The organism is Xanthobacter tagetidis (assembly GCF_003667445.1).
GTDB classification, from domain to species: domain Bacteria; phylum Pseudomonadota; class Alphaproteobacteria; order Rhizobiales; family Xanthobacteraceae; genus Xanthobacter; species Xanthobacter tagetidis.
Genome location: NZ_RCTF01000024.1, coordinates 1 through 55054 on the forward strand (window position 1 = coordinate 1; position 55054 = coordinate 55054).

Genomic DNA, 55054 nt, shown 5'->3' on the forward strand with positions numbered 1-55054 from the left:
TCGCCAAGGGGCTGATCCTGCTGTCGTGCGGCGTCTACGGCAACGTGATCCGCTTCCTGGCGCCGCTGACGATCCCCGACGCGGTGTTCGGCGAGGCGCTCGACATCATCGAGGCCAGCCTGCGCGAATGCGCCGCCGAGGCGTGAGCGAGAACGGGAGGAGGACCGATGCATGATCCTTTGGGCGAGGCGGCGCAGAGCGGCGGAGCCAACCTCGCCATCGACCCCCGGCGGCTCTGGGAGAGCCTGATGGAAACAGCCCGCATGGGCGGAACGCCCAAGGGCGGTATTTGCCGGCTGGCCCTGAGCGCCGCCGACCGCGAGGTGCGCGACTGGCTGCGTGACGCCTGCACCGCGCTCGGCTGCACCATGACGGTCGACGAGGTGGGCAACATGTTCGCATTCAGGCCCGGCCGCCGGAACGATCTCGCGCCGATCGCCTTCGGCAGCCATCTTGATACCCAGCCCACCGGGGGCAAGTTCGACGGCGTCCTGGGCGTACTTGCCGGCCTGGAGGTGCTGCGCACGCTGGACGAGGCGGGCTACGACACCAATGCGCCGCTCCTGCTGGTGAACTGGACCAACGAAGAGGGTGCGCGCTTCGCCCCGGCGATGCTGGGATCCGGCGTCCATGCGGGCGTGTTCGATCGCGCTTATGCCGACGCACGGCAGGACCGGCACGGCGTGTGCTTTGGCGACGCCATCGACGCCATCGGCTACCGCGGCACGGCGCCGGCCGGCTCGGTTCGTTTCGGCGCCATGTTCGAGCTGCACATCGAGCAGGGGCCGGTTCTTGAGGCTGAGGGCCGGACCGTGGGCGTGGTCACGGGAGTCCAGGGCATGCGATGGTACGAAGTCTCGATGACCGGCCGGGAGGCCCACAGCGGCTCGACGCCGATGGGGCTTCGCGCCGATGCCCTGCTGGCAGCGGCGCGCCTCGTGACCGAGGTGCATGCCATCGCGCTGGCATACGGCCCGGAGGCCGTGGGCACGGTGGGGTCTCTGGAGGTCACGCCAAATTCGCCGAACGTGATCCCCGGCGCCGTCCGCCTCACGGTCGACCTGCGCCACCCGGACGACGCCGTCCTGGGGGCCATGGAGGCGCGCCTCCAGGCTGCGGTGCGGTCTCTTTCACCTGACGCGGGCCTTGAGGTGCTGTCCGCCAAGATCTGGGATTCGCCCGCGGTGCGTTTCGACGCCGACTGCATCGCCGCCGTTCGCTCGGGTGCGGCCGCTGCCGGACTGCCGGCGCGCGACATTATTTCCGGTGCCGGCCATGACGCGGCCTATATCGCGCGCATCGCTCCCACGAGCATGATTTTCGTGCCGAGCGCGGGCGGTCTCAGCCACAATGAGGCCGAGAGCACCACCGCCACCGAATGCGCCGCCGGCGCCCAAGTGCTGCTCAACGCCATTCTGGCCTACGACCGTGCGGGGGAAAACCGATAGCCGACCTCCGCTCGCGAGCACGGCGCGAAGTGACGGTCGCACGCCGGTAAAGAGACGCGCTTGCCGCTTCCATGCCATTGCGGCGCCCAAACGCGTCAGATGTTGCTGTCACAATATGCTGCTCGTCAGTGACGGGGCCACATGAGCAGCAGACCGGCGACGATGGCGCGGCAGTGGCGCGGCTCAAGCTGGCCGAACGCCTCGAGCTGCTCAGCGAGGTAGTGGGCCTTCACACCGAGATCGGCAGGCACAAACCGTCGGTGTGGCCATCAATCGGCCGCCCACAGCGCCCGCCTCGCTGGCGCCGGCCCGCGCCGCCGGTTCACGGCCCGGCGACCCCGGATCGCGCGCATCGCGATCCGGGCCGAGGCATCAGGCGATGCGGTCGCCGGGCTTGATCTGCACCGTGCGGCTGTCGACGCCCGGCAGCATGCGGGCGGGATCGCGCGTGACGACCACGTCGATCACGGTCGGACCGCCGCAGGGCAACAGCGCCTCCTGGAACGCCGCCGCCAGGTCCTGCGGCCGCTCGACCCGGATGCCGCGGCACTGCATCGCCGTCGCCACCGCCGCATAGTCGATCTCGCTGAGGTCGGACGACTGGTAGGCGCCCTGGCCGTACATCAGGTGCTGGAGCGCCTTCACATAGCCGGACGCGGCGTTGTTGATGACGATGACGGTGAAATCCAGCTTGAGCCGCCGCGCGGTTTCCAGCTCGCCCAGCATCATGTTGAAGCCGCCGTCGCCGGTCAGAGCGAACACCGGCGCCTTCGGGGCGGCGAGCGCGGCGCCGATGGCGCCCGGCAGGCCGTAGCCGATGGAGGCCGAGCCGCGGTCGGGCACGAAGGCGCGCCCGGCGCGCGGGGCATTGAACAGGAGCCCGCCCCAGTGGGCTGCGAAGCCGCCATCGGCCACCAGATAGCCGTCGGCGGGCAGCGCCGCGTTGATCTCGGTGAGCAGGCGGGCGATGTCGATCGGCGTCTCATTGGAGTTCAGGCGCTCGGACACCTTCTCCCGCCACGCGTCCATGCGCGCCGTGATCTCCGCCGGGCGGGCGGCCCAGCGCTGCGAAAGCTGCGCCTGCCGGGGCGCGAGCGCGGCGTCGAGGTCGGCGATGCCGAGAAGGGCATCGCCCCAGAGCTTCACCGAGGCGCGCACCGACCGGTCGAACTCCTCCGCCACGCAGTCGAGATGGATCACCGCCTTGCCGGGGGAGGGGATGGTGTAGCGCTTGGTGGCGATCTCGCCCAGCTTGCAGCCCACCACGATCAGCAGGTCGGACTCTTCGATGAGCGGGTTGGCGATCCGGTCGTAGCGGCCGAACAGGCCGGCGCTCAGCGGATCGGCGCAGGGGATGGCGCCCTTGCCGCTCAGCGTGTGCGCCACCGGGATGTTGAAGCGGCGCGCGAACGCGGTGAGGCTCGGCGCGGCGCCGGACAGATGGACGCCGCCGCCGGCGAGGATAACGGGCGACTTCGCCGCGGCGATCATCTCGGCGGCGCGGGCGATGCCTGCGGCCTCCGGGCGGGTGCGCAGGGCAGGGGCGGCGCCGTAGATCGGATCGACCTCGAACTCCTCCACCGGAAACGCATGGACGGCGTGCGAGACGTCCTCGGGCACGTCGATCACCACCGGGCCGGGCCGCCCGGTGGTCGCGACGGCGAAGGCGCGCCGCATCAGCTCGGGGATGCGGCTCACCATCTCCACCCGGATCAGCTCCTTGCAGACCGGGCGCAGCACGTCCACCTGGCGGCATTCCTGGGTCATGTTCTTCCAGGAGTGCGCGCGGTGGGTGTCGCCGACGAGCACCACCATGGGCGTGCCGGCGTTGAGCGCCTCCATCAGGCCTGTGACGAGGTTGGTGGCGCCCGGGCCGAGCGTCCCGTCGACCAGACCGACGCGGCCGGAGACCTTGGCATAGGCGTCGGCGGCGAAGATGCCGGCGCGCTCGTCATTGATGAGATGATGCCGCAGGCCCAGGCGGCGGGCGGCGTCGTAGAAGGGCAGGAGCTGGAAGCCGCCCATCCCGAAGATGTCCCCGCCCTCGAAGGCGAGGATCATGCGGGCCATGGCCTCGCCGCCGGTGATCGACAGGACTTCCGGACCGGGACGGGTCTGAGGCTCGACGTGCTGGTTCATCGTGACAGTTCCTTTGGAAAGACGCGGCGGCTGCCCGGTCAGTCGACCTTGGCGCCGGAGTTTTCGACCACCTTCGCCCACTTGGCGGTTTCCGAGCGGATCAGCGCGGCGAGCGCCTGCGGCGTGCTCGGGGCGGGATCGGCGCCGATGGCGGCGAGCTTCTGCTTCACCTCGTCCTGGCCGAGCACCTTCACAGTGGCGGCGTTCAGGCGGTCGATGATCGGCTGCGGGGTCTTGGCCGGAGCCATGAGCGCGAACCACGACAGGACCTCGCAGCCGGGCAGTCCCGCCTCGGCCATGGTGGGGACGTCGGGCGCCTCGGGCGAGCGCGCGGCGCTGGTCACCGCGAGCGCGCGCAGCTTGCCGGCCTTCACGTGGGGCAAGGACGAGGACAGGTTGTCGAACATGGCCTGCACCTGGCCGCCCATCAGGTCGATGACCGCCGGCGCGCTGCCCTTGTAAGGCACGTGGACCATCTTCACGTCGGCTACCATGTTGAACAGCTCGCCGCTGAGGTGGATCGAGGAGCCGCTGCCCGATGAGGCGAAGTAGATATCGCCCGGCTTGGACTTGGCGAGGGCGATAAATTCCTGGACCGTCTTGGCCGGCACGCTCGGGTTGACCACGAGTACGTTCGGGACGGTGGCCACCAGCGAGATTGGTGCGAAATCACGCTCGAAATCGAACGGCAGGCGACGGTAGAGCGTGGTGTTGATGGTGTTGGCGATCGTGCCCATGAAGATCGTGTAGCCATCGGGCGCCGACTTCGCGACGAAGTCGGAAGCGATGCTGGCGCCGGCCCCCGGCCGGTTGTCGACCACCACCGGCTGCCCCAGCTCTTCCGCAAGATGCTGGCCGACGATGCGCGCGATCACATCGGTGGACCCGCCGGCGGCATAGCCCACGACGAGGCGGATCGGCTTGGTGGGATAGGCGTCGGCGCGCGCCGGGGCGGGTGCTGCGGCAAAGGCTGCGGCGCAGACAAGCGACGTCAGCAGCAGGGTTCTGCGGTGCATGGCGATCCTCCTTCGATCAGGCTATTGCAATAGTCCATATATTGGACTAAATTTCTTATAATCAGGCAACGTCAATCTATGAACGTCGATATTATCTGTCAATAAAGGGATAGCGCCTGTTTTCGAACGAAGATACGTAGTCCATAATATGAACTATATGGAGCGGTGATGGGAAGCGAGGCAGGGGATGCCGCCGGCGTTCAGAGCATCCGACGCGCTGCGGCGGTGCTGCGGGCGCTGGCTCAGCGCGCGCAGTCCGGCGCGCGAATGGTGGACATCACGCGCGAGACGCGGCTCAACCACGCAACGGCCCATCGCATCCTTCAGGGGCTGATCGTCGAGGGGCTGGCCAGCCAGAACCCCGCGACGCGGCGCTATCACCTCGGCGCCACCATCTTCGAGCTGGGGCTGCTGGCCGAGCCGCGACTGGCGCTGAGCGAGATGGCGGGGCAGGCGGTGGAATTCCTGGCGGAACGCACGGGCGACACGGTCTTCGCCGCCGTGCGGGCGGGTTCCGATGCGCTGTGCATCAAGCGCCAGGCGGGCAGCTTCCCGATCAAGGCGTTCACCATCGACGTCGGCGCGCGGCTGCCCCTCGGGGTGGGCGCGGGCGGGCTCGCCATGCTCGCGGCGCTGCCGGAAGAGGAGGCGCGATCCATCATGGACGACAACATTCCGCGCCTCGACGGCCTCGGCACCCTGCCACCGGGCGATCTCTGGCGGCTGGTCGAAGAGGCGCGCGGGCGCGGCTATGCGGTGAACGTCAACCGTGCGCCCGGCGTCGTTGCCATCGGCGTCGCGGTGCACAATCTCGACGGCGGTCTTGCGGGCTCACTGAGCGTTGCGGCGATCGAGAGCCGCCTGCCGCCGGAGCGTGTGGAGCAGGTGGCGCGCCTGCTGCGGGCCGAGGCGCGCAAGATCGAGAAGTCGCCCCAGCCGTCGAAAGGCGGGCCTGCCGCCGCATCGTGAGCACCAGCGCCGTCCGATCGCACATCGGGCGGCCGGAAAAGCGGCGGCTGTCAGCCCTGCCAGTCGTCGTAATCGGCCTTTGCCATCATGGCGGCCAGTTCCTTCACGTCCACCTTGGGCTCCCAGCCCAGCTTGGTGCGGGCCTTGCTGGAGTCGCCGAGCAGAAGGCTCACCTCGGCCGGGCGGTAGAATTTCGGGTTGATCTGGACGACGACCTTGCCGGTCTTGCGGTCCACCGCCTGCTCCTCCTTCGCCTCGCCGGACCATTCGAGGTCGAGCGCGAGAGCCTCCGCGGCATAGCGGACGAAGTCGCGGATCGAGGTCGTCACGCCCGTCGAAAGCACGTAGTCGTCCGCCGTCTCCTGCTGGAGCATGCGCCACATGCCCTCGACGTAGTCGCCGGCAAAGCCCCAGTCGCGCTTGGCGTCGAGATTGCCCAGCTCCAGCGGTTCCGCGATGCCACGGGCGAAGCGCGCGAGCCCGAGGCTGATCTTGCGCGTGACGAACTCGGTGCCGCGCAGCGGGCTCTCGTGATTGAAGAGGATGCCGGACGAGGCGTGGGTGCCGAATGATTCCCGGTAGTTCACCGTGATGTAGTGGCCATAGGTCTTGGCGACGCCATAAGGGGAGCGCGGGTGAAAGGGCGTGTCCTCGTTCTGCGGAATGGTCCGAACCAGCCCGAACATCTCCGACGTGGACGCCTGGTAGAATCGGGCCTCGGGGGCATAGGTGCGGATCGCATCGAGCAGGCGCACCACGGCGAGGCCGTTCACTTCCGCCGCATAGACGGGCTGATCCCAGGATGAGCCGACGAAGCTCTGCGCTGCAAGGTTGTAGATCTCGTCGAACGCGCCGTCGCGCACGAGCCGGGTGATGTTGTTGACTTCGGCAAGGTCGAAATAGACGCGCTCGATCTCACCGGCAATGCCAAGCTTCTCCAGGCGCTGGGTCTCGACATGAGAGCTGCGACGCATGGCGCCGGTGACGTGGTATCCCTTTTCGAGCAAAGACTTGGCCAGGTACGTGCCGTCCTGCCCACTGACACCGGTAATCAGTGCGCGTTTCACCAACTTTCCCCCAACGATGTTCAGCTTGCGGTTGCGATAGGTAGAGAGAGTCATGCACCCTGTCCACCGATTCCGTAGCAGGTATCATCTTGCATCGCTGCTATCGGGCGGCGACTATGGTTTGGCTCGGCGCATCGCGATATCGGGGAGCGGCGCGGGATGTCGAAAGCCCCCCGCATCTGGATCAAGACCGCGTTGTCCGCTAGTTGGTTGACAGAGCGGAATGCAGTTGGCGAGGGCGGAGCGGCGGGGAGCGAGAAGGGTGAAAGCTCGTGGTTGCGCAAGGTAGAGAGCCGCAGTCGGCCGTCATGCGGCTCGCGTCGGCGTCCAGTCGCAGCCTCAATCGCGGTATCTGGGCGTTGCGCTGCAATCGCGGCAACTGCCCCAACGACATCCCGAAACCATGCTGGTTGCAGGCGGGCGGCATGCCGAGGCCCCGCGGGATCGATCTGTTTGGCTACCTCCTGTCGGAGATCGGCCTCGGAGAGGCGGCGCGGCTGCTGGCCGCGGCATTGGACACGGCCGCCATCCCGAACCATCTCATCAACGTTCCGCTGGAGGGGCGCCAGGCGGAGAGTGCGCTGGCCGAGCGCATCGCCGACCAGGGCGGACACGCGGTCGCGCTCACCGTCTCCGGCGCGATGGACATTCCGGCCTTCGCCGCCCGCGCCTGCCGCGGGCAGGAAAACATCCACTACACCTATTGGGAGCTGCCCTCAGTTCCGCAGGCCTGGCGGCGGATGTTCGACGGGTTCGATTCCTACTGGGCGCCGACCGGCTTCGTGCGGGACATGCTGCTCTCGGTGCAGCGCCGCCCGGTTCATCTCGTGCCCCAGCCGGTGTTCTTGCCCGCCACGCCGCCGGCTCCCGCGCGATCGGCCGGGCCGCTGCGGGTGCTCACATTGTTCGACTATGATTCCTATGTGGTGCGGAAGAACCCGCACGGTGCCATTGCGGCCTTCAAAGCCGCCTTTCCCGCCGGAACCGAGGATGTGGAACTGGTGATCAAGGCGCGCGGCCAGGGTCCGTCCGCTGCCCGCGACGCCATGGCGCGGCTCGCGGCCGGGGACCGCCGGCTCCGCCTGATCGACCGCACGATTCCGCGCGAAGAGCTGGATGCCCTGACGGAGAGCTGCGACGTGTTCATGTCGCTGCACCGTTCCGAGGGCTTCAGCCTGGGCTGTGCGGAGTCCCTCGCCCTCGGCAAGGCGGTGGTCGCCACCGACTTCGGAGGGACACGGGACTTCGTGACGCAGGAGACCGGCTATCCGGTTGCCTACCGCGAGGTCGCGGTGGATGTGGCGGACTATCCCGGCGGCGGCGGCGGCAGCCACTGGGCCGAGCCGGACATCGAGCACGCGGCCGCGATCCTGAGGTCGATCTACGACGATCCAGCGTCCGTGGCGCCGAAAGCCAGGGCCGGCTATGCGCTGCTGAAGCGCAACAATTCCTTTGAGGCGGTCGGCGCCCGCATCCGCACGCTGATCGGCGCCGACACCTGAGCCGGTCCCGCCCCCGGTCCGTCGGGCGCGGGACCAGGCGGCTCGGTTCAGCCGTTGCGGAAGGCGTAGCCATAGCCGTTCAGCGCCGGCGCGCCGCCGAGATGCGCGTAAAGCACCTTCGCGCCCTCCGGGAAGTAGCCCTTCTTCACGAGGTCGATCATGCCCTGCATGGATTTTCCCTCGTAGACCGGGTCGGTCATCATGCCTTCCAGGCGCGCGGCCAGGCGGATCGCGTCCTTGGTCTCGTCCGACGGCACGCCGTAATAGGGATAGGCATAGTCCTCCACCAGCACCACGTCGTCGGGCGTGATCTCGCGGCCGAGCTTGACGAGGTCGGCGGTGCGCCGGGCGATCTCCAGCACCTGGGCCTTGGTCTGGGCCGGCGTCCCGGAGGCGTCGATGCCGATCACCTTCTGCGCCCGGCCGTCCTTGGCGAAGCCGACCGTCATGCCAGCATGGGTGGAGCCGGTGACGGTGCACACGATGATGTAGTCGAAGGCGAAGCCCAGTTCCTTCTCCTGCGCGCGCACCTCCTCGGCGAAGCCCACATAGCCGAGGCCGCCATAGGGATGCACCGAGGCGCCGGCCGGGATCGGGTAGGGCTTGCCGCCGTTGGCTTCCACGTCGGCGATGGCGTCTTCCCAGCTCTTGCGGATGCCGATGTCGAAGCCGTCTTCCACGAGGCGCACGTCGGCGCCGAGGATGCGCGAGAGCATGATGTTGCCGACACGGTCGTAGATCGTGTCCTCGTGCGGCACCCAGGCTTCCTGCACCAGGCGGCACTTGAAGCCGATCTTGGCCGCCACCGCCGCGATCATGCGGGTGTGGTTCGACTGCACGCCGCCGATGGACACCAGCGTGTCGGCACCGGACTTGATGGCGTCGGGCACGATGTATTCGAGCTTGCGCAGCTTGTTGCCGCCGAAGGCGAGGCCGGAATTGCAGTCCTCGCGCTTGGCATAGATCTGCACCTTGCCGCCGAGATGGGCGGTGAGGCGGTCGAGCTTCTCGATCGGCGTCGGGCCGAAGGTGAGCGGATAGCGTTCAAAGGCGTCGAGCATGGGCAGCCTCATGGGTTGGAGGCCGAAATGCTTGACAGAAAACGCGTGAAAGGTGCTCTCTATTATAGTGCGTAAAGCGGGCTCAAAATGATGCGATACGCGAAAATTATAATCTAATCATCCAGATTCATCGGAGAAAATGAAAGAATCTCTCAATCCTGAATCGCTCGCGCCCCTCGACCTCAAGATCGTGCGCCTGCTGCAGCAGAACGGACGGCTGACCAATGCCGAGCTGGCCGAGCAGGTGGCCATCAGCCCGGCCACCTGCCACCGGCGCACGCAGGCGCTGGTGAAGGCGGGGTACATCACCGGCTTTCGCGGTCTGGTGGCGCCGCAGAAGGTGGGGCGCGGCGCGCTCGTGATGGTGGGGGTGGTGCTCGACCGCTCGACGCCGGAGAGCTTCGCCGCCTTCGAGGCGGCGGTGGCGGAGCTGAGCTTCGTTCTCGACTGCCACCTGGTGGCGGGCGATTTCGACTATTTCCTGAAGATCCGGGTCGGCGACATGGCCGATTTCAACCGGCTGCACGGCAGCCGGCTGATCGCGCTGCCCGGCGTGCGCCAGACCCGCACCTTCTTCGTGATGAAGGAGGTGGTGGACAATCGTCCGCTGGACATCTGACCTGCGCGGGCTGCGCCGGCCGTCAGTCCGGGATCAGGGGAGGCGGCAGATCGCTGCGGCGAGCGCCTGGGTGCGCGGCACGAGGGTGTCGAGGCGGCAGAATTCCTCGTCGGTGTGCGCCTTGCCGCCCACCGGTCCGAGCCCGCACAAGGTCGGCACGCCGAGGGAGGCGGTGAAGCCGGAATCGGCGCAGCCGCCGGTATGCTCCCCGCCCACCTCGAAGCCGATCCCGCGCGCGGCCTCGCGATAGAGCGCGAACAGGCCGGCCGCGTGCTTCTCCTCCAGCGGCGGGAATCCGGCGCGCAGCGTCAGCGTCGCCGCGGTGCCGGGGATCTCCTCATGGGCGACGATGCGCTCCACCTCGGCGATCAGCGCGCTGCGCTGCGCCAGCGTGTCGAAGCGCATGTCGCACTCCGCCTGCGCCGATCCCGCCACGGTGTTGTAGGTGATGCCGCCGCGCACCACGCCCACATTGGTGGTGATGCCGGCATCGTAGTCGGTCAGCGCGTGGAGCTTCACGATCTTGCGCGCCAGCGCCTCGATGGCGCTCGCGCCGTCCTTGTGGTTGACGCCCGAATGGGCGGCGCGGCCGCTCACGGCGATGTGGAACGAGCAGCCGCCCTTGCGGCCCGTCACCACATTGCCGCTGATCCGGCCCGGCTCGGTGTTGAAGACCGCGCGGGCGCCCTTCGCCTCCACCTCGATCTGGCGCCGGCCGGAGGGCGAGCCGATCTCCTCGTCGCCGGTGAACAGCGCCACCACCGGGAAGGGGAGCCCGCCCGCCGCCATGATGGCTCTGAGCGCGAAAATGTTGGCCACCAGTCCCGATTTCATGTCGCACACGCCCGGGCCGAAGGCGAGGTCGCCGCGCCGGGAATAGGGCCGCGACAGCACCGTCCCGCTCGGAAAGACGGTGTCGCGGTGGCCCATCAGCAGCGCATGGGCATTGCCGAATCTGCCCGGCACCTCGGCGCGGAAGATGTCGCCATAGGTGGCGTCGGGGATGCGGGTGACGGCGATGCCGTCCGCCTCCAGGACGTTGGCGATGGCTTCGCCCACGCGGTCGACGCCGGCCTTGTCGTAGCTGTTGGAATCGATGTCCACGAGGCGCGCCAGCAGCGCCTCCATCTCGTCGAAGCGCGGCGCGAGCCAGGCGGCGACGCGGGTGGCAGCCTCTTCGGCGGACGCGGGGGCGGACAGCGTGCTCATGCGGCCCGCGCCTTGAGGATCGCCATGCCCTCTTCGCCGAGATCGTAGAACAGGCCGGCCATCAGCTGGAGCGCCTCGCGTGCCACCGAGCCGAGCAGATGCTCGTTCGGGGCGTGCTGCGAGCAGGCGGGGTAGGAGTGCGGCACCCAGATGGTGGGCATGCCCAGGATCAGCGCGAACACGTCGTTGGGCAGCGAGCCGCCGAGATTGGGCAGCAGCGCCGGCGCCTTGCCGGTGGTCTTCTGGATCGAGGCCAGCGCCCACTTCACCCACGGGTCGGTGGGATCGAGCCGGGTCGCCTGGAACACCGCCGAGCGGGCCGGGCGCACCGTCACCGCGCCGAGGCCGCGGGCCGCGAGATGGGCCTCAACCAGGGGGATCACGCGGGTCGGGTCGGTGCCCACCACGAAACGCAGCTGCAGGGTCGCCTTGGCGGTGGGCGGCACCGCATTGGCTGGCTTGTCCGGCGCGCCGGTCTGGAAGGCCAGCACCTCCAGCGCGTTCCAGCCATAGACGCGCTCGGCGGGCGTGAGGCCCGGCTCGCCCCAGTCGGGATCGACCTCGGGATCGCCCATGCCCTGCTCCAGCGCGATGCCGGAGAGCGCCTGGCGCACGGCGGAGGGCAGCTCCTTCGGGCGCAGGCCGTCCACCAGGATGCGGCCCTTGGCGTCCACCAGGGACGCGATGGCGTTGGCGAGCAGGGTGCCGGCATTGGCGAGCGCACCGCCCCAATTGCCGGAGTGATGCCCGCCCTCGCGCAGGTTCGCCTCCAGCTCGAAATTCACCGCGCCGCGCGAGCCCAGGAACACGGTCGGGCGGACCGCCGAGAGGCGCGGCCCGTCGGAGCCGATCAGGAGGTCGGCGGCGAGCGCCGCGCCTTCGCGCTGCGCCAGTTCGCGCAGGCCGGGAGAGCCAGCCTCCTCGCCCATCTCGATCAGCATCTTGCAGTTGAAGCCGAGCCGGCCGCCGCGCGCGGCCATCACCTGCTCCAGGGCGGTGATGTTGATGGAATGCTGGCCCTTGTTGTCGGCGGTGCCGCGGCCGTACCAGCGGTCGCCGTCCTCCACCAGGGTCCAGGGGGCGAGGCCCTCGCGCCAGCCGCCGTCCTGGCCGAACACCACGTCGCCATGGCCGTAGGTGAGCACGGTGGGCAGGCCCTCCGCCTCATGCCGCTCGGCGATGAGGAAGGGGCCGTAGCCCTCGGCGGAATTCTCCACCACGCGGCAGGCGAAGCCGAGCTTCTCCAGCGTCGGGATCATCTCCTCGGTGAGGTAGGCGCCGAGCGCGGCGATGCTCTCGCCGGTCTGGCTCTCGGTCGGCATGGCGACGCGGCGGGCGAGGTCCCGGCGGAAGTCTCCGCGGTCGAAATAGTCCGCGGCGCGGGTGACGGCTTCTTGGCGACTCATGGTGCGACGATGGCCTTCAGTGGTCGGGGACGGGGTCAGGCGGCGACGGTGCGCGCCGCGCCATGGGGGGCGAAGTGGCAGGTGGCCCAGCCATCCGGCAGGCGGACGAGCGGCGGCGCCTCGGCGCGGCACAGGTCCACCGCGCCCGGACAGCGCGGGTTGAAGGGGCAGCCGGCGACCGGCGTGAGCGGATTGGGGAACACCGCGCCGAGATGGGTGTCCGGGACGCCGAGGTCCGGATCGGGGGTGAGCACCGACTCCAGCAGCGCGCGGGAATAGGGATGCTCCGGCCCCGCGAACAGGCCGGCGCGGGTGCGCTCCTCGACGAAGCGGCCGAGATACATCACCGCCACCCGGTCGGCGAGGTGCTCCACCACGGCGAGGTTGTGGCTGATGAAGAAATAGGTGAGGCCGAGCTCGCGCTTCAGCTCCAGCAGCAAATTGAGGATCTGCGCCTGCACCGACACGTCGAGCGCCGAGGTCGGCTCGTCGCAGATCACCACCTCGGGGCGCATGACGAGCGCGCGGGCGATGGCGACGCGCTGGCGCTGGCCGCCGGAGAGCTGGCTCGGCGAAGCGTTCAAAAGGCGGCGCGGCAGGCCCACCACGTCGAGCATCTCCAGCACCTTGCGGTGCCGCTCGGCGGCGCTGCCGATGCCGTGCACCACCAGCGGCAAGGCGATGAGCTGGGCGATGGACTTGCGTGGGTTGAGCGAGGAATAGGGGTCCTGGAAGATCGGCTGGATGCGCCGCGCCACCGCCACCCGGTTCTTGGCCGCGATGGGGGCGCCGTCGATCAGAATCTCGCCGGAGGAGGGCGGCAGGAGGCCGAGCAGCATCTTGGCGAGGGTGGACTTGCCCGACCCGCTCTCGCCCACCAGCGCATAGACCTCGCCGCGCTTCACCTGGAGCGACACGCCGGCCACCGCCGTGAGCGTCGCCTTCTTGCGGAACAGGCCCTGGGAGACCTGGAACGTGCGGGTGACGTTCCTGAGTTCGAGCACGATGTCGCTCATGCCGCCACCTCCGTCGCGTCGAGCCGGGCGCAGCGCACCTCGTGGTCGGCCCCGGTGCGCACCAGCGGGATGTCGGCGGCGCATTCGGGGCCGGCGAAGTCGCAGCGGTTGCGGAAGGCGCAGCCGTCCAGCCGGCCGATCAGGTTCGGCACCTGACCGCGGATCGCGCCGAGCGGCATGCCGGGCTGGGTGCGGCCGGGAACCGGGATGCAGTCCAGCAGGCCGCGCGTATAGGGATGGCGCGGCTGCTTGAACACGGCGCGCGAGGTGCCGGTCTCCACCAGCCGGCCGGCATACATGACGCCCACCTTGTCGGCGACGCGCGCCACCACGCCGAGGTCGTGGGTGATGAGGATCACCGCCATGCCGAACTCCTTCTTGAGATCGGCGATGAGGTGGAGGATCTGTGCCTGGATGGTCACGTCGAGCGCGGTGGTGGGCTCGTCGGCGATGATGAGGTCGGGGCCGCACATGAGCGCCATGGCGATCATCACGCGCTGCCTGAGGCCCCCGGAGAGCTGGTGCGGATACTGCCGCAGGCGCTGGCCGGCGGCGGTGATGCCCACCTTCTCCAGCAGGTGGACGGCGCGGTCCGTCGCCTCCTTCATGCCCACCTTGCGGTGGCACAGCAGCGCCTCCGTGAGCTGGTCGCCGATGGTGAAGGCCGGGTTCAGCGAGGTCATGGGCTCCTGGAAGATCATGGCCATGCGGTTGCCCCGCAGGCGGCGCATGCCGGCCTGCGAGATGGTCGTCAGGTCCTGGCCGTCGAAGGCGATCTTCGCCGCCTTGCGCTGAACGCGCTTCGGCAGGAGGTTCATGAGCGCGAGCGAGGTGAGGGACTTGCCCGACCCGCTCTCGCCGACGATGGCGAGCGTCTCGCCGCGCTCCAGCGCGAAGGAGACGCCGCCCACCGCATGGAGCGTGCCCATGGCGGTGGGAATGTCGATGACGAGGTCTTCGACCTCCAGCAGAGCCATGGCGTCAGTTCCTGTTCTCGGGCGCGGTGACATCGCGCAGCCCGTCGCCGACGAGGTTGATGGCCAGCACCAGGAACACCAGGGCGACCGCGGGAATGGCGATGACCCAGGGGCTGAAGAACATGTATTGCTTGCCCTCGGAGATCATGAGCCCCCAGGACGGCAGCGGCGGCTGCACCCCGAGGCCGAGGAAGGAGAGGGCGGCTTCCAGCAGGATGGCGTGGGCCATCTCCAGCGTCGCCACCACGATCAGCGGGTTGAGGATGTTGGGCAGGATCTCGGTCAGCACGATGCGCGGCGTCGAGCAGCCGATGGCCTTGGCGGCGGCGATGTAGTCGGAGCCGGCGATCTGCTGGGTGGCGGCGCGCGTCACCACCGCGAACCGGTCCCACAGCAGCAGGCCGAGCACCACGATGACGCCCTGCAGCGAGGAGCCCACCAGGGCCGCCGAGGCGAGGGCCACCAGCACCACCGGCAGCGCGAGGCGGGTGGTGACGAGATAGCTCAGCACCGCATCCACCCGGCCGCCGAAATAGCCGGCGCACACGCCGATCGCGGTGCCGATGGTGCCGGAGATCAGCACCGTGACGGAGCCGATCAGCAGCGAGATGCGGGCGCCGTAGATCAGCCGGCTGAGATAGTCGCGGCCGAGCTTGTCGGTGCCGAGGATGTGGTCCCAGGTGCCGCGCGCGTCCCAGACCGGCGGGATGAGGCGCCGGGCGAGGTTCTGGGCATAGGGGTCGTGCGGCGCCACCAGCGGCGCGGCCAGCGCGATGAGCACGATGGCCGCGAGCACGATGGCGCCGGCCATCAGCCCGCCATGGCCGAGGCTGCCCACAAGGAAGGTCGACAGCGCCGAGCGGCGCGGCGGCGCCTGGTCGAGGCTCGCGGCCTTGAGCGCGGAGGGGAGGGTCTCGCTCATGCCACGCGCATCCGGGGATCGAGAAGGGCGTTCACCACGTCCGCCAGGAAGGTGAGGGTGATGTAGATGCCGGCGAGGATCAGCACGACCGCCTGCACCACCGGGAAGTCGTTGCGGGAGATCGCCTCCCAGGCGAGGTGGCCGATGCCGTGCATGGAGAACACCGCCTCCACCACGATCGAGCCGCCGAGCATGAAGCCGAACTGCACCGCCGCCAGCGCCACCACCGGGATGATGGCGTTGCGCAGCGCGTGCTTCAGCACCACCTTGGTGGGCGACAGCCCCTTGGCGCGCGCGGTGCGGATATAGTCCTGGGAGAGCACTTCGAGCATGCCGTTGCGCGACAGGCGCATCACCGCGGGGATGGCGTACCAGCCGAGCGCCACCGAGGGCAGGACGTAGCTCTGCCACGTCGCGGTGCCGGACACCGGCAGCCAGCGCAGGTTGACCGCGAACACGATGATGAGGGCGAGGCCGAGGCAGAAGGTGGGGATCGCCTGACCAAGGACGCAGAAGCTCAGCGCGAGGCGGTCGATGGCGGTGCCGCGATAGACCGCGGCGAGCACCCCGAGCGGCACGGCGACCACCAGCGAAAGCGTGAGCGCGATGGCGCCGAGCCGCATGGTGACGGGCATGCGCTCGGAGATCAGCGCCGTCACGCTCTCGCGGAAGAAGAAGGAATTGCCGAAGTCGAGATGCGCGGCGTGCCAGAGCCAGTCGAGGTACTGGATAGGCAGCGGGCGGTCGAGGCCGTACTGGTGGCGCACCTCCTCCACCTGCGCGGGCGAGGCCTCGGGGCCGGCGATGGTGATGGCGAGATCGCCAGACAGGTGGAGCAGCGCGAAGGCGATCACCGAGACGGTGAAGGCCACCGAAAGCGCCACCACGAGGCGTCGAAGCGTGAATGCGAGCATCGAGGCTTCCTCAGCGTTCCCCGAAGGCCGGCCGGCGGCCGGGCGGCAGGGGGCGCGACATCATAGGCCGGCGCGCCGTCTTGCGGCCGGGCACAGTTCGGATCGAAGGCATCGGCGTGGCGATGCCGGCCGGCAGAACGACGACGGGGGCTGCGCGGCGATCATTCGGCGTGGCGCAGGTCGCGGGTGGCCGGGCGGCGCGGGGCGCCGCCCGGCTTGGGCCTACTTCCAGCGCGCCGTGAAGAAGCGCGGCAGCTCGTCCGGCTGGGCGCTGAACTCCAGGTCCTTGGTGAAGGCGTAGTTGCTGGAATAGGAGAACAGCGGCACCAGATAGGCCCGCTCGGCGATCACCTTCAGCGCCTCGGCATAGGCGGCGAGCCGCGCCTCGGTCTCGACCGTGGTGTCGGCCTTCTTGAGCATGTCCGTGACCTGCTGGTCGCGGGCGCGGTCGTCCGCGTCGCCCTTGAACCACACGCCGGTGAAGGCCGAGGCGTCCGCCACCGAGAACGAGCCCCAGGTCTGGAAGGTGATCGGCGTCTTGTTGGCGCGGGACAGCTCGCGCATGGCGGCGTACTTCAGGAAGTTGAGCTTGGCCTTGATGCCGACCGCGTCCAGATAGCCGATCACCGCCTCCGCATATTCGCGCTCGCGATAGGCGTAGAGGTCGATGGAGAAGCCGTTGGGATAGCCGGCCTCGGCGAGCAGCTTCTTGGCCTTGGCGGGATCGTAGTCGTAGCGCGGCACGCCCTTGTCGGTGCAGCCGAACTGGTCGATGAAGCAGGCCGAATTCATGATGCGGGCGCCGCCGCGCACGAGGTTGTCCAGCATCGCCTTGCGGTCGATGGCATAGGCGATGGCCTGGCGCACCCGCGGGTCTTTCAGCGGCTCGGAGCCGGGCGAGGCGCCCTGGGCGTCGAGCTGCAGGAAGCCCACGCGCATGGTCTCGGCGGCGAGCACGGTGAGGTTCGGCGCGGCTTCGAGCTGCTTGGCCTGGTCGGCCTGCACGCGCCAGATCCAGTCGACGCCGCCCGTCATCAGCTCGGCGAGCTGGGTCTCCTGGTCGGGGATGATGCGGAACACCAGCTTGCCGATGCTCGGCTGGCCGAGCGGGCTGTCCTTCCAGTAATTGGTGTTCTTCTCCATGGTCACGCCCTTGCCGGGGGTGACGGCGGTGATCTTGTAGGGGCCGGAGCCGATGGGCGCCTTGGCGAAGCCGTCGAGGCCGACCTTCTCGAAATACTTCTGCGGATAGATCACGACCGGACCGGACAGGTATTCGATCGCCGCCGGGAACGGGCCGTTGAGGTGGATGCGGACCTTGTCGTCGCCGATCTTCTCGGCGCTCTTGATCCAGGCGACGTTCTGCTTGGTGACCACCTTCGCCTCGGGCGAGACCGCCCAGTTGAGCGTGAACACCACGTCGTCGGCGGTCAGCGGGTCGCCGTTGTGGAAGGTGACCCCCTTGCGGATGGTGAGGTCGAGAGTCTGCGGGTCGACCCAGGTCCAGCTGGTGGCGAGCTGGGGCTGATACTTGCCGGTCGCGAGGTCGTGGAAGATCAGGTTGTCGAAGGCGTGCCGGGCGATGATGACGCCCTCGCGGACGTTGTTGTGGTAGGGGCCGACATTCTCCGCCTCGGTGTCCGAGGCGTAGACCAGTGTGTCGCGGGCCTTGTCCGCATGGGCCGCCGCGGGCGCCAAGGCGATCAACGCGGCCGCTAACGCACTGGAGAAATGGGACCGAACGAATGCCATATTCTCTCTCGCTCTCTGGAAATTGTTATGGAGGCTGGATCGTGACGCCCAACATCTGAGCATGGGAGTTTATTGGGCGGTTCGCATATCACAATTAGAATATTGTGTGTCTATCGTTGCCGAAACGGCATACCATGCCCACGCAAGATGAGGGGGCGAGCTGGGCCAGCCGGAGGGGTGAAGGTGCACGATGCTTCGCTGCGGTATTTCCTGGAGGTCGTGAGGGTCGGCTCGATCGCCGAGGCGTCCGACCGGCTCAACGTCGCCGCGTCCGCCATCAGCCGGCAGATCGCCAAGCTGGAGGCGGAACTGGGCACGCCGCTGTTCGAGCGCCGGCCGCGCGGCATGGTGCCGAGCGCGGCGGGCGAGCTGCTCGCCCAGCATGCCCGGCGCACGGTGCTGGGGGCCGAGCAGGTCCTCACGGAGATCCGCCGCCTCAAGGGCCTGGAGCGCGGCCTCGTGCGCATGGGGTGCACGGAAGGCTTCGCCACCGACTTCCTTCCGGGGGCGATCGGCAATTTCCGCAACACCTATCCCGGCATCGCCTTCGAGATGCAGGTCAGCACGCCGCGGGTCATCACCCGCATGGTGCGCGAAGGCGATGTGGATATCGGCCTGTCCTTCGGCTTCGTGCCGGACCCGAGCGTGCACGTGGAATTTTCCGGCTCGGCGCCGCTCATGGCGCTGATGGCGCCGGACCACCCGCTGGCCAATCTGCCGTTCGTGACGCTGGCCGACATCGCGGCCTTTCCGGTGGGACTGCCCTCGGAGGACACCACCGCGCGCCAGCTGTTCGATCTCGCCTGCGGTGTCGAGGGCATCGCGGTGGAGCCGGTGCTCACCACCAACTACATGGCCGGGCTCTGGCGCTTCGCGGAGGTGGCGGGCGGCATCACCATGACCGGTCGCATCACCGCCATGTCGCGCATCTCGCGCTTCCGGCTGCGGGCCCTGCCGCTGCGCACCAAGGCGCCGAACGAGCGGCGCTACGAGATCCAGACCATGCTGGGCCGCATCCTGCCGGAAGCGGCCCACGTCTTCGTCGCCTATCTGAAGGCCCAGCTCAGCCGCATCGAGCGCGCCGGCGACCAGCCTCTCGACCTCGCCGAGCGCGCGGAGCCTCCTCTGCAGAAGCCGTGAGCGCCGGGGCGGGCGGCCGGCTTTTGCTCCAGGTTCGGCTCACTTGGTGTCGCGGATCGCGTCCAGCGTCTTCTGCCCGAACTGCTTGGAGAACTGGGCATAGGCCGGCGCGAGCTTGGCGGAGAACTGGGCGTTGTCCACCTTGGCCTCCACCTGCATGCCCTGATCCTTCAAGGTCTTCACCGCATTCGCCTCCAGCTCCTCGACCGCCTTGCGCTGGGCGACGATGGCCTTGGCCACGGCGTCCTTCAGGATCTTCTGCTGGTCGGGGGTGAGCTTGTTCCACGCCGCCGGAGAGATCATCACCAGGGTCGGCGCATAGACGTGGCCGGTGAGCGTCAAGTATTTCTGCACCTGGTAGAGCTTGGCGGTGAGGATGTTGGACAGCGGGTTCTCCTCGCCGTCCACGACGCCCTGCTGAAGCGCCGCGTAGAGCTCCGGCCAGGCGATGGGCGTCGGGCGCGCGCCCAGTTCCTTGAACGCGGTGATGTGGATCGGGTTCTCCATCGTCCGGATGGTAAGGCCGGAGAGGTCGGCGGGCGTTTCAACGGCGCGCTTGTTGTTGGTGAGATGGCGGAAGCCGTTCTCGCCATAGCCGAGGCCGATGACGCCCTTGTCTTTGACCTTGGCGAGGATGTCCTGGCCGATCTGCCCGTCCACCACGGCGCGCGCATGGGCGGTGTCGCGGAAGATGAAGGGGATGTCGAACACCAGCAGCTCGGGCACGAAATTGGCCACCACGGAGGTGCTCGTCATGGCCATGTCGATGGTGCCGAGCTGGAGGCTCTCGACGATCTCGCGCTCGCCGCCCAGCGCGCCGCCGGGGAAGATGTCTACCTTGATCTTGCCGCCGGATTCCTTCTCCACCGTCTCCTTGAAGGCGGTGGCGGCGGCGCCGAAATGGCTGTTCATGGGGTTGACGAACGTATATTTCAGCGTCGTCTGCGCCGAGGCGGGCGCGGCCGCGCCGAGCAGCAGGGCGGCTGCGATCATCCAGGTCTTCATGGGTCTCTCCGCGGTTCGCGTGGGTTCACTTCGGGTAGAGTCAGGTCAGGCAATGCGGTATCGGTCGACGACCGCCATGTCGGGCTCGATGCCGAGCCCGGCGGCGTGCGGCACCTCGACCCGGCCGCCGACCGGCAGCGTCGCGCCGCCATAGATCTCCGCCTCGAAATCGCAGTAGAGGCGTTCCAGCAGCGGCACCGTGCGCTGGGCGGCGTTGATGTGGACGGTGGCGATCTGCCCCGGCCCGAAGAGCGCGCAATGCGGCACGAACTCGATGGCGCTCGCGGCGCAGAAGGCGGCGATCTTCAGGAGTTCGGTGACGCCGCCGGTCTTCGCCACGTCCGGCTGCGCGATATCGATGGCGCCGGCATCGGCCATGGCGACGAAATCGTGCAGCGAGCCGGCATTCTCGCCGGCGGCGATGCGGTGGTTGCCCTGGGCGCGCACGCGGGCGAGGCCGCGATAGTCGTCCGGAGGCCAGATCGGCTCTTCCAGCCACGTGAGGCCGAGATGGGCGATGCGCGCGTCCATCGCCAGCGCCTCGGCCACCGACCAGGGGCAGTTGACGTCGAGCATCACCGTCGCCTCGCCCGCCGCCGCCTCGCAGGCCGCGGCGATCAGCGGATAGGTGATGTCGTGCAGCTTGATGTGGCGATAGCCGCGCCCGATCGCCTCGCGCACCGCGCGCGCGATCCCGTCCTCGCTCTCATAGCGCAGCAGGCTGGCATAGACCTCGACCTCGCGGGCGAACGGACCGCCCAGGAGGTTCACCAGCGGCTGGCTGGCGGCCTTGGCGGCGATGTCCCACAAGGCGATGTCCACCGCCGAGATGGCATACATGGTGGGGCCGACGCGGCCGAAATTCTGCAGCCCGAACTCCAGCTTGAACTTGATCTTCGAGATCGCGGCGGCGTCCTCGCCCATGATGAGGGGGAAGATGCGGGTCTCGACGAGGCTGCGCAGCGCCACGTCCTCCGCGCGCGAGAAGGCCTCGCCCCAGCCGACCAGGCCGGTGTCGGTCTCCAGCCGCACGAGCAGCGTGTCGAAGGTGTTCTTCCCGCCGCCGGTGAAGCCCCAGACGAGCTTCACGTCCGCCTGGAACGGCACGGACACGAGGATGCATTCCGCCTTCACGATCCGGCCCGCCGCGGATGCGGGGGTGCGGGCGAACGTGGCGGGCTGGGCGAGGGTCACGGGTGTTCTCCTTCTATTGGGCCGCGGGGCCGGTCTGCGGCGCGTTCACTTGGCGCCGAACGCGTCGGGCAGGATCAGGCTGACGGCGGGAACGAGGGTGATGAGCGCGAGGACGACGAGCTGCAGCGCCAGGATCGGGTAGATCTCCCGGTTGAGCTGCGACATGGGCACCCGTGCGATGAGCCCCGTGACCGCAAGCAGGCTTCCCACCGGTGGCGTGATCATCCCGAGGTTGAGGTTGACGATCACGACGATTGCGAAGTGCGTGGGGTCGATGCCGAGCGCCGCCGCCATGGGCGCCAGGATCGGGGCGAGCACCAGCACGCCCGGCAGCGGCTCGATGAAGATGCCGAAGATCAGAAGGAACACGTTCACCGCCAGCAGGAAGGCGATGGGCGACAGTCCGAGCGAGCCGATCCACTGGCTGAGCGCCTGCGGCGCCTGGGCGAAGGTGAGCAGCCAGGAGAAGGCCATGGAGGCGGCGATGATCAGCAGCACCGCCGCCGTCATGTAGGCCGAGCGGGCGAGGATGCCGGGCAGCATGGCGGGCGTGAGCGTGCGGTAGACGAACATCCCGCACGCCAGCCCGTAGAACACCGCCACCACGGACGCTTCCGTGGGCGTGAAGGCGCCGGAATGCACGCCCACCACGATCAGCGCCGGCAGGATCAGCGCCGGGATGGCGCGCCAGGTGGCCCGCGCGGCTTCGCGCCAGCCGGGCCGCACACCGTCGGCGCGGAAGTTCCGCTTGTGGCTCGCATAGGCGTTGTAGCCGATCAGCGCGCCCGAGATCAGAAGCCCCGGCAGGATGCCGGCGAGGAACAGGCGCGGCACCGATACGCCGTCGTCCTGGAGTGCATAGAGGATCATGATGATCGAGGGCGGGATGATGGGCCCCACCAGAGAGGCCGCCGCCGTGACCGCCGCCGCATAGGCCGGCGGATAGCCCGAGCGGCGCATCATGCGGATCAGCAGGGAGCCGGGACCCGCCGCGTCGGCCACCGCCGAGCCGGAAATGCCGGAGAAGAAGGTGATGGTGAGGATGTTGGTGTAGCCGAGCCCGCCGCGCTTGTGGCCGACGAACAGCGAGGCAAACCGCAGCAGCACTTCCGAGAGCGAGCCGCTCGACATCAGTTCCGCCGCCAGCAGGAAGAACGGAATCGCCATGAGCGGGAAGGAATCGAGCCCCGCCACCATCTTCTGCACGACGACGATGGGTGTGAGCCCCGCCTCGGCGACGCCGGCGAGCGTGGCGATGGCGAGCCCGAAGCCGATGGGCACGCCCACCAGCAGCAAGGCGGTCAGCCCGGCGAACAGCGTGAGCGTGATCATGACGTCGGCGCCTGGTCCGGCGACAGGTCGTCCGAGGCTTCGAACGTGCCGTGCGTCACGAAGCCGGCTGCCATCATGGCGAGGTGCCAGAGGGTGAGGGCGAAGCCGACGGGTGCGGCGAGCGCCACGATGGCGAAGGGGATGCGAAGGACCGGCGTGGTCTGGAACCAGGATCGCGCCGTGTAGTCCCAGCCGGCGACCAGCAGCCAGAGCGTGGAGCCGGCTACCAGCAGCACCACCAAGGCCCGCCCCAGCCGTTGCAGCCGGGGGGACAGGCCGGCGACGAGCGAATCCACCGCCACATGGCCGCCGACCCGCAGCACCGGGCCGATGCCCAGGAAGGCGAGCCAGACCATGACGTAGCGGCTCAGCTCCTCGCCCCAGACCAGCGCCTCGTTGGTGAGGTAGCGCAGCATCACCGCCACGAAGACCAGCACCGCCATGGTGCCCAGCGCCACGATCATGGCCCAACGGTTCGCGGCGAAGACGACGCGGTCGAGCGCGCCGACCACGCGGCGCGCCGCGCCGCCGCGCCCTGGGGCGAGAGATGTTCGGGCTCGATTGGGTGCGGTCATGAAGGGTCAGCCTTGGTGGGCGGTAGCGGGGTTTGGTAGATTGGTGATTGTCAACAATTGACCGAAGTGGACCATCTGCTATGAAGTTGGTCAAGCCCATAATCTGATCGTCGAGCAGCCAAAAAATGAGCGGAATCGGTGCCCTGGAGCGTCCCAAGAAGCAGAGCCTCGACCGGGCGGCGGCCGACAGCCTGCGCAACGCCATCACGAGCGGGCAGATCGCTCCGGGCGCGCGGCTGACCGAGATTCGGCTGGCGGAGCAGTTCCAGTTGTCCCGCGGCACGGTGCGGGCGGCCTTGCACCGGCTGGTGTCGGAGGGGCTGGTGGTGCAGCGGCCCTATTCCGGCTGGGAGGTCACGAGCCTCACGCCGCAGGACGCCTGGGACCTCGCAACGCTGCGCTCAAGCCTCGAAGCGCTCGCGGCGCGGCTTGCCGCCGAGCGCATGGATGCCGGCGGGCGCAAGACGATCGAGGACGCATTTTCGGCGCTTGAAGTGGCGTGCGGCGGCGGCGACTGGGAAGCTCTGGTGGCGGCCGACATGGCCTTCCACAGGACGGTGGTCACCCTCTCCGGCAACCGCCGGCTGGCCGAGCACTACGACCTGATCGCCAACCAGGTGCGGCTCTACATCGCCTCGTCGAACCGGCTCATCCTGCCCATGGGATCGCTGCTGGACCGGCATCGGGCGCTGGTCGAGCCGCTGCTCGCGGGCGACGCGGAGCGGGCGGAGAAGGCGTTCCGCGACCTCGCCATGCGCAGCGGCGCGGAGATCGTCGCCCATCTGGAGAAGATCGGCACCGAGGGGGAGGGCGCCGATCCCTGATCCAGGACGCGGCTGAATTCCCCCCAAATCTCTCCAAATCCCGCCAGATCTCCCCAAATCCCGTCCCGCCCGGTCCCGCCGCGCCGAGGCGCGCGCGGAACCGCTGCAGAACACCTTCAGGTGCCGGTGAACTGCGGGCGCCGCTTGGCGAGGAACGCCTCGTAGCCGGCCCGGTAGTCGCGGGTGTCGGCGAAGTCGTAATGGGCCTCGCGCTCGTCGCGCGTCACCGGCGACCAGTCGCGCAGCAGGCGCAGGAGCTGTTCCTTGTTGCGCCGCTGGGCGAAGGGGGAGGCGGCGGCGATGCGCCCGGCGGTGGCCATGGCCTCCTCCTCCAGCGCCTCGGGTGCGATCACGCGCTGGACGATGCCGCGCTGGAGCGCCTCGGCGGCATCGAAGATGCGCCCCTCCAGCAGCAGCTCCGACACCACGCCGCGGCCGAAGAACTTGAACAGCAGCTCGGTCTCGCCCAGCGCCATGGGAAAGCCCATGCGGTTGATGGGCACGCCGAAGCGCGCATCGGCGGCGGCGAGGCGGATGTCGCACATGGCGGCGATCTCCAGCCCGCCGCCCATGCACGAGCCGCGGATCATCGCCACCGTCGGCATGGGCGCCGACAGGATGGCGTCGAGCGTCGGGCGTACCCGGTTCTCGTGATAGTGCGTCACCTGCGCCCGGTTCGAGCGCTCGCGCTCGAACTCGCTGATGTCGGCGCCGGCGGCGAAGTTCTCTCCGGCACCGGCGATGACGAGGCAGCGCGCCGTGCCCGCGGCCACCAGCCGGCGGACCGCGCTTTCGAGCGCGTCCCACATCTCCACCGTCAGCGCATTGTGGCGCGCGGCGTTCTCGATCACCACCCGGGCGATCTCGCCGTGTTCCTCGACGCGGATCGCGCCGGCTGCGGTTTCCATGGTCATCGTCCAACCCCCAGAAGCAGATCCGGCAGGCCCGTGGCGATGCCGGGAAAGATGCACATCAGCACGATGAACCCGGCCATCAGCGCCACGAAGGGAAGCGATCCCCACAGAACGTCCGTGGCCGGGATGCTCGGCGCCACGCCGCGGATCACGAACAGGTTCATGCCCACCGGCGGCGTGATGAGGCCGATCTCCAGGTTGATGGTGAGGATGACGCCGAACCAGATCAGGTCCACGTCCCCGGTGGCGAGCACCGGCGCCAGCACCGGCATGCTCATGAGGATGATCGCCACCGGCGGCAGGAAGCAGCCCACCACCAGCAGGAACAGGTTGATGACCAGGATCAGGCCCCATTTGCCGAGGTCGAGCCCCACCATCCATTCCGCGAGCGTCTGGGTGATGTAGAGGTAGCTCATCATGAAGGAGAACAGCGCCGCCGCGGCGATGATCATCAGGATCATCGAGGTTTCGCGGGTGGAGCTGACCAGGATGAGCCAGAGCTGCGGCAGGCGCGTGCGGTAGACGATCATCACCATCATGAGCGCCATCAGCGCGGCGACGCCGGCCACCTCCGACGGGGTGGCGATGCCGCCGTACATGAAGACCGTGACGGCCACGATGATGCCGAGGAAGGGCAGGACGCGGCCGATGCCCTCCATCTTCTGCTTCAGCGAGAAATGCTCCGCCAGCGGCACCCCGCGCGCCGCGCGCCAGCTGGCGAGCCAGGCATAGGCGGAGAAGATCAGCACCAGGAGGATGCCCGGCACCACGCCCGCCAGGAACAGGCGGGCGATGGAGGTTTCCGTCACCAGCCCGTAGATGATGAAGGTGATGGAGGGCGGGATCAGGATGCCGAGCGTGCCGCCGGCGGCGATGGAGCCGGCCGCGAGCGCGCGCGGCACGCCCCGGCGCAGCATCTCGGGAATGCCGACCTTGCCGATGGCCGCGGCGGTCGCGGGGCTCGATCCGCACAGGGCCGAGAACAGGCCGCAGGCGAAGATGTTGGCGATCACGAGGCCGCCGGGCAGGCGGTAGAGCCAGCGGTGCAGGCTCTCATAGAGGTCCGTCCCCGCCCGCGACAGGCCGATGGCCGCCCCCAGCACCACGAACATGGGCACCGTGAGCAAGGCGAAGGACGACAGCTCGGACATGAAGGTCTCGGGGATCGCACTCAGCGCGTCGGGGCCGCCGAAGATCGCCAGGAAGGCGATGGCGACGGCGGCGAGGCCGAAGGCGATGGAGACACCCGAGCACAGGACCACGATGGTGGCGACCAGCAGCAGGGCGCCGATTTCCATCTCGCTCATGACACGCCTCCGGGGGCTTCGCTCGCGGCCTCGGCAGCGGCAGGGCCGGGCTGCCGCAGGCGGGCGATGGCGACGATGTATTGCAGGGCCGTCACGCCCAGGCCGAGCGGCATGGTGGCGTATTTGGGCCAGAGATAGGGGGTCCACACGCCGAGCACCTTCTCGCCCGAGGCGTAGGCGCGCAGCGTCAGCTCCAGGCCGACATAAGCGAGATAGGCGCACACGACGAAGCCGAGCACGTTGCCGACCAGAGCGAGCTTGCGGCGCGCGCCGTCCGACAGGGTCGCGTCCAGCAGCTCCATGCCGATATGGCCGTTGGTGCGCAGCGTGAACGGCGAGGCCAGGAACACCGCCGCCACCGCGAGATAGATGCTGGTCTCCAGCTCCCAGCTGTTGACGCCGCCGATGGCGCGCCAGAACACCATCCAGGACACCGCCAGGATGGCGCCGAGCAGGCACAGGGCCGCGGCGCCGGCCATCACGGTTCCGGCCCGGTCGACGAGACGAGCGAATGTTTCCATGGGAACTCCCTCCCGCGCATGGGCCGGCCGCGCGGACGCGCAGCCGGCCCGCACGGCGTCAGTTGGCTTGGGCGCGCAGGATGGTGACGATTTCCTTGGCGCGCGGGCTCACGGCCTCGAACGCGGTCCAGGAGGTCTTCTGGGCGATCGCGATCCAGGCGTCGTATTCGGCCTTGGTCATCTGGCGCACCTCGGCCCCCGCCTTCTTGAAGGTTTCGACCGTCTTCTGGCCCACCTCCAGCTGCTCGGCGAGGAAGGAGGCGTCGGTGATCGCGGCGGCTTCCTCGAAGGCCTTCTGCTGGGCAGGCGTGAGCTTGTCCCAGGCGGACTTCGAGATCACCAGCGGCTGGAGCACCATGAACACGGAATAGTCGCCGCCGATGGTGGCGAACTTGGTCTGCTCGTAGAGGCGGGTGGAAAGCAGGGTCTCGAACGAGGTCATGAGCCCGTCCAGCACGCCGGTCTGCACCGCGTTGTAGAGCTCGGTGGAGGGCATGGAGAACACCGAGGCGCCGGCGGCCGACAGCATCAGGTCGACGGTCTTGTCGGCACCGCGCATCTTGAGGCCCTTCACGGACTCGGGGCCGGTGATGGGCCGCACCCGGTTGGCGAAGCCGCCTTCGGTCCACCACCAGGTCAGGATGTGCAGGCCGTTGGCCTCGGCCACCTCCTGAACCTTCTGGTGGAAGGCGCCGCCCTTGAGCTTGGCGGCGTTGGCGACGTTCCCCACCGCGCCGGGCAGGATCGTGGCCGAGAATTCCGGCACCTTGCCGACGCCGTAGATCAGCGGGAACACCGACATCTCGATGGTGCCCTGCTGGAGCGCGTCCACCTGCTGGATCGGGTTCGAGATCAGCGAGGAGCCGGGATAGATCCGGAACTTGATGGAGGGGTCGCGCTTCTGCACCTCCTTCACGAACTCGCGGGCGGCGCGGTCGCGGCCGTCGGTGCCCTGCTTCCACTGGTGGGTGAGCTTCAGCTCGACGGTCTGGGCCGCGGCGGCGGTCAGTCCGGCGGTCAGGCCCGCAGTCAGGCCCGCAGCCATGGCGAGGGCGACTGCTGCCGCCCGGAACGTGGTCTTCATCGGCGTCTCCTCCGTGTTCGACCTGCTCTTGCGGCAGGCCCTCTCGTCGTTCGTGCCGCGCATCTGCGGCGGGATCAGGCGATCGCCTTGAGGTCGCGCAGGCCGGCGATCTCGGCGTCGGTGAGGCCGCAGTCGCGCAGCACCTCGTCGGTGTGCTCGCCGAAGCGCGGCGGCGGGCGCCGCACGCAGCTTCCGGCCAGGGCGCCGAGCCCCACCGGGCTCACCACCTGGCGCAGCGGCCCGACATCCGGGTGCTGCACGGTCTCGACCAGGCGCGCATGTGCGACCTGAGGCTCGGCGAACACGCCTTCCAGGTCGTTGATCGGGCCGGCGGGAATGCCGGCGGCCACCAATTGCTCGGTCCAGTGGTGGCGCGAGCCGGCGGCGAGCTTCGCCTCGATCAGGTCTTCGAGCGCCCCGCGGTTCGCCATGCGGCCGGCATTGTCGAGGAAGCGGGCATCGGACTTGAGTTCCGGCGCGCCGATGATGTCGCACAGGCGCAGCCACATTTCCTGGGTAGCGGCGCCGATATTGAGGTCGCCGTCGCCGGCGCGGAACACGCCGTAGGGCGCGATCACCGGGTGGGCCGAGCCGGCCGGGCCGGGAATTTCGCCCACGCTCAGATAGCGCTGGCCCTGCACGCTCAGGAGCCCGACGAGGCTCGCCAGAAGCGAGGTCTCCACGGTCTGGCCCCGTCCGGTGCGGCCGCGCTCGATCCAGGCGGCCAGCACGCCGATCACGGTCCACATGCCCGCCGTCAGGTCGCCGATGGCGGTGCCGACGCGCGTCGGCGCCGAGCCGGGCATGCCGGTGATGCTCATGAACCCGGCATAGCCCTGGGCGATCTGGTCGAAGCCGGGCCGGTCGCCGAGCGGGCCGTCCGGGCCGAAGCCGCTGATGCTGGCGACGATGAGGTCGGGCTTCTCGGCCTTCAGCGCCTCGGGATCGAGGCCCATGGCCTTGAGCGTGCCGGGCTTGAAGTTCTCGATCACCACGTCGCTCGCGAGCGCCATGCGGCGCAGCAGCTGCCGGCCGGCCTCGGAGCGGAACTCCACGCCGATGGCGCGCTTGTTGCGGTTCGCGGACAGGTAATAGACGCTCTCGCCGTGGTCGAAGGGGCCCCAGGCGCGGCTCATATCACCCGCGGGGGCCGGCTCCACCTTGATGACGTCGGCGCCGAGGTCGCCGAGGATCATGGTGCAGAACGGTCCCGCGAGGGCGCGGGTGAGGTCGAGGACCCTCATGCCGGCGAGCGGCAGGGGCGCGGCGGGCGCGGATGTGCTCAAGAGGTCACCTGGACGGGGCTGGGATTACTTGATGACGGTGAGGTAGGAGGGCGGAAGCTGCTCCAGGAGGATGGAGACGAGGTCGGTCTGCATCGTCAGGTGCGCCTTCATCGCGCGCTCGGCCTCCGGTTCGTCGAAGCCGAGGATCGCCCTGGCCACCTGCTCGTGCTCGCCACACGACTTGCGCATGCGCGACGGCGTGGTGAGCCAGAAGCGGCGGTAGGGCGCGAGGCGCTTGCGCAGATGGCTCGCCTGCTCGCACAGATAGTCGTTGTGGCTGCCGCGATAGACGATCTCGTGGAAGTTGAAATTGGCTTCCGTGTAGTCCTTGCAGGCCTCTTCGCTGTCGCCCTGGCTGTGGCGCTGGCAGCAGGCCAGAGCGTGCTCCAGCAGTTCGCGCTCGGCGCTGGTCATGCGGGCGGCGGCAAGGCCGGCGCACATGGCCTCCAGCGTCGCCATCACCTCGAACATCTGCACCATGCGCTGGAGCGAGAGCGGCGCGACGATGGCGCCGACGCGCTGGCGCACCTGCACGAAGTCGATGGCCGTGAGCTGGAGGATCGCCTCGCGGATGGGCGTCTTGGACACGCCGAAGCGCTCGGCCAGCGCGACGTCATCGAGCTTCTCGCCCGGCTGGAGGCGGCCGGAGACGATCTCCTGCTCCAGATAGCGATAGATCGCGTCCGCGTGGCTTCCGCCGACCTTTGCAGGCTTTGCGACTTTCGCCTCCGGCGCAGCCTTTGTCGGCCGCTTGCTCATGGGCGCCTCCCTCGATGAAAGGAGCATGGCGCGCTGGAATGTGCCGATCAAGGGAAAAAATATATTATTTTGACGATTAGCTATATTGCAGTGCAAAAATCGTATGTTTTTCCGAGATTTGAGCGCAGCTCACGGCGCGCCGCCGACGGGTCCGCCGGGGCGCCGGACCGCGCGGGGAAGCCGAAAATGGGAAGACCGGGACCGCCCGGCGGCGGCGAAGGCGGCTCAGTCGGCGAGCGTGTCCAGCACCCATTGCCGGAACAGCTGGGCCTTGCGCAGCTTGGACGCGCCCGGCGGCGAGACGACGAAATAGGCGGCCTTCGACGGCGCGCGAATCGAGAACGGCTCCACCAGCCGCCCGCTCTTGAGGTCGTCGGCCACCACCCCGGAGAGGGCGAGCGCGATGCCGAGCCCGTCCATCGCCGCCTGCATGGAGGTCACGAGATAGTCGCTGGTGAATTCGAGCCCGAACGCGATGTCCGGGATGCCCGCATGATCGAGCCAGAATGGCCAGTCGTCGGACAGGATGGTGGAACTGGTGCGGATGATGGTCTTGCCGGCGAGGTCGTCCGGCACGCGCAGCCGTTCGGCGTCGCGCAAGGCGGGGCTGCAGACCGGGAAGATCTCCTCCTCGCCGAGCTTCTCGGCGCTGAGCGCCGGCCAGTCGCCGTCGCCGTGCCAGATGCCGATATCGAAGCCGTGCGGCCCCAGCGGATGGAAGGCCTGCACCGTCATCAGCTTCAGCGCGATCGACGGGTAGAGCGCGCGGAAGCGCGGCAGAGCGGGGATCAGGCGCTTGATGGCGAAGGTGCCGAGGCACTGGATGGTGAGCACGTTCTCATCGTTGCTCTCGGCGGCGCGGTCGGTGGCGGCGGACAGGGCGATCAGGGACTGGCGCACGGTCTGGAGATATTCCGCGGCGACGTCGGTCAGCTTCACATTGTTGCCGGTGCGGTCGAACAGGCGGATGCCGAGCATCTCCTCCATCTTGCGGATCTGGTGGCTCACCGCGGTCTGGCTGAGATTCAGCTCGATGCCGGCGCGGGTGAAGCTGAGATGGCGCGCCACGGCCTCGAACACGATCAGGCTCATGGTGGAGGGCAGGCGGGTGCGCGTGAGCGGCCGCCCGTGGGGGCGCAGGAGTTCCGTGTCTTCGCCCGGTGCCGGCGGCTGCAACGTGCTCATGCTGATCCGCTTCCGTCCCTGACCGTCCGCTCCCACCGGCGCGCGGCTTGGCCGGGGCGTCCTTCAGGACGTCGACGGACTGCCGCTGTTCGTCCGGTCCCGCGCGGGAGGGACAAGCCCGTTCTGCGCGGAACCGGTGCGGCGGGTGGGGCAAAGGACGCCCGCCCGCCGGCCGGAGCGGGCAGCATACCGGCATCCCGAGGCCTGGGGCAAAGGCCGCCCCGAAAGCATGTCAGATGATCATGTCGGGCGTGAGCTGGTTGGGCGGCAGGCTGATCTCGATCAGCGCCGGCCCGCCGGCCGCAAGCGCCCGCTCCAGCGCGGCGGGGAAATCCGCGTCCGCCGCGACGCGCTCGCCGTGCGCGCCATAGGCGCGGGCGATGTCGGCGAAGCTCGGATTGGTGAGGCGGGTGCCGCTCTCGCGGCCGGGAAACTGCCGCTCCTGGTGCGCGCGGATCGAGCCGTAGGCGGTGTTGTTCACCACGATCACCACGATCGCGAGCTTGTGGTGGACGGCGGTGGCGAAGTCGGGCGAGGCCATCTGGAAGCAGCCGTCGCCGGCAAGCGCGACCACCGTGCGATCCGGATGGCGCAGCTTCGCCGCGATCGCCGCCGGCAGGCCGTAGCCCATGCAGCCGGACTTGGGGGCGAGCTGGGTGCGCAGCGTGCGATAGCGGAAGAAGCGGTGCAGCCAGATGGTGTAGTTGCCGGCGCCGTTGGTGACGATGGCGTCGTCCGGCAGCGCCGTCCGCAGGTGCTGGATCACCTTGGCGTAGTCGAAGCCTGCGGTTTTCGCGGGCGGCACCTGATAGGCCTCGTAGGCCGCGCGGCCCTCGGTGCGCCAGGCCGCCCAGCCCGCGGGATCGAGCGGCGCCATCTGCCGCAGCGCGGCGGCGAATTCCGGCGGCGCGGCGAGGATGGGCAGGTCGGCATTGTAGACCCGCCCCAGCTCTTCCGCGCCGGGGAAGACGTGGATCAGCGCCTGGTCCGGGTCCGGCACCTTCAGCGCGTCATAGGCCTTGCTCGTCACCTCGCCGATGCGGTCGCCGATCACCAGCAGCAAATCGGCGTCCTTCACCCGCCGGGTCAGAGCGCGGCTGGAGCCGAGGCTGAGGTCGCCCACATAGACGCTCGCCTCGTTCGAGACGATGTCCTGCGAGCGGAAGCCCGCCACCACGGGCAGGTCGCTCGCGCGCGCGAACGCGGTGATGTCGGCCGATGCTGCGTCGGTCCAGCCGCTGCCGCCGACGATGATGAGCGGGCGCTGCGCCGCCTGGAGCATCTGGCGCACCTGCGCCATGGCGGCCGGCGTGGGCGCGGCGGACACGGTCTTGAAGGCGGGGGCGTCGGCCACCGCGCTCATCTGGCTCAGCACGTCCTCGCCCACCGAGAGCACCACCGGGCCGGGGCGGCCGTGGGTGGCGACGTGGAAGGCGCGGCTGAGATATTCCGGGATCGCGTCGGCGCTCGGGATGTCGGCCGCCCATTTCGCCATGTCGGCGAAGGTGCGGCTGTAGTCGATCTCCTGGAACGCCTCGCGGCCCCGGTGCGCCTGCGGCACCTGGCCGATAATGAGGATGAAGGGCGTCGAGTCCTGGAACGCCGTATGCACGCCCACCGCCGCATGCATGGCGCCCGGCCCGCGGCTGACGATGCACAGGCCCGGGCGCCCGGTGAGCTTGCCGTCGGCTTCCGCCATGTGGGCGGCGTTCGCCTCGTGGCGGCACACGATGAAGCGTACGCCGCGCGCGGCATCGCGCAAGGCATCGAACACCGGCAGCGCGCTCTCACCCGGCACGCCGAAGATGCGGTCCGCGCCGTGGATGCGCAGGCCGTCCACGAGAATCGTGCCGCCCGAGCGCAAGGGGGCGGAGGAGGGGGCAGGCGAGGACGTCATGGCTCCGTCCTCACGCCGCCGGCTCGAAGACGCACAGCGTCTTCAGCTCGGAATAGAAGTCGAGCGAGCGCGCCCCGCCCTCGCGGCCGATGCCGGAGCGCTTGAAGCCGCCGAACGGCGCGCGCTCGTCGCGCACGCGCCAGCAGTTCGCCCACACCGTGCCGCTCTCAAGCCCGGCGCCCACCCGCTCCACGCGGGCGGGGTCGGTGCTCCAGACGGTGGCGGCAAGGCCGAACTCGGAGGCGTTGGCCCGGGCGACCACCTCGTCCTCGTCGTCGAAGACGGAGAGGTGCGCGCACGGGCCGAACACCTCGCGGCGGCAGATTTCCGCCGTGTCCGGCAGGCCGGCCCAGAGCGTGGGCTCGACCCAATAGCCGTGGGAGAAGGGGGCCGGCATCTCCAGCGCGCCGCCGCCGGCGAGCACCTGCGCGCCCTCCGCCTTCGCCGTGGCGTAGAGGCCGAGCACCTTCTCGCGCTGCACCGCGCTGATGGCCGGGCCGAGCGTCGTCTCCGGCGCGCGCGGATCGCCTGGCTTGAGGGCCTTGGCGGCGGCGACCAGGCCGGCCGCGAAGCGCTCGAAGATGGGGCGCTCGACGAACACCCGCTCGGTGGTGAGGCAGACCTGCCCGCAATTGTCGAACATGGAGCGCGCGGTGCCGGCGATGGCGGCATCGAGGTCGCAATCGGCGAAGATCAGCGCCGGATTCTTGCCGCCCAGCTCCAGCGACACCGGCCGCGGCCCGGCGGCGGCGGCGCGCATGATGGCTTCGCCCGTGCGCGTCTCCCCGGTGAAGGAGACCGCGTCGACGCCCGGATGGGAGACGAGGAACTGGCCCGCCGCGCTTGTGCCGTGGCCGTGCACCACGTTCAGCACCCCGTCCGGCAGGCCGCAGGCCTTGGCCATGCGCGCCAGCATGAGCGCGGTGCGGGGCGAGTGCTCGGAGGGCTTCACGACGATGGTATTGCCGCAGGCGAGCGCCGGCGCCACCTTCCAGGTGAGCAGCAGCAGCGGCAGGTTCCACGGGGCGACGATGCCGATCACGCCCACCGGATGGCGCAGCACGCGGTTGCGCGCCTTCCCGCCGGCGACCTTCGTCTCGTAGGTCTCTTCCGGCGCCTGCCGGGCGATCGCGGCGAAGGCCCGCACATTGGCGATCGCGCGCGGGATTTCGATATTGGTCGTCACCGTGACCGGCTTGCCGGTATCGGCGATCTCCGCGGCGACGATGGCAGCGAGGTTCGCCTCCATGTGAGCGGCGAGCCGTTCGAGGAAGGCGATGCGCTGGTCGGGCGTGGTGCGGCCCCACGGTCCGCGCAGCGCCGCGCGCGCGGCCGAAACGGCGGCGTCCACGAGGTCGGCGTCCGCCTCCGCCACGCGGGCATTGGGCTGGCCGGTGGCGGGATCGTGCTTGTCGAAGCCGGCGCCGAGCGGCACCTCGGCCCCGCCGACGAAGCAGGGAACGGGCTCGATGGAGCTCATGGGGCGTTTCCTCGTGGTTGTTATGCCTCCTCGTCCTGGAAGATCTCCTCGCGCCGCTTGCGGATGAAGGGCAGCGCCACGGAGATCAGCAGGGCAAGGGAGAGAAGCAGGAAGGCGAGGCTGATGGGGCGCTCCAGGAACACCATGGGGTCGCCCCGTCCGGTGATCATGCTGCGCCGGAAGTTCTCCTCGATCATCGGCCCCAGCACGAAGCCCATCAGCATCGGCGCCGGCTCGGCATCGAGCTTGCGCAGCAGGTAGCCGAGCAGGCCGAAGCCGATCATCAGATAGATGTCGAACACCGAGTTGCTGACCGAATAGACGCCGATCGAGCTGATGATGACGATCAGCAGGAACAGGAAGCGGTAGGGCAGGCGCAGGAGGCGCACCCACAGCCCGATCATCGGCAGGTTGATGATGATGAGCATCACGTTGCCGATGAACATGGAGGCGACGAGGCCCCAGAACAGGTCCGGCTGGCGCGTGATGACGTTCGGCCCCGGCGCGATGCCGTGCAGCGTGAGCGCGCCGACCATGAGCGCCATGGTGGCGCTGGTGGGCAGGCCCATGGTCAGGAGCGGAATGAACGAGGTCTGGGCCGCAGCGTTGTTGGCCGATTCCGGACCGGCGACCCCCTCGATGGCCCCCCGGCCGAAGCGCGAGGGCGTGCGGGAGACCTTCTTTTCCAGCGCGTAGGAGGAGAACGACGCCATGGTGGCGCCGCCGCCGGGCAGCACGCCCATCACCGTGCCGAGTCCGGTTCCGCGCAGGATCGCGCCCATGGCCTGGCGGATGACCGCGAACGAGGGCCACAGGTTGGTGATCTTGCTGCTGGTGACGGTCCGGCTGATGTCCTGCTCCAGGTTGCAGATCACCTCGGCGACGCCGAACAGGCCGAGGGCGATGGCGACGAAGCTCACCCCGTCGGACAGCTCGATGAAGTTGCCCGTGAGGCGCGGCATGCCGGTGTTCACGTCCATGCCGATCATGCCGAACAGGAGGCCGAGCACGATCATCGCCACGGCGCGGAACAGCGAGCCGTTGGCAAGCACCACCGCCGAGACGAGGCCGAACACCATGAGCGAGAAATAGTCCGGCGAGGTGAAGGACTGCGCCATGCGCGCCAGCGGCGGGCCGGCGAAGGCGATCACCAGCGTGCCGATGCAGCCGGCGATGAACGAGCCGATGGCGGCGATGGCGAGCGCCTGTCCGGCGCGGCCCTGCCGCGCCATCTGGTAGCCGTCGATGGCCGTGACCACCGAGGTGGATTCGCCCGGGATGTTGACCAGGATCGCGGTGGTGGAGCCGCCATACTGGGCGCCGTAATAGATGCCCGACAGCATGATGATGGCGCCGACCGGCTCAAGCGCGAAGGTGGCCGGCAGCAGCAGCGAGATGGTTGCCACCGGACCGAGCCCCGGCAGCACGCCGATCAGCGTGCCGAACAGCGCGCCGATCAGGCAGAACATCAGGTTGTCTAGGGTGAGGACGACGGCGAAGCCGTGGCCCAGCAGCTGAAGGCTCTCGATCATGGCCACACCTCCACCGGCAGGCCGAGCAGCCAGATGAACAGCGCCACCGAGCCCGCCGCCATGGCGGCGCCGAACAGCACGCTCTGCCACAGCACGCTCTCACGCGAGGCGAAGCTCGCGACCACGGTCTGGGCGAGGATGGCGACGACCAGCCCGAAGCGGTCGAGCAGCAGCGCGAAGACGAGGAACGAGCCGAGGATCAGCGCGCCCGCCCGCAGGTTCATCGGCGGCACCTCGGGGCCTTCCACGGCGAGGCCCCTGACCACCAGGACCGCGCCCATGACGGCGAGCACCGCGGCGATCATCAGCGGGAAGTAGCCCGGCCCCATGTCCAAAGCGGTGCCGATCTCCAGGCTCGAAATGTAGAACAGCGCGGCACTCGCGATGGCCACCAGCAGCAGGCCGGACCAGAAGTCCACCCCGCCGCGCACCAGCTTGATCCTCATCGTCCTTCTCCAGGCCTCGCGCGCCGCAATGCTGCCGGACCGGCGGCGGGAACGCCCGTCGGGACGTGGGGCGCGGGCGGCCGGACGAGGCGGGGCGCGCCTTCGCGTAAGCTGCCGGCCCGCCGCAGGAGCGGGCCGGCGATGCATCAGTTCTTGGTGGTCTTGATCTCCTTGAGGAGATCTGTCCACTGCGCCACTTCCTTGGCGATGGCGGCCTGGTACTCCTCCGGGGTGGTGAAGACCGGGGTGGCGCCGATCTTGGCGAGCGCCTCCTTCACCTCCGGGTCCTCGGCCATCTTCTTCAGCGCGGCGGACATGCGCTCGATCACCGGCTTCGGGGTGCCGGGAGGGGCGATGATGCCGTTCCAGGATTCCACCGAGAAGTCCTTCACGCCGGTCTCTTCCACGGTGGGCAGATCGGGCGTGAACGGGCTGCGCTTGCCCGAGGTGACGGCGATGCCGCGCACGGTGCCGGCCTCCATCTGGGGCAGGGCGTCGGTCATGTTGGTGAAGGAGAGGTCCACCTCGCCGGCCACCACGGCGGCGGTGGCGGGGGCGCCGCCCTTGAAGGGGACGTGCAGCATCTTGGTGCCGGTGCGGGCGTCGAACAGCTGCACCGAATAGTGCATCAGGCCGCCCGCGCCGCTCGAACCGTAGGTCAGCTTGCCGGGGTTGGCCTTGGCGTAGGCGATCAGCTCGGGGATGGTCTTGATCGGCAGCTTCGGGTTGACGATCACCGTCTGCGGGATGGTGCTGACGATGGAGATCGGCGCCAGGTCCTTCAGCGGATTGTACTGGGTGGTCTGCGCCACAGGTGCGACCGAGACCGCGCCGACGCTGCAGACGCAGAAGGTGTAGCCGTCCGCCGGCGACTTCGCCACGAGGTCGGTGCCGACGATGCCGCCGGCGCCGGGCTTGTTCTCCACCACCACGGTCTGGCCCAGCTCCTTCTCCAGGAAGCGGGCGGTGATGCGTCCGGTGAGGTCGGTGTAGCCGCCGGGCGCGTAGGGGACGACCAGCTTGATGGTCTTGGCCGGCCACTTCTCCTGGGCCAGCGCCGCGGGCGATGCCAGTATTGCGAAGGACATTACGGCCGCTGCGAGCGTCTTCATCTAGTTCTCCTCTGTCCTCGGAAGGTCCGGCGTTGAGCCGCCGCGTGATTTCGAGCCCGTGCGCGGCCGGAAGGCGCCGCCACATCGAAAGGCGGCCGGCTGCCATCGCGCCGGCCACCGCCATTTGTCGTATGTCAATTTTTAGCTAAGCGACAAAGCTAGTCAAGCCGCGAATGCGGGCACGCTGTGGCGCCGATGCAGGCACGCCGCGCAGTGGCCCCATTATGGACCGTCAACGCCGCGCGGGGGGTCGGATCGCCGCGGCCTGGAGGGAGGCTCGGCGACGAGATAACTTTTTTACAAAGCTAAAATGCGGGTGTTGGGCGCGATGGCGAAGCGCTGCGACGCCAGCCTACTCAAGGGGTAGGCGAGGGGCCGCGGCTGCCGCGCAGCCACCCGGTTGACGCAGGTGGATTGCTGCGATGCGTATTGACTAGCTTTGTCGCTTACCTAATTTGACCTCCGAACGCGGTCCGCGTTTCCCCGGCGCACCCTCGCGCCTCGTTCTCCCAGCAATCCGGGGCCATCATGGCGATCTCCAATACCGTCGACACGGGCTTCAGGCCCGCCTTGGCGCGGCTTGCCGCAGACGGGCGCATCCGCGTCTTCACCGGCGAGGCCGACCCGCACCTGGAAATCGCCGCGCTGATGAAGAAGCTCGACGGCCAGGAGACCCTGCTGTTCCCGAAGGTGCGCGGCCACGATGCGGCGGTGGTGGGCAATCTCCTGAGCAGCCGGGAGAATTGCGAGAGCGCCTTCGCGCGGGACTTCCGCGGCATCCGCGAGAGCATCTCCCAGGCGCTCGGCTCGCCCATGGCGCCGAAGGTGGTGGAGCGCGCGCCGGTGCACGAGGTGGTGGAGACGTCCGGTATCGACCTCGGCAAGACCCTGCCGGCGCTGTTCCACGCACCCAAGGACGGCGGACGCTACGTCACCTCCGGCATCCTGGTGGCGCAGGACCCGGAGACCGGCATCTACAATGCCTCCTATCACCGGCTCCAGCTGATCGGGCCGGACACGTTCGCGGTGAAGCTCGATTTCGGCCGCCACCTGCGCCTCGCCTTCGAGCGGGCGCAGAAGCAGGGCAGGAACCTGCCGGTGGCGATCTGCATCGGCGCCGACCTCGCGCTGCATTTCACCGCCGCCACCATGGGCTCGCAGATGCCCGAGAACCTGGACGAACTGGCGGTGGCGGGCGGGCTCGCCGGCCGCCCGCTCTCGGTGGTCAAGGCGAAGACCATCGACCTCATGGTGCCGGCGGAGTGCGAATACGTGCTGGAGGGCGAGATCAGCGCCAGCGACGTGCACATGGAAGGCCCGTTCGGCGAGTTCGTCGGCTTCGCTGCGCCGCCGGCCGATGCGCCGGTGCTGAAGGTGAAGGCGCTGACCCGGCGCGCCAGGCCCATCTACCACGCCATCAACGGCTTCGGCCGCGAGACCATCATGCTGCGCAAGTACGTGCTGGAGGCGAGCCTGCTCAAGGTGCTGCGCGCGGCGGTGCCGATCGTCACCGATGCCGAGATGACCGCGGGCGGGCTGCACCGCTTCCACGCCATCCTCCAGGTCAACAAGCAGGGCGCGCATCACGAGGGGCTTCAGCGCAACGCCATGCTGGCCGCCTTCGGCGCGCTGAAGGACCTCGACATGGTGATCGTGGTGGACGACGACATCGACATCCGCGACCCGGCGGACGTGGAATACGCGCTCGCCACGCGCATGGAGGCGTCAAGCGACGTCATCGTCATTCCCGAGGCGCGCGGGCACGAATATGTCCGCATAAGCCGCAACGGCGTGCGCGCCAAGCTCGGCATCGACGCGACCGTCCCGGCGGGCGAGAAGGCGCGCTTCAGCCGCGTGTCGTTCGCCCCCGTGGAGGTGACGGCCGGCATGTTCGCCGAGGGCGGGGAGGCGATGAAGGGGCTCCTGTGAGCCCCTTCCGCGTCACAAGTCGAGGGTGATCGCGCCGCGCCCGCGCGAGACGCACGGCATCAGCCGGCTCTTGCGCGCCGCGTGGGAGAGCACCACGTCGCGATGGATCACCGCTCCGTCGCGATAGCCGCATTCGCAGGTGCCGCACACGCCGATCTCGCACGACGAGCCGCGCACGAAGCCGTTGTCGCGCAGCACGTCGAGCAGGCTCTGGTCGGCCGGCACCGGGAGCCGCTGCCCGGTTGAGGCGATCACCGCCTCGAACGGCTCGGGCACGAAGCCGGCATCCGCGCGCGCGGCGAAATGCTCCGTGTGGTAGCGCGCCTCCGGCCAGCCGCGCGCCGCCGCCGCGCCTTCCGCCGCGTCGGTGAGGGCGTTCGGGCCGCACACATAGAGGTCCGCCCCGGCTTCGGCGTCGAGCGCGGCGGCGATGTCGAGCCGGCGCCCCTCGGCGGAGAGCCAGAGCCGCAGCCTATCCCCGCACAGCGCCTCCAGCGTCTCCACCAGCGGCGCGCTTTGCCGGCTGCGGGCGCAATAGTGGAACACGAAGTCGTCGCCCTGCGCCGCAAGCTGCCGCGCCATGGCCATCAGCGGCGTGACGCCGATGCCGCCGGCGACCAGCACGTGCCGCGCCGCGTCGGGATTGAGTGCGAAATGGTTGCGCGGCGCGCTGACGAAGATCTCGCCACCGGGCCTCAGGTGATCGTGGATCCAGCGCGAGCCGCCGCGGCCCGCTTCTTCGCGCTTGACGGCGATGCGGTAGAGGCCGCGCTCGGCCGGGTCGCCATAGAGCGAATACTGGCGCACCGCCCCGTCCGGTAGGTGCACGTCCACATGGGCGCCCGGCACCCATGCCGGCAGGACCGGCCGGCGCGGATGCGCGAAGGCGAACGTCGCGACGTTCGCCGTCACCGCCGCCTGCTCGGCGACGGTGAGCTTCATGATGAGGCGTCCCGACATGCTCAGTCCAGCAGCTCGATCTCGTCGCCGGGACGGATGACGCCGCCGCGCTCGATGCCGCAATTGAGCCCCGAGCGGTTGTAGAGCGGCAGGTAGACCGGCAGATCGAGCAGCTGCTCCAGATACTTGCAGGGGAAGTTGAGGCGGCCGCCGCGCAGGATCACCTCGCCCACCCGGAAGCGCCGGCCCACCAGGTGGTTGAGCGGCACGCCGCGCACCGTGAGATTGCGCCGGTGGTCCACCGGCGCGAGCACGATCGGCCCCTCCTGGAGCGGCGGATCGTTGCGGGCGAGCGCGTCGAGCGCCTCCTGCTCGATCAGCGTCACCTCGCGCACGTCCGGCCGGCCCGAATAGGTGCCGTTGCCGAGGAAATAGCGGTCGCCGACGATGCCGCGCCCGGCGACGCACTCCGCCTCGGCCAGCTCCTCCATCTCGTAGCTCGCCGCCTGGGCGATGTGGATGTGGAGCAGGGTGCCCTTGAAGTTCACCGCGCCGCCGGGCGTGGCGAGCGCCGCCTGGGCGGCGGGGTGGTCGTAGGCCTCGACGATCTTCAGCGGGCCGCTGTCCTTGACGGGCAGGGACGGGGGTGGGGGATGGGCGGTCATGGCGGCCTCAGTCGATGCGCGCGGCGATGGCTTCGATCTCGACGAGGGCGCCCTTGGGCAGGCGCGCCACTTCGATGGTCGAGCGGGCGGGGGGGCTGTCGGGGAACGCGGCCGCGTAGACTTCGTTCATGGCGGCGAAGTCGTCCATGTTCTTGAGGAACACGGTGGTCTTCAGCACGGTGGCGAAGCTCGCCCCGCCGGCGGCGAGCACCGCCTCCAGGTTGGCGAGCGAGGCCTTGGTCTGGGCGACGATGCCTTCGGCGAGCGCGCCGGTCTTCGGGTCCACCGGCAGCTGGCCGGAGGCGAACACCAGGCTGGCGAAGCCGATGCCCTGGGCGTAGGGGCCGACGGCGGGCGCCGCCGCCGTCGTCGCGAGTACTTTGCGGGACATGGTTGTCTCCTGTCGTTGCTTGGTATTCGAGGTGGGGTCAGTAGCCGAGATAGGTCGGCAGCCAGAGCACCAGCGCCGGGAACGCGATGCACAAGGCAAGTCCGGTGAGCTGGAGCAGGGTGAAGGGGACGATGCCCCGGTAGATGTCCGCCAGCGTCAGGAAGCCCGATCCTGCCTGGCGCAGGTAGAACAGGGCTGGCCCGAAGGGCGGGGTGAGGTAGGAGGTCTGCAGGTTCACCGCCACCGCGATCGCGAACCACAGCAGGATCTGGTCCTTCGGCACCGCGTCGCCGAAGTCGAGCTCCATCACGATCGGCCGGAACACCGGCAGGATGATGAGGGTGATCTCCAGCCAGTCGAAGAAGAAGCCGAGCAGGAAGATCACCACCATCAAGAGCCCCAGCAGCGCCCAGTCGTGCAGGCCGAGGGCGTTGATGACGTGGATGATGGCGTCGTCGCCGCCCAGTTCCCGGAACACGTAGGAGAACAGCGTGGCGCCGCAGAAGATGCCGAAGATCATGGCGTTGGTCAGGGCGGTCGCCTGCACCACGTCGTTCAGCAGCTTCAGCGTGAAGGTGCGGTTGTAGATGGCGAGCAGGGTGGCCCCGAACGCGCCCACGCCGGCCGCTTCCGTGGGGGTGGCGAAGCCGCCGATGATCGAGCCGAGCACCAGCAGCACCAGCACGGTCGGCGGCACGAACCCGCGGAAGATCAGCAGGAGAAGATCGCGGAGCGGGAGCGGGTCCGCCTCGGGCGGGCGCGGCATGCGCTTCGGCTGGAACAGGCCGACGAAGAGGATGTAGACGAGGTAGAGCCCCGACAGCAGCAGCCCCGGGATCACCGCGCCGGTGAACAGGTCGCCCACCGGGATCGCCAGCAGGTCGCCCATGATGACCAGCATGATGGACGGCGGGATGAGGATGCCGAGCGTGCCCGACGAGGCGATCACGCCCGCGGAGATGCCCTTGTCGTAGCCGCGTTCCACCATCACCGGCAGCGCCAGCATGGTGAGCATCACCACCGAGGCGCCGACGATGCCGGTGGTCGCCGCCATGATGGTGCCCATCAGCACCACGGCGAGCGCGAGCCCGCCGGGCACCCGCTTCAGCAGCACCGAGAGGATTTCAAGCAGATGCCGCGCGACGCCGCTGCGCTCCAGCATGATGCCCATGAAGATGAACATGGGGATCGCCACCAGCACCAGATTGTCCGCGATCGAGCCCCAGATGCGGCTGACGACGAGGAACAGCTGGGCCGGCTGGAACAGGCCGAAGGCGCCGCCGATGACCGTGAATGCGAGGCCCACCCCGGCGAGGCAGAACGCCACGGGGAAGCCCGAGAACAGGATCACCACCAGCAGGCCGAGCATGGAGAGCGGCAGGACGGTCTCGAACAGGGTCATAGGCCAACCTCCTGCGGGTGGTGGGGCGCTTCCGGCTTGGGAGGCGATCCGAGGAGGGTGGCGAGCGAGGCGGCGATGGCGCCCAGCGCGGCGAGCAGCAGCGTCGAGAAGCCGATCAGCAGCGTCGACTTGATGATCCAGCGGTAGGGCAGGCCGGTGAGCGAGGGCGAGCCTTCGTTCAGCCGGAAGGAACTGGCGAGGAACGGCCAGCCGTAATAGAGCACCACCAGGCAGAACGGCAGGATGAAGAGCGCGGCGCCGATCAGCTCGATCGCCGCCGCGGTCTTGGCGCTGAAGCGGTTGCTCAGCACGTCGATGCGCACGTGCTCGCCCGCGACGTAGCCGTAGCCGAGGCACAGGAGAAAGAGAGTGGCATGGAGATGCCACTCAAGGTCCTGCAGCTTCGTCGAGCCAAGCACGATGAAGCGGCGGGTGACGACGTCCAGCACGACGGTGAGGACGAGGACGACGACGCACCACGCCGCCGCCTGCCCGACCCGCTGCGCGATCGTCTTCAGGATTTGGGCCGAAGCCAGGAGTGCGGACATCAGTTCTTCAGGTATCCGATGTCGCGCCAGGTCGAGTATTCTTCGCGGAACTTGGCGAAGCTGGCATAGGCCCGCGCGAAGTCGGGATCGGCGGCCACCTGCTCGGCGATCACCTCGTCGACTGCGCCCTTGAGCTTCTTGAGGTCCGCGTCGGACCACTTGTGGATCTGCACGCCCTTGGCCTGGAGCTCCTTGAGCGCGGGAACCTGGATCGCCTCGCCCTCGGCGATGCCGTAGCGGATGTTGTCGCCGCAGACGGACTCGATCTGCGCCTTCTGGGTCTCGCTGAGCGCGTCCCACTTGGCCTTGTTCATCATCAGGTCGAAGAAGGTCGACTGCTGGTGCCAGCCGGGGAAGTAATAGTGCTTGGCGATCTGCCAGAAGCCCATCTTGAGGTCGATGGCGGGCTGCACGAATTCCAGGCCGTCGATGACGCCGCGGTCGAGGGCGGGGTAGACGTCCGGCGGGGCGAGCAGCTGGGCCGAGACGCCGAACTTGCCGAGCGCCTTGGCGCCGAGGCCGAAGAAGCGCAGCTTCAGGCCGTTGAGATCGTCGACGCTCTTGATCTCCTTCTTGAACCAGCCCGAGCCCTCGGGCGCGAGCATGCCGCACATGACCGACTTGATGCCGTACTTGCCGTAGATCTCGTCGAAGATCTGCTTGCCGCCGCCGAAATAGTACCAGGCCATGTATTCAGGGGCCGGCGGGCCGAACGGGAGCGCGGCGAACACCTGGAGCGCAGGCACCTTGCCGCCCCAGAAGCCGGGGGTGGAGAAGGCCGCGTCCACCGCGCCGGCCGCCACCGCGTCGAACGTCTCAAGCGGCGGCACCAGCGCGCCCGGCTCGTAGAAGCGCAGCTCGATGTTGCCGCCCGAGACCTTTGCGATCTGCGATTCGAGGCGCTTGCCGAGCGTCCCAAGCTGCGGCAGCGAGCTTGAGAAGGTGGCGGCCATCTTCCATTTGACCTTCGGGTCCTGGGCCGAGGCGGCCGAGACCGGCAGGGCCGCGGCCAAAAGTACCAGCAGCGCGTGGCGCAAGTGATTGGCGAGCTTCATCACTTTGTTCCCCTGTGATTGCTGGCTGCTATCAAATTAGACAACGTTGCCTAACAAGCAACCAGATTTGCCGGTCCCGAGCCAAATTCGGGGCTGGCAACCCCATACACGCAAAGGCTATGCCAAGATCGGGGGCGGGAGCTTCCGCGCCGCACCCAGCCTGCGTTGTCCAATCATCAACGTTGGTTGCCAGGCTACGACGCGCTTGCAATCGCTCCAAAGTGGATGAACAGTTCGGGTGTCGTTGCTGCTTTTTTGGTGCTTGTGCATTGCGCCCGCGACTGCGGCGGGGTTGCCCAGATTTCGACCTTGCCCGGGTCCGTCAGGAGTTGCTTGATCCGATGGTGACGCTCGATACATCCCACAGCATGCCGCTGCCGGCCGGCGTCAGCCTCGGCCGCGCCATCCGCGCCCTGCGCGCCGAGCGCGGCCTGTCGCTGTCGCAGCTCGCGCTCGCGGCGGCGCTGGACAAGGGCTACCTCTCGCGCGTCGAGCGCGGGTTGAAGGTGCCGTCCGTCGCCATCGTGCTGCGCATCTCCACGGCGCTGGAGGTCTCGGCGGCGCAGCTGTTCGGGGCGGCCGAGCGCCAGGAGCCGATCTTCGTCACCCGCGCCGGCGATCGCGCCGAGCGCACCGCCGACGACGGCAACTACCACATGGAGATTCTGACCCAGAGCACCGGCAGCGCGGGCCTCGAAGTGTTCCTCATGTATCCGCCGGCGGAGTTCGCGAACGAGCCGGAAGCCGCCCATCGTGGCGAGGAGGTGCTGTTCGTGGTTGCCGGCACCGTCGAGGTGCGCTTCGCGGAGACGGTGCTGGTGCTGGAGACCGGGGATTCGGTCCAGTTCCCCGGCCCGCTGCGCCACCAGGTGCGCCGCCTCGCCGAGAAGAGCTGCGTGCTGATCTCGGTCTACGGGCCCTGAGGCGAACCCGCGGCGCAGGCTGAGCGCCGTAGCCTCTTGCGCAGGACCTCGATCCGAGATCGAGCGTCATGCCCCGGCTTGTCCGGGGGATCCACGCGGCGGGCCACCTGCGGTCTGGATTTTGAACCATCGTGCAAGCGAGGAGGTGGATGCCCCGGACAAGCCGGGGCATCACGGCGGTGGCCGCGGCCGTCGCTCTCTCGAAGGATCGAACGGGCGCTCAGCCCGGCGCGTCGGCGGCGGTGTCGTAATAGATCGCGTCGAGCTCGGCCGCGCTCACCGCGGCCGCCGGGGCGTCGAGCACCAGCCGCCCTTTGCGCATGGCGACGATGCGGTCGGCATAGCGGCAGGCGAGGTCGGTCTGGTGCAGCGCGCACAGCACGGCGATGCTGCGTTCGCGGGCGATGTCCTTCAGCACGGTCAGGACGTTGGCGGCGGAGGCCGGGTCGAGGCTCGCCACCGGCTCGTCGGCGAGCACGAGGCGGCTTCGCTGGGCGAGCACGCGGGCGATGGCAACCCGCTGCTGCTGCCCGCCGGACAGGCTGTCGGCCCGCTGGTAGGCCTTCTCCAGCAGCCCCACGCGGTCGAGCGCGGCGAGCGCGATCTGCCGGTCCTCGCGCGAAAAGCAGCGGGTCACGGCGCGCCAGGTCGGCACCTGGCCGAGCCGGCCGGCGAGCGTGTTGTCGATCGCGTTCATGCGCGAGATCAGGTTGAACTGCTGGAAGATCAGGCCGATGGCGCCGCGATGCTCGCGCAGCGCCCTTCGGTCGAGGGCGCCGATGTCGCGGCCGAGCACCGTCACCGTCCCCGCGTCCACCTCGGCGAGGCGCGAGATGCAGCGGAAGATGGTGGACTTGCCGGCCCCGCTCGGGCCGAGCAGCGCCACCACCTCTCCGGGGGCGATGGCGAAGCTGACCCGGTCGAGCGCGATGGCGCTGCCGAAGGTCTTGGTGATGGCGTCGAGCCGCAAGGCGGGGGCGGCGGCCGCCGCCGTCATCTCGGCGGCGGGGGTGATGAGCGTCATACCAGCCTCCGGCGCAGCCAGGCGCTGAACTGGTCGATGATCGTCACCATGATGAGCATGATGACCGTCACCGTCAGCAGCTTGGGGAAGTCGAGCAGGTCGATGGCGGCCTTGATCTCCATGCCGATGCCGCCCGCCCCGACGATGCCCAGGATGGTTGAGGTGCGCACGTTCGCCTCCCACACATAGAGCGAGACTGATGAAAGATTGGGCAGCACCGAGGGCAGCAGCGCATAGGAGACGATCTTGGTGCGGTTCGCGCCGGTCATGGCGGCGGCCTCCAGCGGCGCCTTGGGCACCGTCTCGATGGCCTCGCTGTTGAGCTTGGCGATGACGCCGAGCGAGTGGACGATCATGCCGAGCACGCCGGCGAACGGCCCCAGCCCCACCGCCGCCACGAACAGCAGCGCGAACACGATGGTGTCGACGCCGCGGAACGAGTTCACCAGCATCCGCACCGGAGCCGCCAGCCAGGGGGAGGGGGCGGTGTTGTGGGCGATGAAGATGGAGAGCGGGAAGGCGAGAATTGTCGCGACCACGGTCGCCACCGTGGCGATGGCCACCGTCTCGGCGGCGCGCAGCCAGTAGACGTCGAGATCGGCGAGATAAGGCGGCCACGCCTTCGCCGCCCACATGAGGAGGCGCGGGATGCCGGCGATGAAGGCCGCCGGGTCCACCTCCGAGAGGCGCAGGCAGATCCAGAACACGATCGCCAGGGCCGCGGCGAGCGCGATCCGCGCCAGGATCGCCGGCGAGGAGAGGCTCAGCGGCGTCTCCACATACTGCCCCGCGCGATCCCGGGCGGGCGGCACGCGCTCGATGTCCCACATGGCCTTGAGGCTCCCGCTGGAATGCGGCGGGGGCGCGCTCCGCCCCCGGCCGCCGGTTGGCTTCGGTCCGCGCTCAGCTCTTCAGCACGCCGAGGTCGCGGCCCATGGTTTCGAGCACCACATAGGGCTCGTGGGTGGTGGTGCGGTAGCCGGTATAGGGCCAGGGCAGCACCTTCAGCTCTTCGGCGGTGAGGCTGTTGAACGCGGCCTGGAGCGCCATGGCGGTCTCCTCGTCCATGCTCTTGCGCACCACCACGGGCTCGTTGGGCAGCGGCACCGACTGCCAGACGATCTTGTTGGAATCCGCCTTCATCAGGCCGTTGCGGATCATGGTGTTGCGGTGGATGTCCCAGCCGGTGGCGAGGTCCACCTGGCCGTTGATGGTGGCCATCTGGGCGGCGGCGGCGGAGGCGCCCTCGGCATACTTGCCGAAGAACGTCTTCGGCTCGATGCCCTGCGCGCGGAAATAGTGGGTCGGCACCATCCAGCCGGTGGTGGAGCCGGTGTCCAGCATCTGCATGGACATGCCCTTGGCGTCCTGCGGGAATTTCTCCAGCTTCAGGTCCGGGCGGGCGACGATGAGGCCGTGATAGGTGGGCTTGCCCTCCACCAGCATCACGTTGATGACGCGCGTGCCGGACGAGTTCTTCGCCAGCACATAGCCCCACGGGCCGAGCTGGGCGAGGTCGGCATTCTCCGAGCCGATGGCGACCGAGACGCCGGCCCAGTCGTTGGCGACCGTCAGCGCGAGGTCGGCGCCGATGCGATCGCACACCATGCGGTAGAGCGGCTCCCACACCTTGCGGGTTTCCTGCTGGGTGGGCTGGGAGGGGGCGAGCGCGACCTTGATGGTCTTGCGGGTGACGGACTGGGCGCGCACGACGGCCGGCGCGGCGAGGACGCCGGCGGCGGCGCCGATGAGGAAGGTGCGGCGACGGATCATGGTGTCACTCTCCTGTTCAGCGTGAGCAAGCTGCGAGGGACTTCGGTGGGCCGCCCCGGTGGGGAGCGAGCGTCCGCGGGGCGGCGCGGCCCGGTACGCCGGTGGATTTATCTATACTCAGTGACATCACAGTGACATTGAGGAAAGCTCAAAGATTGTGCGATGCACACACCGTGCCGCCCTCATGTTGAGCTTTCCTCAGCGGGATCGACTTGATACTGAGGATGGCCGAACGAGGACGAGATGACGCTGCATCCCCTATCGACCAGCCGCGCGCTTTTGGCCGACGCCGTGCCGCGCGAGGGCGCGACCGCCGGCACGGCCGCCTCGGGGCTGCTGGCGCGGGACGCCGCGGAGGCACGGGCGGTGCTTCGCGCCGCGCGGGGCATCCTGTTCGATCTCGACGGGACGCTGATCCGCACCGACGAGGTCATCGAGGGCGCGCGCGAGGTGCTCGCGGCCTGCGGCCCGCGCGCGATGATCCTGTCCAACAATTCATCGGATACGGCGGAAGGCCTGTCGCGCCGGCTGGCCCGCGCCGGGCTCGACGTCGCGCCGGAGCGGATCGTGCTCGCCGGCATCGAGGCGGTGCGCGCGGTGGCGGCGCTGCGGCCGGGCGGGCGCGCCATGGTGATCGGGACCGCCGCGCTGGCGGCCGAGGCCCGTGCCGCGGGGCTCGACGTCACCGACGAGCGGCCGGACGTGGTGCTGGTGGCCCGCACCCCGGCGTTCGACTATGCCGCGCTGGCGCGCGCCGCGAACGCCGTCCGGGCCGGCGCGGAATTCGTGGTGGCGAATCCCGACACGTCCCATCCGGGCGCCGACGGGCGCCTCGTGCCGGAGACCGGCGCGCTCGCCGCCGCCATCGCCGCCGCCGCCGGGCGCGCGCCGTCGCGGGTGTTCGGCAAGCCCGAGCCGGACCTGTTCCGCGCCGCGCTCGACCGCCTCGGCCTCAGTGCGGGGGAGGTGGTGATGGTGGGCGACAACCCCGACACGGACGGCGCCGGTGCGCTCAGGCTCGGCATCCCGCACATCCTCATCGGCAAGCGCCTTCCCCTTGAGGCGCTGCTGGGCTGAGGGGGAGGGCCGTCCATCGGCCCTGCGCTCGAGCCGGAGGGCAATGGCGACGGAGGGCGGTCAGGTCCGGTGTTGCCGCACGCGTAGACGCCGCGGAACGGCCGGGACGCGAGCGGGCATCGCGACGTTCTGAACGCTCGCTCTCAGTTCGGCGCCGTCAGCGCGCCGGTGGCGCGGTCGTAGCGCCACATGGCGCCGGGCGCGATGCGGGTGCCGCCGATCGCGCGCTCCACCTGGTTTTCGCTGGCATGGTCGAAGCGGCCCGCCAGCGCCGCCGCGCCCGCCTTGGTGAGGGCGATCTCGGCCCCCGCATAGGCGCGGTAGGAGGCTTCGGCCGCGCCGTTGTCCCCCGGCGTGAAGCCGAGCGGCCCGCAATCGCCGGTGCGGAACGGCAGGCCCTCGATGAGCGGCTCGTGGGCGAAGGCGAGGCCGTCGAGGCGCAGGAAGAAGGGCAGGTCCGCCAGGAACTGCGCCTCGTCCATGGAATGGACGGCGCCGAACACCTTGGCGACCTTCGCCGGCCCATCCGCCAATTGGCGCAGGATGCGCTCCTCGGTCAGCGAGAGGCCGGAATGCGGTGCCGGGAACTCCGCCAGCAGCCGCAGCAGCGCGGGGCCGAGATAGGGCAGGCACTCGTGCCGCTTCTGCGCGAAGGCGCAAAGCGCGGTGGGGGTCGGGGCGGTGAAGGCCTCCCAGGCCTGCCGGCCGGTCTCGATCTGCACCTGCGACAACGGCGTGCGCGCGCCGGCCAGGGCCGTGACCTCGTCCGCCTCCATCACGCCGAGATAGTGCGAGGCCTGGAGCAGGAACAGGCCCATGCGGTCGGGCTGGTCGGAAAAATAGTTCAGCACCTGGATCAGCTGGAGCTGGTCGTAGAGGTCGTGCTCGAACCAGAGCTCCACCTCGCCATAGGCGCCGTGCACCTCGATCTGGGCGTCGCGGTGGGCGAAGTCGGCGCGCACGGCGTCCAGTTCCATGCCGAGCGCCTCGGCGAGGAACTCCGCGCGCACGTCGGAAACCCGGTCGAGGTCGGGGTCGGCCGGCACCGGGCCGTCATGCAGCATGTCCTGCCAGGGAACGAGGTGGCCCTTCAGGCCCGCCGCACGGATGCGCCCGACGGCGGCATCGCCATTGGTGATGATGAGCTTCGGCATGGAGGCCTGCCTTTCCCGGCGCCCGGGCGCCGCATCGATCCCCCGCGTTCAACCGCGCCCACGATAGGGCGCGACGCCCGTCTCGGGAAGCCATGCCCCCTTCGGCAGGGTGCCGGTCTGCCAGAACACGTCGATCGGGATGCCGCCCCTCGGATACCAATAGCCAGCGATGCGCAGGAAGCGCGGTTCTAGCAGGCCGGCGAGCCGCTTGCCGATGGCCACGGTGCAATCCTCGTGGAAGGCGCCGTGGTTGCGGAACGCGGCGAGGTAGAGCTTCAGCGACTTGGATTCCACCAGGAAGCGGTCGGGCACGTAGTCGATGACGAGGTGCGCGAAGTCGGGCTGCCCCGTCACCGGGCACAGCGAGGTGAATTCCGGGCAGGTGAAGCGCGCCACATAGTCGGTGTCCGGATGCGGGTTCGGCACGCGGTCGAGCACCGCCGCGTCCGGTGAGGGGGGCAGGGCGGTCTGGCTGCCGAGCTGGAGCGGCTGTTCGGTCATGGCTCAATTCCTCGGGAACGCGGGCAATAGGGCTCTTCGTGCTTGGGTTCAACCGGCGCCGCCGCCGGGGAAAGCCCATCCTTGCCCACGGCGCGGCACTGCTTCGCCGCCCAGCCCCCTTCGCACGGAAGCGTGATCGCGCTAGAAGCACCGCGCCCGCAAGCTGTGCACCAGGGAAGGACCATTTCATGACCGCCATCGTCGACATCATCGCCCGGGAAATCCTGGACAGCCGCGGCAATCCCACGGTGGAAGTGGACGTGGTGCTGGAGGATGGCTCCTTCGGCCGCGCGGCGGTGCCCTCCGGCGCCTCCACCGGCGCGCACGAGGCGGTGGAGCTGCGCGACGGCGATGCCGACCGCTATCTCGGCAAGGGCGTCGAGAAGGCGGTCGAGGCGGTCAACGGCGAGATCTTCGACGCCATCGGCGGCTACGAGGCCGAGGACCAGGCGCATATCGACAATGTGCTGATCGGCCTCGACGGCACGCCCAACAAGGCGCGGCTCGGCGCCAACGCCATCCTCGGCGTGTCGCTCGCGGTGGCCAAGGCGGCGGCGATCGCCTCCGATCTGCCGCTCTACCGCTATGTGGGCGGCGTGAACGCCCGCGTGCTGCCGGTGCCGATGATGAACATCATCAATGGCGGCGCCCATGCGGACAACCCGATCGACTTCCAGGAATTCATGATCCTGCCCGCCGGCGCGCCCACCTTCGCGGAAGGCCTGCGCTGGGGCGCCGAGGTGTTCCACACCCTGAAGAAGGGCCTCAAGGCCGCCGGCCACAACACCAATGTGGGCGACGAGGGCGGCTTCGCCCCGAACCTGCCCTCCGCCGACGCGGCGCTCGACTTCGTGATGACCGCCATCGAGAAGGCGGGCTTCAAGCCGGGCGAGGACATCTATCTCGGCCTCGACTGCGCGGCGACCGAGTTCTTCAAGGACGGCGCCTACCATTATGAGGGCGAGGGCAAGACGCGCTCCATCGAGGAGCAGGTGGCGTACCTCGCCGACCTCGTCGGCCGCTATCCCATCGTCACCATCGAGGACGGCATGTCGGAGGACGACTGGGCCGGCTGGAAGCTCGTGACCGACGCGATCGGCGCCAAGTGCCAGCTGGTGGGCGACGACCTCTTCGTCACCAATGTGGAGCGCCTGTCGCGCGGCATCAAGCAGGGCGTGGGCAATGCCATCCTGGTCAAGGTGAACCAGATCGGCTCGCTCACCGAGACGCTCGACGCGGTCGAAATGGCCCACAAGGCGGGCTACCGCGCCGTGATGTCCCATCGCTCCGGCGAGACCGAGGACGCCACCATCGCCGACCTCGCGGTGGCGACGAACTGCGGGCAGATCAAGACCGGCTCCCTCGCCCGCGCCGACCGCACCGCCAAGTACAACCAGCTGCTGCGCATCGAGCAGGAACTGGGCAACGAGGCCCGCTACGCCGGCAAGGCCGCGCTGAAGGCGCTTGCCTGAGCCTGGCGCCCTCGCGCCCCGGCCGACTGGAGCGTCAGCGGAAGGAGAGCCGGGGCCCAGCGCGAGAGTCCGCCGCAGGCGGCAACTCCCGCCGCAGGCGGAGGAAGTTGGTATTGCCGGCTGCGCCGGAGCCTCCCCTGGACCCCGGCTCGGCGCTCAAGCTTCGCTTTCGCTTGGCCGGGGAACGACGGCTTCGCCGTCGCAGCGGCATCCTCAGTCGGTCACGACGCACCCTCGCGCCCCGGCCGACTGGAGCGTCAGCGGAAGGAGAGCCGGGGCCCAGCGCAAGGGTCCGCCGCAGGCGGCAACTCCCGCCGCAGGCGGAGGGACGTGGGTATTGCCGGCTGCGCCGGAGCCTCCCCTGGACCCCGGCTCGGCGCTCCACCTTCGGTGTCGCTGGGCCGGGGAACGACGGCTGCGCCGTCGCAGCGGCATCCTCAGTGTCGGTCCGGACGCACCCTCGCGCCCCGGCCGACTGGAGCGTCAGCGGAAGGAGAGCCGGGGCCCAGCGCAAGGGTCTGCCGCAGGCGGAGGAAGTTGGTATTGCCGGCTACGCCGGAGTCTCCCCTGGACCCCGGCTCGGCGCTCCACCTCCGGTGTCGCTTGGCCGGGGAACGACGGCTTCGCCGTCGCTGGGCCGGGGAACCGCCCTTCACCCCGCCGTCAGCTTCTCCGCCACGCGCGGGGCGAAATAGGTGAGGATGCCGTCGGCGCCGGCGCGCTTGAAGGCCATCAGGCTCTCCAGCATGATCCGGTCGCCCTCCACCCAGCCGTTGCGGGCCGCACCCTCGATCATCGCGTACTCGCCGGACACCTGGTAGGCATAGGTGGGCAGGCCGAACGCCTCCTTCACCCGCCAGACGATGTCGAGATAGGGCAAACCGGGCTTCACCATCAGCATGTCGGCGCCTTCCTCCACGTCGAGCGCCGCCTCGCGCAGCGCCTCCGCGCCGTTGCCGGGGTCCATCTGGTAGGTGCGCTTGTCGCCGGTGAGGGTCTTCGCCGTGCCGATGGCGTCGCGGAACGGCCCGTAGAAGGCGGACGCGAACTTCGCCGCATAGGACATGATCTGCACGTCCTCGAACCCGGCCGCGTCGAGCCCGGCGCGGATGGCGCCGACGCGCCCGTCCATCATGTCGGAGGGGGCGATGACGTCGGCTCCGGCCGCCGCCTGGGTCACGGCCTGGCGCACCAGGACCTCGACGGTCGGATCGTTGAGGATGCGCCCGTCCTCCAGCAGCCCGTCATGGCCGTGGCTGGTGAAGGGATCGAGCGCCACGTCGGTGATGAGGCCGATGTCCGGGATTTCGGCCTTGATGGCGCGCAGCGCGCGGCACACCACGTTGGCGCCGTTGAGCGCCTCCGATCCCATTTCGTCGCGCCGGGCCGGGTCCACGTAGGGAAAGATGGCGAGCGCGGGGATCTTCAGCTTCGCCGCGAATTCCGCCGCGCGCACCGCCTCGTCGACCGTCAGGCGCTCGACGCCGGGCATGGAGGCGATGGGAGTGCGGGTCGCCTTGCCGTCCATCACGAAGATCGGCCAGATGAGATCATCGACGGTGAGCGTGTTCTCGCGCACCAGCCGGCGCGACCAGTCGGCCTTGCGGTTGCGGCGCAGACGCACGGGAAGGTCGAGCCGGTGGCCGGAGCGCTCGGGCGCGGCGGCGATCTCGGCGGCGGGGCGGATGCGGGGTGTGCTCATCGGCATGGTCGGTCTTTCCCGCGGCCGCAGGGGCGGCCGGAATGCGTGCGGGCGGTTGCGCCCGGTCGTCGCGCGGCGCCAGCGCGCCGCCGCGCATTTATAGCGCCCGCGGCCCGGCACCGCGAGTGCGGCGGCATGGCAAACGTTGACGCTGGCTCGCGCCGCGAATAACGCTCCCCATGGCCGCTGCCGGACCGCCTCAGGCGCAGGCCGGCCACAAGCGCACGACGCGGAGGAACAAGGACGCCATGGAGCCCGAGGTCATCCTGGAGGAGAAGGGCGCCGCAGGCGTCATCACGCTCAACCGGCCGAAGGCGCTCAACGCGCTGACCTTGCCCATGGTGCGCGAGATCATGCCGCGCCTGCGCCGCTGGGCGGCGGACCCGGCCGTCACCCGCGTCATCATCAAGGGGGCGGGGGAAAAGGCGTTCTGCGCCGGCGGCGACGTGCGCTGGCTCTGCGAATCCGGCCGCAGCGGCCGGGTCGGCGATGCGCTCGCCTTCTGGCGCGAGGAATATATTCTCAACCACTATATCGGCAGCTTCCCCAAGCCCTATGTCTCCCTGATCGACGGCATCTGCATGGGCGGCGGATTCGGCCTCTCCGCGCACGGCGCGCACCGGGTGGCGGGGGACCGCTATCTGTTCGCCATGCCGGAAGTGGGCATCGGCCTGCTGCCGGACGTGGGGGGCACCCACGTGCTGCCGCGCCTGCCCGGCGCGTTCGGCACCTATCTGGCGCTGACCGGCGCGCGCATCCGCGCCGCCGACGCCTTTGCGGCCGGCCTCGCCACCGATGTCGTGCCCTCCGCCGCCTTCCCGGCGCTGGAGGCCGCGCTGATCGACGGCGGCGAGGTGGAGCGCACCATTTCCGACCACCGCATCGAGCCCGGCCCCGGCCCGCTCGCAGAACGGCGCGCCTTCATCTC

General features: G+C 69.3%; 51 protein-coding genes and 1 pseudogene (1 of these 52 cut by a window edge). 12 read left to right on the plus strand and 40 right to left on the minus strand.

From position 1 onward, the window contains the following. Both D9R14_RS23445 and D9R14_RS20905 read left to right on the plus strand, forming a co-directional pair. Window positions 1-146 (plus strand): annotated as a pseudogene (locus D9R14_RS23445) (4-aminobutyrate--2-oxoglutarate transaminase); the annotation flags it as partial. A 21-nt stretch (window positions 147-167) separates the two neighbouring features. Next, entirely contained in the window at window positions 168-1448 is a 1281-nt protein-coding gene (locus tag D9R14_RS20905; protein WP_121625304.1) for a Zn-dependent hydrolase, read from the plus strand. 125 nt (window positions 1449-1573) lie between these two features. Here D9R14_RS20905 and D9R14_RS23525 read toward each other — a convergent pair whose 3' ends face one another. The 3 genes from D9R14_RS23525 to D9R14_RS20915 all read right to left on the minus strand — a co-directional run bounded on the left by D9R14_RS23525 (window position 1574) and on the right by D9R14_RS20915 (window position 4603). After that, window positions 1574-1699 (minus strand): hypothetical protein, encoded by a 126-nt coding sequence (locus D9R14_RS23525; RefSeq protein WP_281042029.1) that lies wholly within the window; start codon window positions 1697-1699, stop codon window positions 1574-1576. Between the two features lie 121 nt (window positions 1700-1820). Then, window positions 1821-3587: a thiamine pyrophosphate-binding protein gene (locus D9R14_RS20910; protein ID WP_121625305.1), complete on the minus strand. Its 1767-nt coding sequence runs from the start codon at window positions 3585-3587 to the stop codon at window positions 1821-1823. A gap of 38 nt (window positions 3588-3625) precedes the next feature. Continuing rightward, window positions 3626-4603 (minus strand): tripartite tricarboxylate transporter substrate binding protein, encoded by a 978-nt coding sequence (locus D9R14_RS20915; protein WP_121625306.1) that lies wholly within the window; start codon window positions 4601-4603, stop codon window positions 3626-3628. A gap of 168 nt (window positions 4604-4771) precedes the next feature. On the opposite strand from D9R14_RS20915, the gene D9R14_RS20920 reads away from it, so the two are divergent. Then, a complete protein-coding gene (locus tag D9R14_RS20920; protein ID WP_121625307.1) occupies window positions 4772-5572 on the plus strand; it encodes an IclR family transcriptional regulator in 801 nt (266 codons plus the stop codon). A 50-nt stretch (window positions 5573-5622) separates the two neighbouring features. Here D9R14_RS20920 and gmd read toward each other — a convergent pair whose 3' ends face one another. Then, window positions 5623-6642 (minus strand): GDP-mannose 4,6-dehydratase, encoded by a 1020-nt coding sequence (gmd, locus tag D9R14_RS20925; RefSeq protein WP_121625392.1) that lies wholly within the window; start codon window positions 6640-6642, stop codon window positions 5623-5625. A 305-nt stretch (window positions 6643-6947) separates the two neighbouring features. On the opposite strand from gmd, the gene D9R14_RS20930 reads away from it, so the two are divergent. Continuing rightward, window positions 6948-8141, plus strand: a complete 1194-nt coding sequence (locus D9R14_RS20930) for a glycosyltransferase (protein ID WP_121625308.1) — start codon at window positions 6948-6950, stop codon at window positions 8139-8141. A gap of 47 nt (window positions 8142-8188) precedes the next feature. On the opposite strand, the gene D9R14_RS20935 is transcribed toward D9R14_RS20930, so the two are convergent. Next, window positions 8189-9202: a 1-aminocyclopropane-1-carboxylate deaminase gene (locus tag D9R14_RS20935; RefSeq protein WP_121625309.1), complete on the minus strand. Its 1014-nt coding sequence runs from the start codon at window positions 9200-9202 to the stop codon at window positions 8189-8191. A 139-nt stretch (window positions 9203-9341) separates the two neighbouring features. On the opposite strand from D9R14_RS20935, the gene D9R14_RS20940 reads away from it, so the two are divergent. Further along, complete coding sequence (locus tag D9R14_RS20940; RefSeq protein ID WP_121625310.1) at window positions 9342-9821, plus strand: Lrp/AsnC family transcriptional regulator; 480 nt, start codon at window positions 9342-9344, stop codon at window positions 9819-9821. A 33-nt stretch (window positions 9822-9854) separates the two neighbouring features. Here the strand turns inward: D9R14_RS20940 and D9R14_RS20945 are convergent, their stop codons facing one another. From D9R14_RS20945 to D9R14_RS20975, 7 genes are all read right to left on the minus strand, one after another. Then, entirely contained in the window at window positions 9855-11030 is a 1176-nt protein-coding gene (locus D9R14_RS20945; protein ID WP_121625311.1) for a M20 family metallopeptidase, read from the minus strand. Beyond that, on the minus strand, window positions 11027-12436 hold the full coding sequence (locus D9R14_RS20950; protein WP_121625312.1) for a M20 family metallopeptidase: 1410 nt from the start codon (window positions 12434-12436) through the stop codon (window positions 11027-11029). Before D9R14_RS20950 ends, D9R14_RS20945 begins: the two co-directional genes overlap by 4 nt. Before the next feature lie 35 nt (window positions 12437-12471). Then, the gene (locus D9R14_RS20955; RefSeq protein ID WP_121625313.1) at window positions 12472-13452 is read right to left on the minus strand and encodes an ABC transporter ATP-binding protein; all 981 of its coding nucleotides are present in this window, start codon (window positions 13450-13452) and stop codon (window positions 12472-12474) included. After that, window positions 13449-14429 (minus strand): ABC transporter ATP-binding protein, encoded by a 981-nt coding sequence (locus D9R14_RS20960; protein ID WP_121625314.1) that lies wholly within the window; start codon window positions 14427-14429, stop codon window positions 13449-13451. Before D9R14_RS20960 ends, D9R14_RS20955 begins: the two co-directional genes overlap by 4 nt. A gap of 4 nt (window positions 14430-14433) precedes the next feature. Then, entirely contained in the window at window positions 14434-15351 is a 918-nt protein-coding gene (locus D9R14_RS20965; protein WP_121625315.1) for an ABC transporter permease, read from the minus strand. Continuing rightward, on the minus strand, window positions 15348-16265 hold the full coding sequence (locus D9R14_RS20970) for an ABC transporter permease (RefSeq protein WP_121625316.1): 918 nt from the start codon (window positions 16263-16265) through the stop codon (window positions 15348-15350). The genes D9R14_RS20965 and D9R14_RS20970 overlap by 4 nt, the downstream gene beginning before the upstream one ends. Window positions 16266-16487: 222 nt before the next feature. Continuing rightward, window positions 16488-18017 carry an ABC transporter substrate-binding protein gene (locus tag D9R14_RS20975; RefSeq protein ID WP_121625317.1) on the minus strand — a complete coding sequence of 510 codons (1530 nt, stop codon included), beginning with the start codon at window positions 18015-18017 and terminating at the stop codon, window positions 16488-16490. 183 nt (window positions 18018-18200) lie between these two features. On the opposite strand from D9R14_RS20975, the gene D9R14_RS20980 reads away from it, so the two are divergent. Further along, window positions 18201-19157, plus strand: a complete 957-nt coding sequence (locus tag D9R14_RS20980) for a LysR family transcriptional regulator (RefSeq protein ID WP_210210893.1) — start codon at window positions 18201-18203, stop codon at window positions 19155-19157. Window positions 19158-19196: 39 nt separating this feature from the next. Here the strand turns inward: D9R14_RS20980 and D9R14_RS20985 are convergent, their stop codons facing one another. Genes D9R14_RS20985 through D9R14_RS21000 form a run of 4 tightly spaced genes read right to left on the minus strand, consistent with a single transcriptional unit; the run spans window position 19197 to window position 23263 of the window. Next, window positions 19197-20162 (minus strand): TRAP transporter substrate-binding protein, encoded by a 966-nt coding sequence (locus D9R14_RS20985; RefSeq protein ID WP_121625319.1) that lies wholly within the window; start codon window positions 20160-20162, stop codon window positions 19197-19199. A gap of 45 nt (window positions 20163-20207) precedes the next feature. After that, complete coding sequence (locus tag D9R14_RS20990) at window positions 20208-21356, minus strand: mandelate racemase/muconate lactonizing enzyme family protein (protein WP_121625320.1); 1149 nt, start codon at window positions 21354-21356, stop codon at window positions 20208-20210. Window positions 21357-21401: 45 nt separating this feature from the next. Next, window positions 21402-22688: a TRAP transporter large permease gene (locus D9R14_RS20995; protein ID WP_121625321.1), complete on the minus strand. Its 1287-nt coding sequence runs from the start codon at window positions 22686-22688 to the stop codon at window positions 21402-21404. Then, entirely contained in the window at window positions 22685-23263 is a 579-nt protein-coding gene (locus D9R14_RS21000; RefSeq protein WP_121625322.1) for a TRAP transporter small permease, read from the minus strand. The genes D9R14_RS20995 and D9R14_RS21000 overlap by 4 nt, the downstream gene beginning before the upstream one ends. A 125-nt stretch (window positions 23264-23388) precedes the next feature. On the opposite strand from D9R14_RS21000, the gene D9R14_RS21005 reads away from it, so the two are divergent. Further along, a complete protein-coding gene (locus tag D9R14_RS21005) occupies window positions 23389-24087 on the plus strand; it encodes a GntR family transcriptional regulator (protein ID WP_121625323.1) in 699 nt (232 codons plus the stop codon). Window positions 24088-24203: 116 nt separating this feature from the next. Here the strand turns inward: D9R14_RS21005 and D9R14_RS21010 are convergent, their stop codons facing one another. The 12 genes from D9R14_RS21010 to D9R14_RS21065 all read right to left on the minus strand — a co-directional run bounded on the left by D9R14_RS21010 (window position 24204) and on the right by D9R14_RS21065 (window position 37610). Continuing rightward, window positions 24204-24995, minus strand: a complete 792-nt coding sequence (locus tag D9R14_RS21010) for an enoyl-CoA hydratase/isomerase family protein (RefSeq protein ID WP_121625324.1) — start codon at window positions 24993-24995, stop codon at window positions 24204-24206. 2 nt (window positions 24996-24997) lie between these two features. Then, window positions 24998-26308, minus strand: coding sequence for a TRAP transporter large permease (locus D9R14_RS21015; RefSeq protein ID WP_121625325.1), 1311 nt, complete (start codon window positions 26306-26308; stop codon window positions 24998-25000). Beyond that, window positions 26305-26829: a TRAP transporter small permease subunit gene (locus D9R14_RS21020; protein WP_121625326.1), complete on the minus strand. Its 525-nt coding sequence runs from the start codon at window positions 26827-26829 to the stop codon at window positions 26305-26307. Before D9R14_RS21020 ends, D9R14_RS21015 begins: the two co-directional genes overlap by 4 nt. A 58-nt stretch (window positions 26830-26887) precedes the next feature. Next, window positions 26888-27913: a TRAP transporter substrate-binding protein DctP gene (gene dctP, locus D9R14_RS21025; protein ID WP_170168696.1), complete on the minus strand. Its 1026-nt coding sequence runs from the start codon at window positions 27911-27913 to the stop codon at window positions 26888-26890. 74 nt (window positions 27914-27987) lie between these two features. Further along, window positions 27988-29199 (minus strand): CaiB/BaiF CoA transferase family protein, encoded by a 1212-nt coding sequence (locus D9R14_RS21030; protein WP_210210894.1) that lies wholly within the window; start codon window positions 29197-29199, stop codon window positions 27988-27990. Between the two features lie 24 nt (window positions 29200-29223). Further along, the gene (locus D9R14_RS21035; protein ID WP_170168697.1) at window positions 29224-29958 is read right to left on the minus strand and encodes a GntR family transcriptional regulator; all 735 of its coding nucleotides are present in this window, start codon (window positions 29956-29958) and stop codon (window positions 29224-29226) included. A gap of 225 nt (window positions 29959-30183) precedes the next feature. Next, window positions 30184-31143 carry a LysR substrate-binding domain-containing protein gene (locus D9R14_RS21040; RefSeq protein WP_121625329.1) on the minus strand — a complete coding sequence of 320 codons (960 nt, stop codon included), beginning with the start codon at window positions 31141-31143 and terminating at the stop codon, window positions 30184-30186. Between the two features lie 232 nt (window positions 31144-31375). Further along, the gene (locus D9R14_RS21045; RefSeq protein WP_121625330.1) at window positions 31376-33040 is read right to left on the minus strand and encodes a thiamine pyrophosphate-binding protein; all 1665 of its coding nucleotides are present in this window, start codon (window positions 33038-33040) and stop codon (window positions 31376-31378) included. 10 nt (window positions 33041-33050) lie between these two features. Further along, complete coding sequence (locus tag D9R14_RS21050) at window positions 33051-34520, minus strand: aldehyde dehydrogenase family protein (RefSeq protein ID WP_210210895.1); 1470 nt, start codon at window positions 34518-34520, stop codon at window positions 33051-33053. A 20-nt stretch (window positions 34521-34540) separates the two neighbouring features. Beyond that, window positions 34541-36052, minus strand: coding sequence for a tripartite tricarboxylate transporter permease (locus tag D9R14_RS21055; protein ID WP_121625331.1), 1512 nt, complete (start codon window positions 36050-36052; stop codon window positions 34541-34543). Continuing rightward, window positions 36049-36498 (minus strand): tripartite tricarboxylate transporter TctB family protein, encoded by a 450-nt coding sequence (locus tag D9R14_RS21060; RefSeq protein ID WP_170168698.1) that lies wholly within the window; start codon window positions 36496-36498, stop codon window positions 36049-36051. Before D9R14_RS21060 ends, D9R14_RS21055 begins: the two co-directional genes overlap by 4 nt. Window positions 36499-36644: 146 nt before the next feature. Next, window positions 36645-37610, minus strand: coding sequence for a Bug family tripartite tricarboxylate transporter substrate binding protein (locus D9R14_RS21065; RefSeq protein WP_121625333.1), 966 nt, complete (start codon window positions 37608-37610; stop codon window positions 36645-36647). Window positions 37611-38138: 528 nt separating this feature from the next. Between D9R14_RS21065 and D9R14_RS21070 the strand changes: the two genes are divergently transcribed. Continuing rightward, window positions 38139-39539 carry a UbiD family decarboxylase gene (locus D9R14_RS21070; RefSeq protein ID WP_121625334.1) on the plus strand — a complete coding sequence of 467 codons (1401 nt, stop codon included), beginning with the start codon at window positions 38139-38141 and terminating at the stop codon, window positions 39537-39539. 12 nt (window positions 39540-39551) lie between these two features. On the opposite strand, the gene D9R14_RS21075 is transcribed toward D9R14_RS21070, so the two are convergent. From D9R14_RS21075 to D9R14_RS21100, 6 genes are read right to left on the minus strand one after another with little or no spacing between them, the layout of a single operon-like run. After that, window positions 39552-40499 carry a PDR/VanB family oxidoreductase gene (locus D9R14_RS21075; protein ID WP_121625335.1) on the minus strand — a complete coding sequence of 316 codons (948 nt, stop codon included), beginning with the start codon at window positions 40497-40499 and terminating at the stop codon, window positions 39552-39554. A 2-nt stretch (window positions 40500-40501) separates the two neighbouring features. After that, window positions 40502-41104 carry an MOSC domain-containing protein gene (locus D9R14_RS21080; protein WP_246441887.1) on the minus strand — a complete coding sequence of 201 codons (603 nt, stop codon included), beginning with the start codon at window positions 41102-41104 and terminating at the stop codon, window positions 40502-40504. Window positions 41105-41111: 7 nt separating this feature from the next. Continuing rightward, window positions 41112-41495: a RidA family protein gene (locus D9R14_RS21085; RefSeq protein WP_121625337.1), complete on the minus strand. Its 384-nt coding sequence runs from the start codon at window positions 41493-41495 to the stop codon at window positions 41112-41114. Between the two features lie 37 nt (window positions 41496-41532). Continuing rightward, window positions 41533-42897 (minus strand): TRAP transporter large permease, encoded by a 1365-nt coding sequence (locus tag D9R14_RS21090; RefSeq protein WP_121625339.1) that lies wholly within the window; start codon window positions 42895-42897, stop codon window positions 41533-41535. Beyond that, window positions 42894-43445, minus strand: a complete 552-nt coding sequence (locus D9R14_RS21095; RefSeq protein WP_121625341.1) for a TRAP transporter small permease subunit — start codon at window positions 43443-43445, stop codon at window positions 42894-42896. Before D9R14_RS21095 ends, D9R14_RS21090 begins: the two co-directional genes overlap by 4 nt. After that, on the minus strand, window positions 43445-44500 hold the full coding sequence (locus D9R14_RS21100) for a TRAP transporter substrate-binding protein (protein ID WP_121625343.1): 1056 nt from the start codon (window positions 44498-44500) through the stop codon (window positions 43445-43447). Before D9R14_RS21100 ends, D9R14_RS21095 begins: the two co-directional genes overlap by 1 nt. Before the next feature lie 341 nt (window positions 44501-44841). On the opposite strand from D9R14_RS21100, the gene D9R14_RS21105 reads away from it, so the two are divergent. Then, entirely contained in the window at window positions 44842-45423 is a 582-nt protein-coding gene (locus tag D9R14_RS21105; RefSeq protein ID WP_170168699.1) for a helix-turn-helix domain-containing protein, read from the plus strand. 220 nt (window positions 45424-45643) lie between these two features. Here the strand turns inward: D9R14_RS21105 and phnC are convergent, their stop codons facing one another. From phnC to phnD, 3 genes are all read right to left on the minus strand, one after another. Next, window positions 45644-46447: a phosphonate ABC transporter ATP-binding protein gene (phnC, locus tag D9R14_RS21110; protein WP_121625347.1), complete on the minus strand. Its 804-nt coding sequence runs from the start codon at window positions 46445-46447 to the stop codon at window positions 45644-45646. After that, window positions 46444-47277: a phosphonate ABC transporter, permease protein PhnE gene (gene phnE, locus D9R14_RS21115; protein ID WP_121625349.1), complete on the minus strand. Its 834-nt coding sequence runs from the start codon at window positions 47275-47277 to the stop codon at window positions 46444-46446. Before phnE ends, phnC begins: the two co-directional genes overlap by 4 nt. A 73-nt stretch (window positions 47278-47350) precedes the next feature. Continuing rightward, window positions 47351-48220, minus strand: a complete 870-nt coding sequence (phnD, locus tag D9R14_RS21120) for a phosphate/phosphite/phosphonate ABC transporter substrate-binding protein (RefSeq protein WP_121625351.1) — start codon at window positions 48218-48220, stop codon at window positions 47351-47353. Window positions 48221-48463: 243 nt separating this feature from the next. Between phnD and D9R14_RS21125 the strand changes: the two genes are divergently transcribed. After that, on the plus strand, window positions 48464-49297 hold the full coding sequence (locus tag D9R14_RS21125) for an HAD-IIA family hydrolase (RefSeq protein ID WP_121625354.1): 834 nt from the start codon (window positions 48464-48466) through the stop codon (window positions 49295-49297). A 143-nt stretch (window positions 49298-49440) separates the two neighbouring features. Here D9R14_RS21125 and D9R14_RS21130 read toward each other — a convergent pair whose 3' ends face one another. Both D9R14_RS21130 and queF read right to left on the minus strand, forming a co-directional pair. After that, window positions 49441-50451 carry a DUF1835 domain-containing protein gene (locus D9R14_RS21130; protein WP_121625356.1) on the minus strand — a complete coding sequence of 337 codons (1011 nt, stop codon included), beginning with the start codon at window positions 50449-50451 and terminating at the stop codon, window positions 49441-49443. 48 nt (window positions 50452-50499) lie between these two features. After that, on the minus strand, window positions 50500-50952 hold the full coding sequence (gene queF, locus D9R14_RS21135) for a preQ(1) synthase (RefSeq protein ID WP_121625358.1): 453 nt from the start codon (window positions 50950-50952) through the stop codon (window positions 50500-50502). A gap of 188 nt (window positions 50953-51140) precedes the next feature. Between queF and eno the strand changes: the two genes are divergently transcribed. Then, complete coding sequence (gene eno / locus D9R14_RS21140; protein ID WP_121625360.1) at window positions 51141-52424, plus strand: phosphopyruvate hydratase; 1284 nt, start codon at window positions 51141-51143, stop codon at window positions 52422-52424. Window positions 52425-53076: 652 nt separating this feature from the next. Here eno and hemB read toward each other — a convergent pair. Then, window positions 53077-54126: a porphobilinogen synthase gene (gene hemB / locus D9R14_RS21145; RefSeq protein ID WP_394011013.1), complete on the minus strand. Its 1050-nt coding sequence runs from the start codon at window positions 54124-54126 to the stop codon at window positions 53077-53079. Between the two features lie 179 nt (window positions 54127-54305). Between hemB and D9R14_RS21150 the strand changes: the two genes are divergently transcribed. Next, window positions 54306-55054 carry the 5' portion of an enoyl-CoA hydratase/isomerase family protein gene (locus tag D9R14_RS21150; RefSeq protein WP_245420926.1) on the plus strand. It continues 385 nt past the right edge of the window, so the window shows 749 of its 1134 coding nt (coding positions 1-749); its start codon is at window positions 54306-54308; the stop codon falls past the right edge of the window.

Coding starts and splice junctions, on each gene's coding strand:
- D9R14_RS20905 (WP_121625304.1), top strand. CDS start 168: ATGCATGATCCTTTGGGCGAGGCGGCGCAGAGCGGCGGAGCCAACCTC.
- D9R14_RS20910 (WP_121625305.1), bottom strand. CDS start 3,587: ATGAACCAGCACGTCGAGCCTCAGACCCGTCCCGGTCCGGAAGTCCTG.
- D9R14_RS20915 (WP_121625306.1), bottom strand. CDS start 4,603: ATGCACCGCAGAACCCTGCTGCTGACGTCGCTTGTCTGCGCCGCAGCC.
- D9R14_RS20920 (WP_121625307.1), top strand. CDS start 4,772: ATGGGAAGCGAGGCAGGGGATGCCGCCGGCGTTCAGAGCATCCGACGC.
- D9R14_RS20930 (WP_121625308.1), top strand. CDS start 6,948: ATGCGGCTCGCGTCGGCGTCCAGTCGCAGCCTCAATCGCGGTATCTGG.
- D9R14_RS20935 (WP_121625309.1), bottom strand. CDS start 9,202: ATGCTCGACGCCTTTGAACGCTATCCGCTCACCTTCGGCCCGACGCCG.
- D9R14_RS20940 (WP_121625310.1), top strand. CDS start 9,342: ATGAAAGAATCTCTCAATCCTGAATCGCTCGCGCCCCTCGACCTCAAG.
- D9R14_RS20945 (WP_121625311.1), bottom strand. CDS start 11,030: ATGAGCACGCTGTCCGCCCCCGCGTCCGCCGAAGAGGCTGCCACCCGC.
- D9R14_RS20950 (WP_121625312.1), bottom strand. CDS start 12,436: ATGAGTCGCCAAGAAGCCGTCACCCGCGCCGCGGACTATTTCGACCGC.
- D9R14_RS20955 (WP_121625313.1), bottom strand. CDS start 13,452: ATGAGCGACATCGTGCTCGAACTCAGGAACGTCACCCGCACGTTCCAG.
- D9R14_RS20960 (WP_121625314.1), bottom strand. CDS start 14,429: ATGGCTCTGCTGGAGGTCGAAGACCTCGTCATCGACATTCCCACCGCC.
- D9R14_RS20965 (WP_121625315.1), bottom strand. CDS start 15,351: ATGAGCGAGACCCTCCCCTCCGCGCTCAAGGCCGCGAGCCTCGACCAG.
- D9R14_RS20970 (WP_121625316.1), bottom strand. CDS start 16,265: ATGCTCGCATTCACGCTTCGACGCCTCGTGGTGGCGCTTTCGGTGGCC.
- D9R14_RS20975 (WP_121625317.1), bottom strand. CDS start 18,017: ATGGCATTCGTTCGGTCCCATTTCTCCAGTGCGTTAGCGGCCGCGTTG.
- D9R14_RS20985 (WP_121625319.1), bottom strand. CDS start 20,162: ATGAAGACCTGGATGATCGCAGCCGCCCTGCTGCTCGGCGCGGCCGCG.
- D9R14_RS20995 (WP_121625321.1), bottom strand. CDS start 22,688: ATGATCACGCTCACGCTGTTCGCCGGGCTGACCGCCTTGCTGCTGGTG.
- D9R14_RS21000 (WP_121625322.1), bottom strand. CDS start 23,263: ATGACCGCACCCAATCGAGCCCGAACATCTCTCGCCCCAGGGCGCGGC.
- D9R14_RS21005 (WP_121625323.1), top strand. CDS start 23,389: ATGAGCGGAATCGGTGCCCTGGAGCGTCCCAAGAAGCAGAGCCTCGAC.
- D9R14_RS21010 (WP_121625324.1), bottom strand. CDS start 24,995: ATGGAAACCGCAGCCGGCGCGATCCGCGTCGAGGAACACGGCGAGATC.
- D9R14_RS21015 (WP_121625325.1), bottom strand. CDS start 26,308: ATGAGCGAGATGGAAATCGGCGCCCTGCTGCTGGTCGCCACCATCGTG.
- D9R14_RS21020 (WP_121625326.1), bottom strand. CDS start 26,829: ATGGAAACATTCGCTCGTCTCGTCGACCGGGCCGGAACCGTGATGGCC.
- dctP (WP_170168696.1), bottom strand. CDS start 27,913: ATGAAGACCACGTTCCGGGCGGCAGCAGTCGCCCTCGCCATGGCTGCG.
- D9R14_RS21035 (WP_170168697.1), bottom strand. CDS start 29,958: ATGAGCAAGCGGCCGACAAAGGCTGCGCCGGAGGCGAAAGTCGCAAAG.
- D9R14_RS21040 (WP_121625329.1), bottom strand. CDS start 31,143: ATGAGCACGTTGCAGCCGCCGGCACCGGGCGAAGACACGGAACTCCTG.
- D9R14_RS21045 (WP_121625330.1), bottom strand. CDS start 33,040: ATGACGTCCTCGCCTGCCCCCTCCTCCGCCCCCTTGCGCTCGGGCGGC.
- D9R14_RS21050 (WP_210210895.1), bottom strand. CDS start 34,520: ATGAGCTCCATCGAGCCCGTTCCCTGCTTCGTCGGCGGGGCCGAGGTG.
- D9R14_RS21055 (WP_121625331.1), bottom strand. CDS start 36,052: ATGATCGAGAGCCTTCAGCTGCTGGGCCACGGCTTCGCCGTCGTCCTC.
- D9R14_RS21060 (WP_170168698.1), bottom strand. CDS start 36,498: ATGAGGATCAAGCTGGTGCGCGGCGGGGTGGACTTCTGGTCCGGCCTG.
- D9R14_RS21065 (WP_121625333.1), bottom strand. CDS start 37,610: ATGAAGACGCTCGCAGCGGCCGTAATGTCCTTCGCAATACTGGCATCG.
- D9R14_RS21070 (WP_121625334.1), top strand. CDS start 38,139: ATGGCGATCTCCAATACCGTCGACACGGGCTTCAGGCCCGCCTTGGCG.
- D9R14_RS21075 (WP_121625335.1), bottom strand. CDS start 40,499: ATGTCGGGACGCCTCATCATGAAGCTCACCGTCGCCGAGCAGGCGGCG.
- D9R14_RS21080 (WP_246441887.1), bottom strand. CDS start 41,104: ATGACCGCCCATCCCCCACCCCCGTCCCTGCCCGTCAAGGACAGCGGC.
- D9R14_RS21085 (WP_121625337.1), bottom strand. CDS start 41,495: ATGTCCCGCAAAGTACTCGCGACGACGGCGGCGGCGCCCGCCGTCGGC.
- D9R14_RS21090 (WP_121625339.1), bottom strand. CDS start 42,897: ATGACCCTGTTCGAGACCGTCCTGCCGCTCTCCATGCTCGGCCTGCTG.
- D9R14_RS21095 (WP_121625341.1), bottom strand. CDS start 43,445: ATGTCCGCACTCCTGGCTTCGGCCCAAATCCTGAAGACGATCGCGCAG.
- D9R14_RS21100 (WP_121625343.1), bottom strand. CDS start 44,500: ATGAAGCTCGCCAATCACTTGCGCCACGCGCTGCTGGTACTTTTGGCC.
- D9R14_RS21105 (WP_170168699.1), top strand. CDS start 44,842: ATGGTGACGCTCGATACATCCCACAGCATGCCGCTGCCGGCCGGCGTC.
- phnC (WP_121625347.1), bottom strand. CDS start 46,447: ATGACGCTCATCACCCCCGCCGCCGAGATGACGGCGGCGGCCGCCGCC.
- phnE (WP_121625349.1), bottom strand. CDS start 47,277: ATGTGGGACATCGAGCGCGTGCCGCCCGCCCGGGATCGCGCGGGGCAG.
- phnD (WP_121625351.1), bottom strand. CDS start 48,220: ATGATCCGTCGCCGCACCTTCCTCATCGGCGCCGCCGCCGGCGTCCTC.
- D9R14_RS21125 (WP_121625354.1), top strand. CDS start 48,464: ATGACGCTGCATCCCCTATCGACCAGCCGCGCGCTTTTGGCCGACGCC.
- D9R14_RS21130 (WP_121625356.1), bottom strand. CDS start 50,451: ATGCCGAAGCTCATCATCACCAATGGCGATGCCGCCGTCGGGCGCATC.
- queF (WP_121625358.1), bottom strand. CDS start 50,952: ATGACCGAACAGCCGCTCCAGCTCGGCAGCCAGACCGCCCTGCCCCCC.
- eno (WP_121625360.1), top strand. CDS start 51,141: ATGACCGCCATCGTCGACATCATCGCCCGGGAAATCCTGGACAGCCGC.
- hemB (WP_394011013.1), bottom strand. CDS start 54,126: ATGAGCACACCCCGCATCCGCCCCGCCGCCGAGATCGCCGCCGCGCCC.